The organism is Phycisphaerae bacterium, from assembly GCA_018003015.1.
Lineage (GTDB): Bacteria > Planctomycetota > Phycisphaerae > UBA1845 > PWPN01 > JAGNEZ01.
Window position 1 is genome coordinate 173015 of record JAGNEZ010000001.1, and the last position, 57671, is coordinate 230685.

Consider the following 57671-nt stretch of genomic DNA (forward strand, 5'->3'; position numbering starts at 1 on the left):
ACAGCTATTACCTGCCCGACCAACCCGCCTTCCTGCAGGCCGAAATCGTGGCCGGGGGGAAGGTCCTGGCCTCGACCGGGGGCGATGGGGGCGTCTTCGAAGCCACGGTCCTCAAGGAGAGAGTCCAGAAAACCCAGCGTTACAGTTTCCAGCGGGCTTTCTCGGAGGTCTACCGCCTGAGCCCGGGCTATGATCGCTGGCGGCAGTACCCGGGAGCCGCGATCGAACCGGCGAAGTGCGCCGTGGCCGAGGCCAAGAACCTGCTGCCCCGCCGGGTCCCCTACCCCACGTTCAACCAGCGACCCGCCCTGTGGCATGTCTCCCAGGGGACGATCAAGACGGGTATCGAGGTCAAGAGCCCCTGGAAGGACCGGGCCCTGGTCAACGTCGGCCCGCAGTTCAAGGGCTACAAGGAAAGCGATCTCGAGGTCATCCCGTCGCTCGAACTGCAGGCCATCGCCACGGCGACCCGGGCACCGGTTGATCGTGCACTCGAGTCGAGCGTCAGACTCCCTCTCCGGGCCAACAGCTTCCAGATCGTTGACTTCGGCACCAACCTGACCGGTTTCGTGGGAGCGAAGATCTCCTGCCGGGTCAGGACCCGCCTGTTCTTCACCTTCGACGAAATCCTGCGTGACCAGGACGTCGACTTCAAGCGCCTGGGCTGCGTCAACATCATTGAGTACACCCTCGAGCCCGGCGATTACCTGGTCGAATCGCTCGAGCCCTACACCCTCCGATACGCCAAGCTGATCACCTTCGCCGGCGAGTGCGACGTCGAAGGCATCTACCTTCGCGAGTACGCCAACCCCGACGTGTGGGGCGCCCACTTCGCCGCCTCGGATCCGCGGCTAAACCGGCTCTTCGCCGCCGCCCGGGAGACATTCGCCCAGAACTCGGTCGATCTGTTCATGGACTGCCCTTCGCGCGAGCGGGCCGGCTGGCTGTGCGACAGTTTCTGGACAGCCCGCACGGCCTACGATCTGAGCGGGCACACCGCGGTCGAGGAGGCGTTCATCGAGAATTACCTTTTGCCAACCCGGTTCGAGTTCCTCCCGGGGGGCATGATTCCCATGTGCTATCCGGCGGACCACAACGACACCGTGTTCATCCCCAACTGGGCGATGTGGTTCGTGGTCGAACTCGAGGAGTACCTGGCCCGCAGCGGCGATCGATCGACGGTCGACGCCCTTCAGGGCCGGTTGAGCGGCCTGCATGAGTTCTTCCGGCAATACGAGAACAGCGACGGCCTGCTCGAGAAGCTGCCGAGCTGGGTGTTTGTCGAGTGGTCGGACGCGAACAAGTATGTCCAGGACGTGAACTATCCGAGCAACATGCTTTACGCCGCGGTCCTGGCGGTGGGCGGGCGCGTCTTCGGCATGGTCGATCTTGTCGAAAAGGCCGACCGAGTCCGCGAGGCGATCCGCAAGCAGGCATTCGATGGTGAGTTCTTCGTGGACAACGCGATCCGCAAGGATGGCAAACTCGAAGTCACCCGCAACCGCACCGAGGTCTGCCAGTACTACGCCTTCTTCTTCGACGCCGCCACGCCCAAGAGCCACGAGCAGCTCTGGAACGTGCTTCGCACCGAGTTCGGTCCCAGGCGCAAGGCGACGGGCAAGTACCCGGAGATCTCGAAGACCAACCAGTTCCCGGGCAACTTCCTGCGACTCGAGCTGCTCTCCCGTGAGGGGCTCTGCCAGCAGGTTCTCGACGAGTCGGTGGACTACAACCTGTACATGGCCGATCGCACGGGCACGCTCTGGGAGAATGACGGTGACTACGCGAGCTGCAACCACGGTTTCGCCTCGCACGTGGCCCACATCCTGTTCCGCGACGTACTCGGTGTTTATCGCGTCGATGCGGTCGAGCAGGTCGTGACCCTGCGGTTCGCGGACCTGAAGATGGACTGGTGCGAAGGTCGCGTGCCGACCCGCGGCGGAGCGGTGAACCTGCGCTGGTGGCGAGAAGGCGAAAGGCTGCTCTACAAGATCGACACCCCCGCCGGCTTCAGGGTCGAGGTCCGGAATCTCACCGGCAGGCCGCTCGTGCGGCAGCCGTGACAGTGGCCGGCCCGGGCGCAGAAGCAGCGTATAGAGGTTTACGGCGGGGCTGATGCGGCGAGTCTGGCGGGAGAAGACGGACTGGAGACGAGCTGAACAATGGTGTTCGAGCACCCTCTACGAGTGAAGCTGGAGGACATTGACGAGATGGGGCACGTCAACAACGTGGTTTATCTGCGCTACGCCCAGGACGCAGCGGCGGCCCACTGGATCGCACTGGCGTCCGAGGAGCAGTTGAAGAGCTTCGTGTGGGTGGCCCGGCGGCATGAGATCGATTACCTCCGCCCAGCCTTCCCGGATGAGGAGCTTCTGGCTCGCACCTGGGTCGGGGAGGCTTCGGGAGCCACCTATGAGCGTTTCGTCGAGATCGCACGCCCCAGAGACAACGAGACGCTGGCCCGGGTGCGCAGCGTGTGGGTCCTGCTCGACGCCAAGTCGCATCGCCCTCGGCGGGTCACCGAGGAACTCCGAGCCCGGTTCGGCGGTGCCGAGGCGTGACTGGACACCTGCCCCCGCCAGCGGATGACCAGGAAGGCGGCCGACGCCGCGGGTAGTCTGGCGGTTGCCGACCAACCGGAGGAATTGGCCGGCCCGCGGGCGAAAACCCTTGTCGGCAGGATGGGGACATGCGAGCCTGCTTGTCCTTTTACCCCCTCTGCATGCCCGACCTCGAGGAACACGCCTTCACCCGCTGGACCGGCGGGCGGATCGTGCCCGACACTCCGGCCCCGGCACGGCGCGTTCACGCCCCCTCCTTGTCCAGGTGGAAGAGGGTTCGGAGCGCGTCGGCGTAGACGCGGCGGGTGCCGTCCGGGGGGCCTTCGCCCAGGAGCTGGAGCGGGTCATGGAGGATCTTCTGGATGACGCGATGCAAGAGCTGCTCGACGAGCTTGTGGTCCGCTTCCGAGAGGTGCTCGAACTTCGGCGAGGCCCACGCCAGTTCGGCTTCGGAGATGTCCTTGAAATGCTCGCGGAGGGCCTGGATCAGGGGGCCGAGATCACGACCGGCCTTGCTTTCCAGGAAGGCGACCACGTTGGCTTCGATGATCTCGTGACAGCGGTTGATGGCCTCGCGACGCTGAATCAGGGTGGCCTCGGTCACCATCTGCAGATCGTCGATGTTGAACAGATAGACGCTGTCGTGCCTGCCGACTTCGGGATCGATGTCGCGCGGGACAGCGATATCGATCAGGAGCAGCGAGCGATACCTGCGCCGCCTCGGGATCGGCTCGAAGGCGGCGGCGGTGAGAATCGGATCACGAGAGCCGGTCGAACTGATGACCACATCGACCTCTGCCAACCGATCGATCCACTCGCTCCACGGAACGACCTGGGCATCGACGGCATGCCGGCGGCGTATTCGTTCGGAGAGCTCAACGGCCCGCTGGTCGGTGCGATTGGTGACCCAAAGGGTCTTGGGGCGGGTCGCCATCAAGTGGTTCAGCGTGACCTCGCCCATCTTGCCTGCCCCGACCATGAAGATGGTCTTATCGTCGAGCCGGGAGAAAACCTGACGGGCAAGATCCACGGCCGCGCTGCCCACGCTGGTCCGGCCGGTCGCGATCGCGGTGCGGGTGTGGGCGTCTTTGGCGACGCTGAAAGCCCGCTGAAACAGCTCGCCGAGCGTCGCGCCCGCCGTGCCGGCTCGGCGCGCGATCTCAAAAGCCTGCTTGGACTGGCCGAGGATCTGCGATTCGCCCAGGACCATCGAATCGAGCGAACTGACCACGCGAAACAAATGGCGAACGGCCTCGGCATCCTCGTAGCTGTAAAACGCCTCGGCGAACTCGGGCACTTCGAGTCCCTTGAAGCCGACCAGGAAGGCAATGGCCTCGCCGATTCGTGGATGGTTGTAGACCGGAGTGGAGATATAGAGCTCGATGCGATTGCAGGTCGAGATGAGTACCGCCTCGGCGTGCGGATACTCCGCCTTGAGCGCCGCCAGGAAGGCGGGAACATCGGCCCCGCCAAACGCCAGGCGTTCCCGGAGTTCAACGGGCGCCGAGCGGTGATTACAGCCTATGACCAGCGTTCTCATTGGTGTATGGGCGAGCCGAACTCCCGCAAGAGAAACACGATCACGGTCAGCCACATGCCGCAGGTCGCCAGGAGAGCCGCCTGGCGGCCGCGGACCTGCGGCCGGAACGTCAACGAGCCCAGCAGGCAGGCGTACACCAGCCAGACGAGCGCCGAGACAAGCACCGAACCATCCAGATACCAGGCGGTCCGGCGAAGGTCTTCGCGGTGAGCCACCCCGCACATGCCGGTCAGGATGCCGTAGGTGAAGAGGGGGAAACCCAAGGCCATCATCCAGCGACCGAAGCGATCGAGCGACTCGAGAGAGGCGACCCGGCCCATGAGATCGAGGGCCCGCTTGCGATGCAGGACTCGATGCACGAGCAGATAAGCCATGCCGGCCGCCCCGCCGATCACGAAGCAGGCTCCGCTGACCGCGAAGGCTACGCTGTGGCTGACGAACCAGCTCTTGTAGGTGACCGGGCTGGCCGGCTCGCCCACCGCGGCCAGGGCAAGCAGGTTGACCACGGTCGCAAGCAGCAGGAGCACGCCGTCCAGACCGCGCAGGGCCCGCGAGAAATGGGTGCCGACGGCCGCCATGGCGACAAGCGTGGCCAGGAGCATGGCCGCCTCGTGGTTCTGGCGAAAGGTCCCGACCGGGCCGTGGTCGAGGAGGGCCCAGACGACATATCCGCCGTTGACCGCGACCCCGAACAGGGTTGCCGAGAGGAGATACGGACCCATACCCCGCTTGTGACGGCGCACCTCGAGGTAGCCGACCGCCGCCGCAGTCGCGAAGCACAGGCCCGCCAGAATGAGCACCAGGACCGGTCCGGTCATTCGGCTCTACCTCCGCGGATGATGGTCGAGCATGCCATCAAACCAGTCTCGCCAAGCCTGCCGGCCGTCGCGCGCGAGCCGCTCGAGCGATTCATCGGTGCTGAGAGCCTCCAGGACCTGCCGGCGGACTTGCGGATCCACCACCCGATCCTGCACGATGAGCCGGGCACGGGCCAGTTCGTCCACAAGAATACCCAAGTCGGGACCGAATTGCGACGCGAGGCGATCGCGCACCCTGGCGGCCAGCAGCGGGCTGGCTCCGCCCGTGCCCACGGCGATACAGAACCGGCCCCGGCGAACAATCGCTGGCATGAAGAAGTCGCACAGCCCGGGGTCATCGACCACGTTGCACAGAATTCGCCGGTTCCGGGCGTCGGCCAGGATCCGGGCATTGAGTTGACGGTCGTCGGTACAGACGAATATGAGACAGGCGTCTCCCAGGAGCTCCGTCGAATACCGGCATGCCAGGCGCTCGATATCGGTTCTGGCGAGCAGTCCCGGATCGAACTCAGGACTCACCACGCGCACCCGGGCTCCAGCCTGACACAGAATGTCGACCTTGTGAGCCGCGACCCTGCCACCCCCAATCACCACGATCAGGCGGCCAGCGACCTCAAGTTGGATGGGAAGCACGGACATGGCAGACGTCAGATCGTCAAACCGTCGAAACCATAGATACCTGGAGACAACCGGAGCCCTGACTGATCCGGTTGAGCTGTAAGCTCGCTTCTCGCCTGCCTGGTCGCCGTGACGAGTCCCGGCTCACTTCCCCTTCGCTTCCGCCTCGGCCAGCCAGGCGATGAAGTCCTTGGGCGACAGGGTGCCGACTTGTCGCGCCACAATGTCGCCCCGGCTGCTGAGGATCATCAGCGTGGGGACGGTCTGGACCGCGAAGCGAGCACCGACGGAACTCTGTTCGTCGACGTCGACACTCACCGGCACCCAGAGGTCCAAAGCCCTGGCCACATCGCTGCGACTGAATACGTCGCGGTCCAGGATCTTGCACGGCCCGCACCAGGAAGCATGGAACTTCACCAACACGAGCCGGTCTTCCTGGGCCGCCCGGCGGAGGCCGGCCTCGAGGTCGGTGGTCCATGCCACGGCCGTGGGGACCGGCCGGCTCGCATAGACGTACAGGACCGCAACCACCAGCAGGGCACCTGCCATCACCCAGTTGGCACGTTTGCGGCCGCACAGGCCGTCGGCCGTCGAACATGTCCCGGACGGCCTGCCCCGATCATCTCCGTCAGCCATACGGTACCTTGCTCCCGCTGCTGTAACCGATGCATCGAGGGCCGCACGCCCGCCGTGCAGCGCAGACGGCGGAGCGGACGCGTCCCACACGCGAGATTATAGGGGCCCTCATTGACAACGCCTCCGGGCGAGGCTGACAATACACGTTCCGGAGTGCAGGTATCTGAAGCATGAACCAGTCTTGAGGGAGGCATCATTCATGGCCAGCGAGCATTCACACAGGTGCGGTTCGACAGGCTCGACAGGCGGGGCATGCTGTAATGCAGCCGGCCTGCGGGCGTTTTACGAGAGGGCGGCCCGGGGCATGGTCTCCCGCCGGCATGTGATGGCGGGCCTGGGAACCGCGGCGGTCGGAGCCTGGGTACTGACCAGCCGGAGAGCCAAGGCTGAAGCTGGAGCCGCATCCACCCCGCCCACGATTACGCCTGCCAAGGAACTGATCGTTCAACCCATACTCACGTATGCCATTCCCAAGCGTGCGGAACAGACCAGCTGGCGGCCATGGGGCGGGCTCATGGAACCATCCGACGTAGATGAGGAAGCCAAGCGGATCACGAGCGAGCTGGGTGAGCTGGCGAGCAACACCGGACTGGCGGTCAAGTTCCTGCCGGTAATACCCGTAGACAACCGGGCCAAGGCGGAGCAGGCGGCCAAGACAGTCTGCGACGTGATGCTGATCTACGCCTCAGGCGGCGATGGCGACGTACTGGAGAAGCTGGTCGTCCCCGACCGACCGACGATCTTCTTTCTGCGGCATCGCTCCGGACCGGTCTCCCTGTGGTACGAGATCATGCATCCGCGTTTCCTGCGCAAGACAACCGACGAGTACAAGCAGCCGGGCGTGGATGTAGGAGACGTGGTCGTGGACGACCGTGACGACCTCACCTGGCGGCTGCGAGGTCTGCTGGGCTTGCGGCGCACGCTGGGACAGAAGGTGGTGACCATCGGGGGTGCCGCGGGCTGGGGCGTCGGTGGGCAGATCGCGCCCAAGATCGCCAAGACGGTCTGGAAGCTGGAGCTGCCAGATGTCAGCTACGAGACGTTGAGGCAACGGATCGGGAAGATCAAGGACGACACTCACGCCGTGACCGAGGCCGGCCGCCAGGCCGAGGAGTACCTCAAGGACTCCGGCGTCGAGCTGTTCACCGAAAAGAAGTACGTGGCCAACGCCTTCTTGCTCACCCGGCTGTTCAAGGAGCTCATGACCGAGCAGTCCGCCACCGCGATTACCGTCAACCACTGCATGGGCACGATTATGCCCATGTCGGAGACGACCGCGTGCCTGACACTGAGCTTGCTGAATGACGAGGGGTATCTGGCGTTCTGCGAATCGGACTTCGTGGTCATTCCCTCGGGCATCCTGATGCACCACATCACCGGGACGCCGGTGTTCCTCAACGACCCGACCTGGCCGCACCACGGCGTGGTCACCGTGGCCCACTGCACCGCCCCGCGCAAGATGAACGGCGAGCGTCTCGAGCCGGTCAAGATTCATACTCATTTCGAGTCGGACTATGGCGCCGCGCCCAAGGTCGAAATGGCCGAGGGCCAGCGGATCACCATGGCCGTGCCTGATTTCGCCTGCCAGAAATGGGTCGGCTTCACCGGCAGAATCGAGGCGAACCCGTTCCACGCGATCTGCCGCGCCCAAATGGACGTCACCATCGACGGCAACTGGCCCAAGCTGGTCGACGAGATGCGCGGCTTCCACTGGATGATGGTTTACGGGGATTGTGCCCGGGAGATCGGATACGCCATCAAGCACCTGGGCATCAAATGGCTGAACGTCTCGGCCGAGCCAACTCCCGGAGTGGCGTAGGAGCCGATGCGAACATCGAGGTCATGGAAGCCGATCGTTCGGACTGCCGCGGCGGCCGCAGCGGTCCTTGCAGGCTGTGGTCCCCCTTCCGGGACGGCCATGATTCTCCGCCCCACCGTCGAGACCATCACCCTCCGGCCGGCAGCGCAACCTCTTGCGCGGGAACCGCTGTTCACCTCGTGGCTGCCAGACGTCGGGAGGATGGGCGAAGAGGTCCGCCGACGGCATCAGCCACCCGGTCCGGGATGGGCAAAGGTGCTGGCCGAGGAGTTCCGCGAGGCCGCGACCGAGGTCGTACCCGGCTGGCGAATCGTCGATTTCCCTTCGCTGAAGATCGCGGCCCTGAACGGGCGGCGGAGTATCGAGATTCGCGGGCCGGCAGACATGAAGGCACCCTGCGGTCTGGAGTGCGATCTGAGCGCCGCCTCTCTCACGGGCCGGGACGCCCGGCTGGACTTGTGTCTCAGCTGCCGATCACCGCAGCAAGCAGAGGCCATCCGGGGAATCAGAATCACCGTTGCCGCCGACGGTACCGCCGGCCAGAGCACGTCGGTCACCGTGCCGCTGCAGTCGGGCGTATCACCGGGCTGGGAATGGCAACACGCATGGTTGCGGTTCGAGTCGGGAATTCGGGCCGCGACCCTGAAGATCGTGGCCGAGCGACCCGGCGCGGCGGTTACGCTCGGTGCGGTTCACCTGGCCGCACGGCAATCTGCCCAGTCGGGGAATTCGCCGTCGATTGACCCAGCCGCCACCCAGGCCGCCAGTCACACCGGATCCCAGGTCCGCAATTGGCTGGTCGGCGGCGGCTTCGAGACCGGCTCGCGGGGGTTCTACACCAGCGCCGTCACCCGTTGGCCCAACGGCGGCGAGCGCGTCATCCCCATCGATTGGCGACTCTCCGAGGATGCCGCCGAGGGCACCACAGCGCTGGCGATCAGCGTGCCCGAGTTCGGAGGCCGTGTAGGGTTCGGCCCCCTGAACCTGGACCGGGCAGCCGTTCCCTCGCCGCAGGTCCATCTCCGTTTTCTGGCCAAGTCCGCCCGTCCAACGAAACTCACCGCCACGTTGCGCGGTCGCGCCAGGACAATCGGCCAGCGAACGTTCGCCCTGTCTCCAAGCTGGCAGGGATTCCACAGTCTCTTCCGGATCAACACCCGCCATGAAGACGACCGACGTGAATGGGCGGCGGCCGAGCTGGTCTTCGATTTTGCCGGAGACCGCGCACCGGAGGTCAACGAGTGCGGGCTCGACGCGGTGGTACTCACCCACTCAGCGATCGATTCTCCCGGCCTGCGAAGCGCCCCGGTCGAGATCGGCATCCTCGGACCCCATCCCGAATCGGGTGACCTTGGACATCTCATCGACGAGCGGGCAAAGGCCTCGGTGACGATCCGGCTGGTGGGCGACCCGCTGGCCGCTCCCTCGGGAACATCCGCTGCGAGCCAGCCGGCCCGAACGGCCGAACCCCGGTTCTCAGACCGCCGCGCGGGCGAGCTGGCCGTCGACGTCCTCGATGCCTGGGGTCGTTCGGTCGGCAGGCTGACCCGGGCGATCTCGCTGCCGCTGAGCGGGATGGCGATCCTGAACGTCGACCTGGACGGGCTGACACGCGGATACTACTGCATCGTGGCCTCGCTCTGGGACGGGGTGCCAGGGAGCTCGACGATGATCTCCCAGGCCACCTGCCCGCTGGGCGTCATCTCCTGGTCGGATGCCGTTCCCAAGGATAGCCCCTATGGGCTCTCGACTTCGCAGGGCATTGTGTCCGTGCACACGAGCCGCCTGGGCACCCGATGGGTTCGTATGGATTTGCCAACAAAGGAGTTACAGACGGCGCCGACCTCGTGGGGCTTCGGCGTCTGGGCAGCGATGATGGGTTCCTGCCGCGCCAACCAGATTGAGGCCATTACCGCGTTGATGCTGCCCGCCGACACCCCGTCGCGCCAAGCGTTCGTCGAACAATGGCTGGCGGATGGCTCGCTCTGGCCCGGCGGTGTGCTGGTTCGCCGGCCGTCGATCACCACGCAACCGACGGAGGCCTATCTGGCGGAGCTGAAGTGGCTGGGCGAGCAGCTTGCTCGGCGGGCGCCAGGCCTACGACTGGTGAGCGATTCGCTCGTGGATGGACGGGGCGGCGAGGGTGTCGTGCTCGGGATCGCCTGCCCCATGACGCCGGTTCCGGAGGAGTGCGAGAGACAACTCGAGGCCATTGGCCACCGCCAGTCGCCAGAGCAGGTGGTATGGGACCCTTATGTTCCGGTTCGTCTTGGGGGGGCGCAACCTTTTGGCACCCCGCTGGTTACGTTGGCGTCCCAGAGTCGAGGGGCGGTTCAGCTGCTCGAGAGGCCGATCGATCCGGTGGTGTCCGCGTCGCACATGGTCCGGTCGCTGCTGATTCGATCGTTAGCTGTCGCCGAACTCTCCTGCAGCGAAGCGGTCGCCCTGGATCCGGTCCGGTCTGCGTTCGATGACGATCGCCGCCGCCTGCATGAGCCGGATCTGTCCCCTCGGCCGGCACTTGTCGCTTTTGACGTGCTGACCGAGTTGCTGAACCGCGGCGTCCTGAAGCGGTGGGTGGATGTACCGGGCGGGACACGGGTGCTGTACTTTGAGGTGAGTGATGGGCGTGGAGTGGCGGCGGTGTGGCGGCCCTACGGGATGAGCCCGACCCGGCTGGCGCTGCCGGGCTTGGGGTCATCGGTCACCGTGATGGACTGCCTCGGGGTGGTGGAGCCTGCGGTCGTGGAGTCTGCTTGTCGAGTGGTCGAGGCGAACGAAGTCGTTCGCTTTCTGATCGCCGCGGATCGGGACCGGCCGGCGCTGCAACGATCGCTGGAGAACATCCGCGTTCTCCTCGACACCCCGGATCAGGCGGCACGTTGACTTGCGGACCGCGGGAGATATGATCGACCCGAGACTTGCCGGTCGTCGTCCGCGAAACGCGGGCAATGTTCAAGGGCGGCGAAACGGGACACGGATCGTGACAAGGAGTTGATTCATGAGCGCGAAGATGACTTGGGTACTGATGGCGGGGCTGGGCCTGATCGTCGGGCTTTCGATGGGCTGCAACAAACCGCAAGCGGAAGAGCCTATTGTACAGGCTCCGGAGCCGGAGGCTCCTCCTTTTCCGGAGAGCACCGTTCCCTCGGCCGAGGTGCAGCCGACCAGGCCGGTCGTAACGACCACGCCTCCGCCACCTCCCCCGCCGCCGGTTGAGACCGCCGCGCCGCCGGTCGACACGGGAACCCCGGACGCCGCCGCCCGCAAGGCCGCACCCGCACCAAAGGAGCAATACGCATCCAGGAAAGCCTCGTCGAGCGGGCGCACCCACACCGTAAAGAAGGGCGAGACGCTGCAGACCATCTCTCAGAAGTATTACGGAACAACCAAGAACTGGCGCAAGATCTACGACGCCAACCGAAAGCAGCTGCCCAAGGGACCGGATGAGGTCATGGTCGGTACCAAGCTGCGGATACCTTGATGGCAGTCGGGTTCCCGCGGACTCCGCTCGGCAGGTCCATGGCTCAAGCCTGTCGAAGGCAGTCGAGTCGCGATCGGTCGTTGGTCATGGTCGGGCGGCCGGCGAGCGTCGGTGACGCGGGCATCTGAGAGATGAGGCGGATGGGGAGAGTCCATTCGCAGTGCGAATAACGGGCTTCGCCGATCTATCCAGGATCGACGAAGCCTGTTCCGTCTGGACAACCGGATGGCGAGCGTGGGCAATCCAGGTCAACAACGTCCGGAGAACGTGTCCCAAGCCGGCACCGGACCAATTCGGTCCAGCATTCTGGAACGTCCGGTACAGTTCCTTCGAGGCGTCGGGCCACACCGAGCCAAGATCCTCGCGGAGATGGGCATCCAGACCGTTGCCGACCTGGTCATGTACTTCCCCTTTCGATTCGAGGAGCAGCCCCGCCCACAGACCATTGAGTCGCTTCGTCTCGACGAGCCCGCGACGGTGATCGGCACAGTCGAGTCGGTGAAATCGCGCCGCGGTTGCGGCCGGTTCGGCCCCGCCGTGTTGAACGTCATTCTCCGCGACGGGACTGGGCGGATGCGGGTCACCTGGTTCAACGCGGATTATCTCTGCGATCGCGTCCAGCGCGGGCAGGTCCTCCGCGTGTTCGGCAAGGTCGGCGTCGAAGGGGATCTGGGACAACTGACCAATCCAAAAGTCGAGTGGCTTGACCCGGACGACGATCCGGCTGGTTGGGACTTCAGCCGTCTGGTGCCCGTCTACCGGGCTTGCGGCAATCTGGCTTCCAGCCAAATCGCCCGGATCGTCGCGTCCGTACTCGATGAGGCGGTGGACGTGATCAGCGAGCCGCTGCCGGAATGGCTACTTCGCCGGCGGGAGTTGCCTTCGCGCGGGACGGCGATCACGGCGATGCATCGCCCTCGAACGCTCGAGGAGATCGCTCCGGCCCGGCGGCGGTTGGCCTACGAGGAACTGTTGCTCATGCAGCTGGCGGTGACGCTCCAGCGGGGTTGGGCGGCCCGCAACCTACAAGCCCCCCCCTTGCCGACCAGCGAGAAAGTCAACCTGCGAATCCGCCGGCGGTTTCCGTTCGCTCTGACCGAATCCCAGAACCGGGTTGTCCGGGAAATCGTCGCCGACCTCGCTCGGACACGCCCGATGACCCGCTTGCTGCAGGGTGATGTCGGCAGCGGCAAAACCGTCGTCGCCCTCTACGCGGCTCTGGTGACCGTGGCCAACCACCGGCAGTGTGCGATCCTTGCTCCGACAGAGGTGCTTGCCAGCCAACACTACGCAAGTGTTGAGAAGTACCTGGCGGGAAGCCGAGTGCGTCGCTGCCTGCTCACCGGCCGGACCGCCAGAGCCGCGCGGCGGCAAACGCTGGAAGCCATCGCCCAAGGTGAAATGGACCTGGTAGTCGGCACGCAGGCGCTGCTTGAGACCAAGGTCAGCTTCCCGTCTCTGGGCCTGGTGATCGTCGACGAACAGCACAAGTTCGGCGTCATCCAGCGAGCGACGCTGAAGAACTCTCCCCTGACTGGAGAGGTGACCGGCCCACCGGTCGTGCCTCACTACCTGGTCATGACGGCCACGCCCATCCCGCGAACGCTGTCCATGACCGTGTTCGGCGATCTGGACGTCTCCGTCATCGACAAGCTACCGCCCGGCCGTCAGCCGATCACCACTCGGATGATCATGCCCCGGCAGGAATCCGACGCCTGGTCCGCGGTCCGCCGACGGATCTCCTCCGGCGATCAGGCGTACGTCGTCTACCCGCTGGTCGAGGAATCGGACGCTCTGGACCTCAAGGCCGCGACGGCAGAAGTGGACCGGGTCGCTCACGAGTTGCTGCCCGGCACGCGGGTCGGACTGCTGCACGGCCGGATGAAGAAGCACGAGAAAGCCACCGTGATGCAGGACTTCGTCGAACACCGGCTGGATGTCCTGGTCTCAACGACGGTGATCGAGGTCGGCGTGGACGTACCCAACGCGACCATCATGGTCGTCCAGCACGCGGAGCGGTACGGACTGTCTGCCCTGCACCAGTTGCGCGGCCGGGTCGGTCGAGGCAGCAAGCCGTCGGCCTGCCTGCTGATGAGCGAAAGGCGGGGCGGACTCGCTGCACGACGACTGAAGGTCCTGTGCCAGACCACCGATGGCTTCAAGATCGCCGAGGAGGATCTGGCCCTGCGTGGACCGGGCGAGCTGCTGGGCACCCGCCAGCACGGCTTCCCCGAGTTCCTGGTGGCCAACCTGGTCGAGGACGTGGATCTGCTCATGAAGGCCCGCGACGATGCCGCCCGGATCGTGCGCCAGGACGCCGGCCTCCGCCAGCCGCACCATGTTGTACTGAAAGCCGAGTTGCGTCGGAAGTTCCGAGACAAGATAGCGTTAATCGACGTGGGATGATACAGTAGAGGCCGTGTGCGAGCGGACCGGAGGGCCGATGAATCCGGGGGCGATGCCGCGGACGTGGCGGCCGATGCGGGCGAAGACGGGCCGCTGAGCGACGACCCCACACGATCCAAGCACGAGTGGAGACCATGCAGGGGCTAGACGATCTGAAGTATGACGCCAACGGGCTGATCCCGGCCGTTGTCCAGGACGCCGAGACCGGCGAGATCCTGATGATGGCCTACATGAACAAGACCAGTCTGGCGGAGTCGATTCGGACCGGCAAGACGCATTTCTGGTCGCGATCCCGGCAGAAATACTGGATGAAGGGTGAGAGCAGCGGACACACTCAGGACATCCAGGAGGTTTTCGTCGACTGCGACCTGGACACGATCCTGGTCAAAGTCAAACAGCACGGCGCCGCCTGCCACGAGGGGTACCGTAACTGCTTCTTTCGCAGATTCGACTCCGCGTCACAGGAGTGGAAGGTCTGTGCGAAGCGGCTGCTGGATCCCGAGAAGATCTACGGCAAGACGTAGCCCGCTCGAATCGATCAGGGGCAGGGGGAGTGATACATGCCTGATCCGAGACCGATCAGCACGACACCTGGGCGCACCCGCTTCACTTGGTTTCTTGCGGCAGTGGCGGGGATAGCGGCTCTGGCCATGGGCTACGGTCTGGCGGGCGCGTCCGAACCGCTGGTTTCATCCCAGACAGTCCAACTCGCGTTTCGGGTCTGCGCGAGTCTGTTCGTGCTCAGCCGATTGCTCATGCTTGTTCCGCTGCGCGGGTTGGGTGTCCGGCTCCGCTGCTGGTGGGTGGACTACGTCCTGTTGCTCGGAGGCCTGGCCTGGTGGCTGCTGAACCTGTCACGCGGACCGATGGTCCTCGAATTGATCACCTGCTACTGCCTGGCGATGGCGGTCTGGGCGATCGCGTATGAAGGCCTGAAATCCCTCACCCGCGGGGCGGAAAACGGCCGGGTCCGTGCGGCCGGCTGGCGTCTGCTCACCGCCGGGCTCTTACTGGCGGTTCTCGCCGGCGCGGTCCTCGCCCTGCCCGCCTGCTGGCACGGGGAGTACCCCGTTCCCACGGAGGGCGACTACGTCGGGTACCGGCTGGCGTCCCACTGGCTAAGATGCACGTTCACCGCGACGGCGGCTCTGACTGGAACCGGGCTGAGCCTCATCGACATCGGCCAGGAGCTGAGTCGCGCGGGCCAGACTGTCGTCCTCGTGCTGATGCAGTTCGGCGGACTCGCGATCCTGGCGATCGGAGCGGTGGCCGGCTGGCGGCTACGGCGGCTGGCGGGCTGGGGCTGCGAGGACGACAACTGCTCGCCGCACGGGCCGGCCTGGCTGATCGTGTTCACGCTGATCCTCGCCCTGGGCCTGGAGGCGGTCGGCGCCTGGATCCTGCTCCCCATGTGGGGCGACGAGACCCACCCCCCGCTTTCGATCCACAACGACCAGCTGTTCGCTTCCGCATTCCATGCCGTCAGCGCCTTCTGCAACGTCGGGCTGACCCTGGAGAGCAACGGGCTGGTGGCCAAGGCTGGCCACTACGGCGTGTTCGCGGCCATCCTGCCGCTGATGATCCTCGGCAGCCTGGGCGGGCCGGTGCTCTACGATCTGTTCCGGCGGGTGCTCCACCTGCGCGGTCTCGGGCTGTCGTATCTGTCCCGGCATTTCTGGCTGGCCGTGGCGGGCAGTGCCGTGGTGACCGCCCTGGGCGCTGCCCTGCTGGTCGGCATCGAGAAATCACCCCGCCGCTGGCAATTGCGAAACCCGCGCTCGGACACGCCCGGCCGGCTGATGGTGGCCACCGCCCCGAGCACGAGCACGCCGGCCACAGCCGCCTCCTTGAGTTCCGCCGCGCCGGCCAGCGCGGAGAGTCCGCCCAGTCAGCCTTCGGAGCGAGCCAAGACCGAACGACTCCAGAGCCAGAGCCGCGGGCAGTGCTGGGCCTCGGCTTTCTTCCAGAGTGCGGCGACCCGCACCGGCGGCATGCGCATCGTGCGCCTGGACGAGAATTCCCTCGCACCAGCCAGCCGGCTCGTGCTGATGTGCCTGATGCTGGCCGGGGGCGAAGTGGGAGGCACGGCCGGAGGAATCCGCCTCATGGTGCTGTTCCTCATCCTGGGCACCCTTTTCTCCAGATCCGCTTCGTCGACCGACGCCACCTCCTCCAAGCGAGCCGTCGCAAGGCAGCATGTCCTGACCATCGCAGTCGGAGCGACCTTCTCTCTACTGGTCATCATTGCCCTGACCACCCTGGCCCTGACCTTCCGCGAGGCCGGCTCACCTCAGGCCTGCCTGTTCGAGGCGGTCAGCGTCGGCTGCAACGTCGGCTTCTCGGCCGGCTTGACCGGCCCTCACCTGTCTACCCAAGGCATCGTCATCCTGATCCTCTCGATGCTCTTTTCACGCATTGTCCCCTTGGCAATCCTGCTTCGAAGCCGCCTCGTATCGCTTGCCACGGTCCATCCCCAGCGCGGAGACAACGACTGAGAAAGCTGAGAGCAAGGCTTCGAGTTGATTCGGGAGAAACGGGGAGGAGCGGATCGCCAACGCCAGCTCGCCCGGCTCAGGCCACGCACAACCGCCGGCCGGCTTCCACGGGCACAGCGGAGAAGTCGGGTTCCGGTCGAGACAGCTGCGGCGAAACGAGCGCGGCGGTCTTCTGCATCTGACTGACAAGCTGGGCAACGCTGAGCCGGGGAGACTCACCCTCTGGACAGGCGCAAGGATGGCAAGCCATCAGTCCTGAGCACTGCATGCACTTGGGCAATGGCATAGATTCCGTCCTCTCGATGGGGACACCTGCCGCCCCTCGCGGGGCATTGCTGCCTACTCGGTTATACCCAGGGTCATCGGCATAAGCAACCATTTTCCACAGTATTAGCTGGACCAATAACAGGCGACGTTCCGTTTGCATGCACTAATGCTCAGCCCCAGCTGCGACAGGTCTGAATTGAACATAACCCCTTTCTCCACAAAGCAATACCAGGGTCTTGCGTCAAACGGCGCAGCCATGAGGTTTCTCGATCCTTGAGAGCACCCGGCCGCCCGATACCTGCGTTGTTCCCCACCCACGCGGGCCGGAAAACGCGGGCGATGTCAACACGGTACCCCCCGGTAGTCGATCTATGAGCGGGCAACGATCCCTCGGTCATGCTCAGAGGCAGGTGCACTGATGCTTGCGAAGTCCTACAGGCTGGAATCGGTCGGAGAGATCGGCATTGTCGAGCTGCTGGACCGGACACTGGTTGAGGCGGCCTCCCTCCAGGAACTGGGTGTGGCCATTCGTCGGCTGATCGCCAAGGGCACGTACCACATCCTGCTTATCGATTTTGCCAACGTCGCGTTTCTGGGATCCGCGGCCCTGGGAATCCTGGTCTCTCTTCGCCAGGAGATGGAGTACCAGAAAGGTCGAATCGAGATTTGCGGCATGCGTAAGGAACTGTTGCAGATCCTGCGCTTCTCTCGACTCGATCGGTTGTTCGTGCTGTACGAGAACCGCGAGGCCGCCTTGAAGGTCCTTCAGGAGGGCTCCGTGCCCATCGGCACCTAGCCGTCACCCGCTCACGGGGCAGGTTCCGCCCGTGCGGACCATGGGGGGAAGAATCAAGTTCTCGAATCGAAACTCCGCCCGGCTCTGTAGCTCGACCATCTTGCGGACCGCCAGTTCGCCGGCCTCGTACCAGGAAACGTCCACCGAGGTGATCGCCTGCCAACCCGGGGCCCGCCAGAAGGAGGCGTCGCAGCCCACCAGGCACACCTCCTGCGGAATTCTAAAACCAGCATCGAGGCCGGCGTGCAAAGCACCCACGCTGGCCACGGAAGAGGCCGCGTAAACTCCGTCCGGCCGCATATCCCGCAGCCGCGGCGTCAGCCACGCCATCGCCCCACGCTCGCCCACGTCCAGTGGAATCTCCAGCAGTTCAACTTCGATCCCGGCCTCCCGGGCCACGCTGAGCGCCCCTTCCTTGCGCAGCCGGATCGGCTCCCAGAAGAAATCGTCGCTGACGATCACCCACTTGCGCCGACCGGCATCACGCAGCAGCCGGGCCGCGATCTGACCGACTTCGAGGTTGTTCACGTCGATGGCGTTTGACGGGCAGGTCGTGGGATGCTCCGGAAAGACGATCACCACCGGCAAACCGAGTTCGATCTGCCGGCGCATCGGATCGTCCAGCACCGTCGGCGGGGTACGCAGAATGGCCCCGAAAACGCCGCCGTCGAGGACGCCGCGGACCCGCTGGACAGCCGCTTCGGGCTCCGGCGAGTCCAGACTGGCCAAGACCGGGTACAAATCCAGGACGCGCGAGGCCTCCATCGCTCCAGCCAGAAACTGGCCTTCGAGGGCTTGCACATGCCAGGAACTCGGCTGCGCCCGGGCATCGCCGCGCCCGCGGAGAATCAGCCCGTAAAACGTCGGATGACCACTCCGCAGGCTGATCGCCATCAGGTTGGCGGCGTAACCCTGTTCCTCCGCAATCCGTCGGACGCGGTCCACGGTCTCCGGCCGGAATCGTCTGATCACCTCCGGCCGATTGGCCAGGATGAGCGAGACCGTCGCCCGGGATACCCCGGCTTCCTCGGCAATGGCTTGAATGGTTGGACGCGTCTTCCGCTTTCCGGCGTCTGGCATAGTATCCCGATTCTACCGCAACGGGGTCGTCATGTCTTGCACGCGGACCGCGACCTGCCGTGCAAAGGGCCTGGAGAGCCCACCCTGCGTCTTCCCGGCAGCCTCGCGCCCGACACGCGGTCCGGGCGACGCCAGGCATGCGAACGAAGCAGAGCTACCTGGAGGAAGTCAAGGCTATCTCGGGACGTTCATATCCCCTCCGCGGCCTGCGGATCGCGGATCCACCCTGGCTTTCCTCGCTGATTTGCCGCGTACTTGACTACCGATCCTTGAACAGCGACTCCCATGCGGCCATGATTCGCGGGCCGGCTTCCGGGCCACAGGAATTGGCCTCGCCGTACTGCCGATCCTTGCGACCGTAGGCGTAGGGAGCGACCCAGTCCCACTGCGACTTGGGGAGGATATAGCCAATCTCGTCGTTGGCCAGCCCGACGAGCATCTGATGCTGGCCCTTCATCAGGCCGAAAACCGACGGCTCTTGGGGGGCACCCTGGAAGTCGGCGCCGGGATCCTGGGGGGCCTGGATCTTGCCGAGGGTCAGCTCGGGATAGATCTCGCCGGGGATGGCCGCGATTTCGAGACCGCCGATGGTCAAGCGGGCTACCTCGGTCTTGAGGAAGAACTCGGGACCGGCCGCAGCGGTCGCAGGGGCATCAGCTGAGGCGGCGTCGGGCGTGGTCGGCGCGGGGGCCGTAGCGGGGATGGAGGTGCGCTCACCCTTCTCGTCGAAGACCTGCCGCCGCAGGATGCTCATCTGGGCACCGAGCCGGTACATCGGGTTCCACAGCGGGATGAGCAGTTCTTTGGCGTCAGCCCGGATCGGACCGGCGAGGGGCTCTGACTTCGCCAGAGTTCGCTCCGCGATGGTCCCAATGAGACGACCGTAGGCCATCATCTGTTCGATCGGTTCGGTCGGGATCGGCTCGTTGGTGATCGGATGGGTCTTCGGCTCGCGCGGAGCGAGCAGCCCGCCGACCGTGCCGGTGTTGTGGATCGCCGTGCCACCGAACTTCTCCTCGAGATGCTCGCGTTCGGTGGACGGGAAGTCGCTGCTGAGCTGCTTGTTGCGCGAACCGAGAACCTCCGGGTGGCACGGCATGTTGACCCAGGTGACGATGACCCTGCCGGTCTCGTCCTTGGCCTGAACAACGGTCAACTGCGAGTCGATGACGATGGGCTGCCGCGAATCGCCAATGAGTTGAGCCATCTCGTTGGCATCCGCGTGGGCAATTCTCAGCATGGCCGGACGCATGGCGGCATGGGCATGACCAATGACTCTTACGCATGCGGTTCGCACCTGCTTGAGATGCTCGGCATTGACACCGGTTCGCCCGATCGGCCCCCACAGCCCCACCGTGTCTGGCCCGGCATGGGTGTGCGTGCTGCTGACCAGCACGTAGTCGATTGGCGGCTTCAGTTGAAGCTGATCGACGTCTTTACGGACCCGCAGCACGTCTTCGCGGAACAAACCGATGAGATCGCAAGCCACGATGGCCACGGTGCACTTGCCGTCGCTGATCACCATGGCCCGGGCGTAGATGTCGTCGTGAACCGCCTCGGCCTGGCGACCGGGCCCATAGCCGGCCAGCCAGACCGATGGCGCATCCGGGGCGACTTTGGGCGTGATGGCCTCCGACGCGGCCCCCATTCTGTAACCGTCGGCCGCCCTCGCCGGGCCGAGAGCAACAGCCATCCCGAGCACCAGAGACGCCAACGCCAGTGGCCAGTTTCTCATGACTTGCCTTTCTGGTCAGGCCAGACCTTGATCGTGATTCGGCCGGCACCAGGGTTTTCGACGGGTCCGGGAGCCGGGTTGGCTTCCTTTCGCGGTTTCCCGAAGTAGTCGGTGTTGATTCGAATCGGTGAGCCGTCGGGGCGCTCGTAGGGCAGGTTCGGAATGGCGGCCTTGCCCAGGAGATCCGTGGTCACCAGCTTGCGGCCTCGCTCCGTTATCCATTCCTTGTCGAGGCTGATTTCGAGATGCCAGCCGTCGGGCCTCTCCACGATCTTGAGGGCGGGATCATAATCCGCCTTGATCAGCGGAGCCTTCTCGTGTTTCGAAGGTCTGGCACCCTTGAGGAAGACATTGCCATCCATCCACAAGGGCTGCTTGGTGGAGTCGTAAACGGCCAGTCCGTCCGGGCCGGCGAAGAGGTTGTTGTAGAAGCGGTCGTCGCCGCCCACGATCTTGCGGAGGCCGGCCACTTCGGTGGTATGGGCCGCGTGGAACGGCGTCTCACGACTCAGCTCCGGACGGGGCAAAATACGTCCCGCGAACAGATTGTGTGCATAAGCGCCGCCCTCGGACATGTTCAGCAGACTCGTTCGGGAGAGCAGGAAGTTGTTGTCCACAAGGAACGGCCCATGGTCCACCTCGAAGAAAAGGTCCTGCCAGCCGTTGTCGTGGAAGAGGTTTCCGGTCACGAGGGTGCCTTGAGCCATCCAGTCCAGCCACAGGCCCTGGCAGCATCGATAAATGTGGTTGTGGCTGATCGCCGTGTCGATCGCACCATGGAACTTGATGCCCGCCATCTCCGCTCCACCGAACAACTGGCGGACGTGGATGTCATGGATGGTGTTGCCGGTGACCAGGCTGAAGATCGGTCCGAGGCTGCCGACGATACCCGCCTGCTCGCAATGGGTAACAGTGTTGTTGCGGACGATGTGGTGGCCAATGGTCTCCTTACTCCAGCCGCGTTTCAGGCCGCGCTCGATGGTCTTGACATAGCCCTCGGCCGTGTTGGCGGAGGTATTGTCGAACTCGTCACCGTGCTTGCCTAGGGAGATGCCGGAGCAGACCGAATGGCTGACCACATTGTTCTCGATAATCCAACCCTTGCTCCAATGAGTGCCGATCAGGCCGATCTGCTCGGCGGTGGGCGGGGCCCAGGGTGTGGCCGCGTGCCGCATGGCGAAGCCCCGAACGGTGATGTAGTTGCGGCCCGGCTGGTCGGGATAGAAGACCGTTCGGCGCACGTTGATTTCGACCCGTTGTCCGTTGGGATCAACACCCGGGAATTGCGCCCAGATCATCGTGTCTGACGTTTCCACCTTGGCGAGCCACAGCCCGGCGTTCAACGCACTCGGCCTGGGAGCTTTGAACACCAAGCACAGCGTCTTGGTCCCGCCGACCGGCTTGATCCGGGCGATGAACGAAGACCAGGATTGCCAGTCGCCGGTGTTCGGGATGACGCATGTCCCGAGCAGTTCTCCGTCGACCTTGTCGAGGCGGATTTCGATGGTTCCGCCGTCGGAGGCCGATGCGGCCCGGATTTCCAGCTGCTCGACGGATTGGGCAAAATCAACTTTGTCGTAGCGGACCCAGTGGCCGTGCTCAATGAAGCCGATGCACTCGCCACCCTCCGAGCAAGCGGCATTCTGCGTACCGTTCTTGGCGGTGAAGCTGGTGGCCGGGATCCGCCCGGCGTCGCCGGTGTCTTTGCCAGGCCGAAGCCAAGCCACGTTGAGCAGATACTGGTGACCTGCCCGAGCGAGCCAGGCCGGCGCACTCCCGGCCGGGGCCAGTACTTCGTCCAACTTCGTGGCCTCGATCAGCCAGTCGTCATTGAGATACACGGCACCGGTATGGTGCTCGCGCCCCTTGGGATCGAACCAGTCGCCGCGAATGAGGTCGCTATGAGGATTGAAGTCGCCAAAGAGCGAGTTGGGCACGGTCGCCTTCCAGGTGTCATTCTGGACCTTGATCCAGCCCTTGACTACTTCAGACCCTCTGAGCTCGACCTTCTCGCCCGGGGCTGCCTGATAGACGATGCGTCGGGCGTCCGATTCGCCTCCGCGCGGCGGGCTGATGCGTTCGCGGTAGGTGCCCTCATGCACGGTGACGGTATCACCCGGCTGAGCCAGTTCCGCGCCGCGCTGAATCGTGCGCAGTGGTGCCGCTTGTGTGCCGGGGTTGGAATCGCTGCCGCTGATCGCAACATGCAGCTCTGCGGCATGAGAAGAAGCGTGAATCCCGAGCGCCATAGCCATCACCAATGAAAGAGAGACACTTCTTGTCATGCTGGTCCTCCTTAGACGAGCGGGAATGCCCGCCGTGTCTGTCCGATCAGGTTAACGATTGGCCTCGCAGTCGTCGAGGTGGTGGGGGCCGAACAAGGGGGATTGGAGCAGAAGAACCGTGATGGCGATCGGACGCCTCAAGCGGCTGGCAAGCCGTTAGTCTATACTCAGAGTGCCTTCGTGCGACCGGGTACTGCCAGCGGGTAGCGGCCCTGGGCATCGGGCTTGACCGGTGGATCGGAATCCATGGTCAAGTCCTCCAAGCCAGGGGCGAGAACGAGGTCTGAGGCGAGGGCATCGTCCCAGGTAACCTCCCTGCCGGATTCGGCGGCCATGCGGCCGAGGATACCTGCGAGGGCCGCGAAGGCGGAGCGTTTGACCTCATTGTACGGCTTGTTCTGCCGGATGGCTTCGAACAACAGATCGTGCTCGACCTGGTACGAGTCGCCCTTGTCGCCCTTGAACCGCCAGATGATGCTCTCTTCCGCGGGCTTGTAGCCCTTGTAGATGAGCGGGTCGGGAATGCCTTCGCCCAGTATGGCCGAACCTTTGGCTCCATGGATCACATTGCCCCAAAAGCCCCAGCAGTCGGCCATATGCCGGGCCTGGGCGAGCATCCGCGTTCCGTCGGCGAAGGAGTATTCGACGGCATAGTGGTCGAACATCTGGTCAGGCTCGGCGCGGGGATACCGCCCGCCCTGTCCCTGGGCGGATATGGGCCAGGCGTTCTTGGCCCAGCAGCACACATCAAGGTTGTGAATGAGCCAATCCAGGATGAAACTCCCGCCCAACCAGTTGAAGTTGTGGAAATGGCGAATCTGGTGGGCCATTTCGCCGGTGCCGGCCGGTTTGGGCGCGATGCCCACGGGGCCGTGCTCGCGATAGGACCAACAGGTAATGACGTCGCCGATAACGCCGTCGTGGATTCGGCGAATGGCCTCCTGCAGCGGGGCGTAATGGCGGCTCATCAGGCCGCCGGCGATCTTGAGGTTCTTCCTGTCGGCCTCCTCACCGGCCTTGAGCACGCGGCGGACTCCCGGGCTGTCGACGGCAAACGCCTTTTCCATGAACACGTGGCAGCTCTTGGCGACCGCGTATTCGAGGTGGGGCGGCCGAAAGCCAGGGGGTGTGGCCAGGATGACCACGCCGGAGCCGCCGAGGGCGTCGATCGCCTTCTTGTAGGCGTCGAAGCCTATGAACTGGCGGTCTTTGGGAACGTTGACCTGCTTGCCGAATCGCTCGGAAATGGCCTTGAGACTGGACTGGAGCCGGTCGTCGAAGACGTCGGCCATGGCCACGAGTTGCGTCGGGCCGCTCTTGGTCGAGAGAGCGTTGATCGCGGCGCCCGTGCCCCGCCCGCCGCAGCCGACCAGGGCGACTTTGATGGTGTTGTCCTCCGCTGCGTGGACGGAAGAGACGGCCGCGGTCCCGAAAGCCGACAGGGCGGCAATCCGGCCGGAGGTATTCAGGAATTCACGACGCGACGCACGCCTGCCGGGTTTCTGACTCATGGATGTGCCCTCTTGACATCGACTCGCTCTTAGATGCCCCCCACATGATACCACGTGGTATGTTGGCCCGTCGAGCTCGAGGGTGACCTTGGAGCCCGGCCGGCTCAGTCCTGACTCTGAATCCCGTCGATGTAGCCCGTCATACCGGTTCGGATGCCCGCGGCATTCCCTTCGTCCGTATCGATATGCATGGCCAGGCGGAAGCTCGGGTCTACACGGACGCGAACGTCGCCAAACACCAGCTCGCGATCGCCGGGTACCCGCACCCGCACCGTGAACTTGTCGCGTACCCCGTAACGAAGCGCATCCTCCGGTGTCATATGGATATGACGCAAGGCGCAGATGACCCCTTTGTCGATGGTGAGTCTGCCGGCGGGGCCCTCCAGGGTGATGCCGGGCGTGTCCTTCAGGTCGCCGGACTCACGTATGGGTGGGTGGATGCCGAGCTTGAACTGTTCGGTCATCGCGATCTCCACTTGCGTGGCCTTGCGTACCGGCCCGAGGACCCGCACGCGCTCGACGCGGCCCCGGGGACCGACGAGCGTCACCTGCTCCTCGCAGGCGAACTGGCCGGGTTGCGAGAGGTCGCTCTGCCTGGTGAGTTGATGACCTTGACCGAACAGGGCCTCGACATGCTCCTGGGTCAGGTGGAGGTGATGGGCCGAAACCTCAATCGGGATAGGTGCCTGGCATTGTGTTTCGAGGGTCCGCATAATGGAAGAGCGGCTCAGAGCCCGCAGCGACTCGCGGGCAATCATGCGCTCCTCGTCCGTCGGCACGACCAGCACGGTGACCTGCGAATCGTCGGTGGAAATGCGGCGAATCTCCTCGCAGCCATGGGCCTCCCGGTTACGCTGTTCGTCCAGGCTAATCCCCATACAGCCCAGCCCCTGTAAGGCCAGGGCTCGAACCCGGGCACTGCCTTGCCCGATTCCGGCGGTGAAAATGACCACGTCCAGACCGCCCATGGCGGCAACGTACGCACCGAGGTACTTCCGCAGCCGGTAACAGAACGCTTTCAGGGCCAGCAGGGCACGGTGGTTTCCCTCGTGTGCGGCCCGCTCGACTTCGCGCATGTCGGCGGAAATGCCCGACAACCCCAGCAACCCGCTTTGTCTGTTCAGCAAACCATCAATCTGGTCGCCGGTAAGACCTTGGGTCCGTTCGAGGTATACCAACACGCCCGGATCGATGTCCCCCCCGCGTGTACCCATGATCAGGCCCTCCGCCGGGGTGAAGCCCATTGACGTATCGACGGAGCGGCCGTGGTCCACCGCACAGACCGAAGCACCGTTGCCCAAGTGACAACTGATGATCTCCAGCTCGTTGAGTCGGCGGCCAAGGTGCTGGGCGGCGGCCAGACAAACGTACGCGTGTGAAGTCCCGTGAAAACCGTAGCGCCGCACCCTGTTGTTCTCATAGTACTCGTAGGGCAGGCCGTAGAGATAGGCGAACGAAGGCAGCGTATTGTGGAATGCCGTGTCGCATACCGCGAAATGAGGGACCGAAGGAAACACCCGTCGGGCTTCCCTGATGCCGAGAAGGTTGATGGGGTTGTGCAGCGGCGCCAGAGGACTGAGTGCGTCGAGTTCCCGCAAAACGTCGTCGGTGATAAGCACGGTCTCGGCAAACCGCTCGCCACCGTGAACCACACGGTGCCCGACGACGCTGATCTCGGCCGGTTTCGCGACGGCTCCCCCGTCCTTGTTGGTCAATGCGCGGAACATGGCCTCGAACGCCTCGCGGTGACTACCCTTGGCCAGGTTCTCCGTGACCTCCCCGCGCGGCCCGCGGCAGGTGTGCCGGGTAACGTCAGTGCCGATGCGGTCAACGAGGCCACGAACGTTGTGCGATTCGTTCTGCGTGTCGAAAAGGCTGTACTTGAGCGACGAGGATCCGCAGTTGACGACCAGGACCCTCTCCGGTCGTTCACTCTTGAGATGCATGCCGTAGGGATCCTCACTCTTGCGAAAGGCGGCGGCCTTGGTGGGGTCCTCCATCACTCTCTTGAACCGCTCCGAGATGGTCTTGGAGATGTGCTGCAGGGCGCGGGGCTCGGTCATGATCACCGACGAGAAGAGGCTGGCCGGCACCAGGAGCACACTACATCGCGTCTCCGCGATGATGTCGACTATGGTCTTATCGCCGCTCATGAGGACCATTTCGCCGAACGTGTCTGCGGCCTTGAGATGCTCAAGCACCTGTCGATCGCCGCCCTCGGCAATGACGGACGCCGACGCCTGACCCTCCAACATGACGCCGAGATGCATCGCGTCTTCACCGAATTCAACAATGGCCTCGTTCGGCTCGTACGACATCACCTGCGATCCCACGACGAGTTCAGCCAGTCGCTCGGGGGGAAAGAACTTGAAGAGGCCAACGCTCTGTTTCAGGAAACCTGCAATTGCGGCATCGTTCATCGCTGACACCTGCTTCATGGTCAATAGTCAACGCACCGCATCATTGTCATGAGATGAACCGGCAAGGACAAGTGCGGCCGGCGAGGGCACCAGCCGTACCACGGGCGCCCACACTCTGGTGAGCAGTTCTCTACCGGCGATTACCCCAGCCTAGTCCAGCCCCTGAAGCCGATGTTACGCGTAAGCGCTTCGTCTATAGCCTCTTACGATGGACCGAAATCAGCACTGAACGCTCGATCATCCGCGTCGAAGTTGGTACCCGCGTCCCCCCGCGGCTAGACGATGAGCGGTGCTGATCGGCAGGGCAACGCGGGCTGCAAACAGCAGGGCAGATCACCGCTTGCAGCTCGAACGGCCCGCGCTCATGCGCCCGCGGGCTAATCCCTGCCGGTTCATGTGCGACTATGACGCGTCCGCCACGGTCGTGCACCTTCCGGCGGGACCCTGCACTTTCGAATACTGCTGGGTCGATGAGCCGGCGGGGGCCGTCTGTGTAACCAGCGTGGTCTTCATCCCGTGAATCGATCATGAGGACCGCCGCTCACACCGATGCCCCTTCCGCCGGTGCGACGGGGATCGCAGACGGCCTGACCATGCACTCCGCCCAATCGAAGTGGGCCTCTGCATAGTGTAGCGCGCCGCAGAAATACAGATAGAACGCTGCAAACTCAAGGGCGGCCGCGTAGAAGTTCGAAAGCAGGATCTGAGGGGCGCCAGCCAGCAGGTCGACGCATGAGGGCCCGCCGGGAAGACGCTGGTATGATGCGCCGCGAAGCTCAGGGTGCCAGTGACAGGGTGACTTGGTGACATCCCGGCCGCCCTTGCGTATCTGGACGTAGACGGAGCCGTGCGTGCCGCGCTGCATCCGGCCGGTGCCGGGGTCCGGTTCAACACCATCGTTTCCAGAGAAGAAGACGGCGACGTCGCGGAGCTGGGAACAGTAATCCGCAACCAGTCGCCGGCTCGGGTGGTTGTCGAAATTAGCGCTGACCACGTCGCCCTCCCGGATAATGTCCGCGATCGTCTCCTCGTTCACGTAGCGTTCGACGGCCACGAGCGTCAGCGGCCCCTCGGCAAAGATGGGGAACTCGAGCATGCCCTCGAGACTCGCCGCTGCTTTGTTTGTCAGTCGTTTGAAGATCTGCCGGGCGGCGTTCGAGTGCTCATAGGAATCCCCATCGACGAGAACCCACCGTGCCCTGCGGTTCTGCCGCATCAGGGTCGAGGCGACGAAAAGCGCGGCATACTGGTTGAAGATCCCGCCGGTGCCGCCAAGCCCGAGGACTTTGAAGGACTGGTTGTCCGGGATTTCAGGAACCAGGCGCTGTCCACGGTCTGCTCGTCGATTGGCATCCATGATTGGACCCTCCCTTATCGGGACATTCTTGCGTCTCCTCGGAATCGACATATCGCCTGTACGTCTCCTTGTGCACGCGGTCGATCCACCTCGTTGGCACGCGAAGCCGCAGCCTGCGATATCCGCGCTCCAGGATCGAGTCTGCAGCGATGGGGAACCGGTGGCCGTCGATCACGGCATCTACCTGCACGTGCGGCGGGTGATGGCGGGGAAACGCCCAGATGATGTGAACCATGGCCCGGCTGCGTTCATCCCATTGATCGATGATGCTTGCACCGGCGTCATCTCCCGGATGGCTGTGGATGTCTCCGACCAGCATGAACTCCGGTGGCAGGTCCGGAACCTCGTACTTGACGCTCGAGTACGTGACGCGCTGCACCGGGCAGATGAGACGATACCGACGCTTCCATCGGTCGTAACAGAGCAGCAGGAAGGATTCCGAGTTGTACATCCGAGCGACCCGGACGAAGAATCCGAGGGCAAGCTCGGTCAACCGATAGGGGACCAGGGGCCAGTGAGCCTTGAGTGACGCTCGATGAAGAGCCAGCCCCGGCGGCACAGGCACAGGGACGCTCGACTCGAACCAGGGATGATTGCGGCATCGGTAGACGACTGCCTCGGGCTGGCTTCCACCACCGTCGGCGAGCATGTAGAAGAAAGCATCCTTCGGCCATTGAACCGGCTCACGCTTGAGATAGAACGGCGTGTCCGGCTTCGCTTCGCCGCGCCGCGCCGGCCCCGGCTTCAGCGCATTGTCCTGTATAGCCATGGTTCGCTCCTTGGAACCGATCACCCGGCCTTACGCTGCCGGTGATTGAAGACGATCCTCGCCAGATCAGAGCACGACGTGGGCCGCTGCTCCATCGCACGCTGAAGCCGGAACATGCGGTCAATCACTCCCGCGACGGTCATCCCGGTGCTGATCAACGGGACGTCGAGAGTCCACAGGGGGTTCTCCCTGGTCGCATCTTCCCACGCTCGTGGGTTCGCAAAACGCTTGTCGCAACCGCGAAGGAGATACTCGGTGTACCACGAACGCTCCTCGTGGCGTTCGCTGCTGCGGTTGAAGGCCTTTCCGAGCAACACGTCCAGCAGAGTCCGCAGCGAGAGTCGAAGCCGCCGCGTCTCGTTCACCTCGCCGTCACAACTCCGATCCATGTGTTGCGTGCAAAGCCACGAGAGGGGCTTCGTTTCAGCCACCGGGGCCGCGAACTTCGACGCATTCAGCAGGCACGGGTAGTCCAGCGTATCCGATTGGATGTTCTCGATCGGTTTCCGGCGCCAGAACACCTCGCAATTCCCTTGCAGCACCTTGTGATGACGCGTCGGCCCCGGGCCCCAGAGCGCCAGGAGTACGACGTAAGGCCAGGAGATCCGGTAGTTGTGGTATACCGTACCCGGCCCGTAGTCGATCTCGCTGTCAGGCGAGATCCACCGAACCTGCGTGGCCTGTGCCGCCCGTTCGTACACAAACACCGACCAATCGCTCCGCGAGACGACGGACCGAACGCCGTTGGGCAGCACGTGAACGCCCGTGCTGATCTGCGGCCGGACCATCCGATCCAGAAACTGCTCCAGCGGCATCCTGGCGGTCGCACCTTCAGGCGAGGTGGCGACAACCTGCCCATCCGTGATGACAATCTGCTCTGTCCCTGCAGCCATGATTCTGCTCCCCACAGACCGCTCGTGTTCCAAGCCTTGAAATGCCGTGGCTCGGTGTGCAAGCCCGATTCGCGAAGCGAATCGCGTGCGGCGGATCAAGAGGAACCCGGTTATCGCGGCCGACATCCACGTCACCTTGAGACGATCGTTCCCTTTTCTCCGATACGGGTGATGAACGTGAGCGACTGTCCCTCGCGCACGACGGTCGAATCGTCGACCTCGCTGCCGTCCAACAGCGCGACCGCATCCGGGTCGATCTCGTAGGCGTCCGCGTAACGGCGACGCAATTCCCGGACCGTCGTACCCGCCGGACACGTACCCATGTGAATCCCGGCGCTGATCAGCGCGGTCCCCGGGCTCGCCTCGCCCAGGGCAAACGGATCAGCCGACGCGTCGAGGGCGTCACGGGGACTCTCCCGCAACCTTGGCGTTTGTTCCAGCATCGCTTTCTCCTTCTGGTTCTGGTTCCACATCCGAACCCGGCACAGGTCTCATTCCATGAGCTCATCGAAGTCCACGCCTGCCTCGAGCGAGTCCGCCGCGGCTACGTCATCGGGCGTCACCACGGTGCCCCCGCGCCATGTGGTGGCGGCGATGGCCGCGGCGAGCAGGCTGGCCGCCGCCCCCGGCTGGGCCTGCCCGTGCTGGGCGGACAACCGCAGCACCATGCGCCGGGCCGCCGGCTCGACTTCAACGCCACTTGCCGAAGCGTGCGAGTCCAGTGCCCGGGCCAACGCATCGCCCACCGGGGTCTCCAAGGGCGTCAGTACGAGCCGACGCCGCAGAGCACTGTCAGCCGCGATCCGCCGGAGCGAGACCGAAGGAGCCTTGAGCGTGCCGAATAGCCGTAAGCCCCGATCCAGCCCCGCGGCCAACAGGGCGTGACTGATTGGCGTCCCGAGAAGCAGATCAATTCCCTTCACCAGGAACAGAGACCCGACCTGCTCCTGCATCTCGGTCAGCATCGTCATCAGAGCGGCGTCGCGGTCGGTCTCGAACATCGCGCCGGCCGCGACCACCGCCGCCTCGATTCGGAACACACGGCGCACGACCCTGCGCTCCATGAGCTGGTTCGCAGCGGCGACCATCACCGTGTCCTTGCCTGCCCCCGCAACCCCGATCACGATGGCCGCATGGGGCGGCTCGGGACGGGCCGCGATCATGGCAAGTTGTTCGGCCTGATAGGGCCGGATGCAGCGCTGCTCAGCGGCGGCGGCGTCCTCTTTGGTGATGACTTCGGCTCGAGCCAAGACCCGTCCGGTCGGCGATTCGTCTTCCGCCGGTGAAGCCGCGGTTTCCCGCTCCACGGCCTCCCGGACCCCTGCCAGACAGGACGAGCCGAACAGCTCGAGAACCTCTAGAAGAACATCTAAAACTCTATCGCCTGGTACCGGATCCAGGTCAAGTCGTCGCCAGCGGCGGCGACAGGGACCGCGGCGAAGCAGATCAGCCAGGCCGGGCGCGTCGCCACCCCGATACTCCAGATCGTCGTCCACCATGACGATCGCGCCGCCGCATGCCGCCTGCCCGAGCACCAGCACGTTCGTTGCACCCTTGTTGAACCGCTCATTGGTGGGAACATCGGTGAACAGGACCATGCGGGCACTGCACATCTCGATGCCGATGCCGTAGGCCGCGAGCACGCCGACCAGCGGCTCGCCGACGTGGGCGAATCGGCCTGGGGGGCATCGGCCGAACCCGACAGGAGCGTGGGCAGAACCGTCTCGGATTCGTGGGGGGGTGGTCATGACGCGGCCCTCAGCAGTTCATGGCTCGAAACGATCGGGGATTGCTCAATCAGGCGGACGTCGCTGATCTGGCCGGCCCCGACATCCACGTATCCCGTGATATTGCCGCGATTGCACATCTCCGCAACATCGCGGATCTGCCGATCCAACGCGCCGAGAAGGACGCGGGTGGTGATTCCGACCTCCCGGCCGGTCTTGGCCTCCTGCCGACGAACCCTGCGCGCAGCCTGTTCGACCGCCTTGGCAACAATCGCCGGCGTGAGCATCTGGCGACGGTAGATGATCATCGGCGTGCTGCTGCCGACAAGGTAGACCTGGAGTTGCCCGGGATCGCCGTTCGGCGCGAACAGGAATGCCTCAGCCTCCGAAACCAGGCGCTGTCGTGCGGCCTTCTCGCCGGGCTCACCCTGGAGCGCGACCGGCAGCCTGCCGAGATGTTTGGCGATCACCGAGCGGAAGTGGTGCCGGTCGAGATGGCCAAACCGCGTGACCTGGAAGCGACGGGTAAATGCACTGTCCAAGGCCTCGACCAGGTTCGTCGTGGCGATCACGATCAGGTGCTTGTCAGCAAGGTCTTTCCGCGTCGGATCGACCTTGGCCAGCAGGCCGCTGCACAGCCGTGAGTACACCGCCTCGTTGTCGGCGTCGTTCACCGAACGCCGTCGGGCAAGGGCATCTATCTCCTCGAGTATCACGATGCAGGGCAGATGATAGAACTTGCCGTTGAGTTCCACGGGCTCGCCGGCCATTTGCTCGGCCTCCGAGAACAGCCGGTCGATGTTCTTGTCGGAGACCCCCAGCAGGTGGCTCAAGGTGGAAGCCGCATTCAGACGGAAGCACCTCGGGGGGAGTTCCTCCGAGGGAACGCCGCTGATTGAGGCGATCCGATCATAGATGGCCCGGTGCAGAGCCATCAGGCTGTACGTCTTGCCGGTCCCGGTTCCACCCTGCAGCAGGAGCGTCGTGAGCAGCGGCGCATTCCAGCGCTTCCGCAGCCATTCATGCCGGTCGCTCAACGTCAACTCAACATCTTCAAGGATTTCGAGAATATAGCTTGGCGGATCGCCAAGATCGTCGACCGTCACCGTGGGCACAGGTTCTTTGGAGAGGAACTTATAGTGCTCGAACTTGCTGCCGGCCCCGGGGAGGGCGTAGAACGCCATCTCCTGCCGGGCGCTCACTACGATCTTCGCCCCCGGTTCCACCTCGCCGGCCTCGATCTGATCGGTCAACCGCTGAGAAGCGAGGAAATGCTGGCCTTCCTGCTCACGGAGGGTCACGTCCACGTAGTCCCCCACGCGCTTGCCGAGGATGGCGATCTCCCCCGAGCGATCGCCACACGGCTGCGAGCCGATGATGGCCTTGCCCTCCCGGTCGATCTCGACCGAGTCGCCCCGACGAAGCGCTTCGGCAAGCTTCTCGTCGGGAACGGGTAGCGTAATCGCCATGCCGTCCTGCAGCCGAACATGGGCCCGGCGCATCCCGCCTTTCTCTTCGGCATGCTGTAGGAATACACCGGATCGCGTCGATCCGCGCTGCATCTCCTCAAGCCTCTCCCGGTACTGCGCAGCGAGCTTCTTCGCCTGCTCGTTCGCCTTGGCGGCGGTCCCCAGTTCAATCAACATGCGAATCACGCTCAGACCCTGTTCGGGATCGTGGGTGATGATCTGATGAATCAGCACGGCCTTGTGCTCGTCAGGAACACCGGCCTCCATGATCAACTGCTTGAGTTCCTCGGTCCCAGCCTTGTTCTTGGCCATGTGGCTTCCTCCTTTCGCAGGAGCAACTCCGTGTGGTTCCCCCGAGCTGGCAACCGCACCGGGCCGCCCCTACACCCGGCAATCCCGGCCCTCGCTCCCAGGGCGAGGCGCCGATCAAGCCGACCCGATGCATCCCGCCGTGTAGAGCCCCGGATCGAAAGCCTCGATGACGTAGTACGGTCGCTCCGCAAGCTGGCCGTCGCGAAGCGTGAAGCAGCCATGCCGCGGTCCACGGCGGTCAAATCCGTAAATCAGACAAACCTGAAACGGCAGACGGCCTCCAAAGACGGCGCGATGCCAGTCTCGATCATCCGGCGAGGGTGCCACGTTATGCCGGCTGCACGGGTGGGACGTATCGGCGCAGTGCTCGCAGGGGGGCGTCTCCAGAAACAGCACTCGGTCAAACGGGTGGCCGTGGCACTGACCGATGAAACGCTCGGCAGGGCAGGCCTCCTGCCTTCGCCGAATGACCTGCTGGATGCACGCCCATGTGACCCCGGAAAATGCGAGCCGGGCGGCCTTGGACTCGACATCCCAGAGCTTCAGACACTCCGTGATGACCACGCCGAATTCCCCAGTCTCCGGACACCGCACGGGACAGCCCAACAGGGCCGCGCCGGTCTCGATCGGCGGCTTCTCGCCGGCTCCGCGACGGGAATAGGTTTCACATCGGGCGAGGACCGCCCTCGGAAAAAAGACCGGCGCGTCCGTCGACCCATCCGCCGTCTCCGCGTACCCGTCGACTCGCTGCGCACCTTCGATGAGTCCTTTCATCGGCACCTCCAGGTATCGCAACGGCGCTTCCGCCACACTCACCCGGAAGGAGCCATCCGCCTTCGGCTCAACGCCCGGCCGCCCGTCCGCTACCCGCCGGGCATGAAGCTCGTACGCGTGGCTCGCGGCCCGCTGGGGCTCGACGCGAAACGCGATCCGGCGGGCCACGTGTCGTATCGCCGTGAGCGTGAACCGCCGCTCGGCTTCCTGTCCGGCGGGATCCTGCGAACGCAAGGAGAAGCCCGAACACCGACCGCCCTCCTCGGCGATGTGCGGCACGAGCTCCGACACGACCGCATCGAGCGGAAGCAGATGGTTGCGGCGAAGAAACGCCTCGAACCATAACTCCGATCGATGGTCAGCCAGATCCATGAACGGATCGATGTAGTCCCAGCCCGTGCTGACCGACCCGTCCTGGCGCCGCACCGCCACGTTGACCGTCAGTATCCACTTCGCCGCGCCGACCCGTCGGCCGGAACGCCCCCCGAGAGTCCTGCTCACCATGATGCGGCCTCCGAACACCTGCCATGCAGCATCCGCTGCCGAGTGCGAACCAGACGGCGTTGCGGGTGCACACCATCAGGGCATGCCCCCGCCCCGCCGCGCCCGACCCGATGTGTTCTACCCGCCCCGCGGGCCCCAGCAGCCCAGATGTGCGTTCGGCACCACCGTGAGTTCCTCCTGCTGCTCGGCCCCGACCGCCTCTCCAATGGTGGCGTTGGGGGGCACCAGCCAGGTGTCGTCCCGCCGGAGACTGACCGGTTGGTTCTCGGGGATCCCGAGCTCCCGCGCAGCCGCTCGCAGGACCCGCGCCGCGGGTGCGTCCGGCCGCACCTCGCTGAGGTTGACACGGCGGCTGCCGGTCACGTCGACAAATCTCAGGTTGAGAAGCTGCGGCCCCGCGCCGCTCGGCGCCTCCGCCGGCAATGTGACCAGATCGTCTTTCATGGGATGTACCTCCTCTCGAAACGTACGAAACCCGCCGGGATCAATTCCAACGCCTCGCTCCGCACGCGAGCGTCGGCAATCAAGGTCGCCACGGGCACTATGTTCGCGACCACGCGTCGCAAACACGTGAGACTTCGTATCAGCAGAAATGCTTCCAGAAGATCATGCTCCGCCCTGGTGAGATCCACCTCCGCATAGCAGGCGGGTGCGGTGCTGAGCCCCCAGTGGATCCGCACCAGGCGATACCGCGTCTGAGCGTCAACGAGGAAGTGGCGCAGCCATCTCCGCCGGTTCTCAGATAGATCGTCGGGGATGATCCGCAGGATCTCGAATCGAAGGGCGAGCCGGCCGCGATCGACTGTGTGCACGATTTCGCCCTGGCAAACGTGCCCGTCACAGCAGACCGTGAGGGCGTCCTTCGGCATCCACCCCTGCACGACTTCCAGCGGGGGTGGCAGCCACCGGGCCCCGGGGCGCTCGTTCTTGGCCGTCTCCAGGGCCCACAGAACCGTCGCTTTGAGGTACTCAGCATCGGCACCTCCCAATACCCCCGCCGCGGAAAGGTCGGGCAGCGGGATGTCCGCGATCAGACGCGCTGCCTCACCCTCACAAATCAGCTTCCAGGGCCCCGGGGGGCTCGTTGGCTCTAGAACATCTCCAACCTGAGAACACCCTCGTGAAACCAATGTTGCCCACATGCCATCCAAACACAGGTGAAGGCCGTTTCGTTCATAAGCCGCATGCTCGCCGGCGGAGCCATGGCCGTCGTGGACCGACCGGGCAAAGCCCATTGCCTCAATCACCGCGTCCAGCGGACACTGCAGCGCTTTCATGGCGTCGCTCCTCCACCGTATTCCACCGGGGCGAGGAACGGCGTACGATCCAGAGGCACCTGATCGCGGTGGGCCAGCCAGTATTGGGCGGCTTGCGGGTTCGCGACCCGGAGCGGATCTTCGGGGTCGATGGTGACGGTCTGCAGCTGCAGGATGGAGTAAAGCAGCAAGACCAGCTCGGCACAACCCAACGCGGCCACAGGCATCGACACGCTGGCATCACCGAGGCATAGCCCTTGGATCGGAAGCCCGCCGGGGGGGGCCGCGTTTGAATGAAAGAGCGGCGGAGCGAAAACGAGCACCGCCACACTGTCTTTGGCGCCTCGGAGACAACCGTCCGTCAGAATGATGCCGAGTTCCGCCTGATCGGCAATGTAGATTTGACCATCCGGTCGCACCGCGGGGCATTTCACCCGCAGAGCCAACGCGATGCGGAGCGCTTCGCTGGCGTCGATTGCCCTGATCACCATTCGGCCAGGCGGGGCAAGCTGGTCGAGCCTCAAGAGGTTCTTGACCTCGGCTGGCTTTCGCCGGCCCCACGGCGTGTTCCGGTCGTCAGGGCACGCTTGAACAATGTGCTCCAGGGCAACCTGTCGATCGGGACTCAACTCCATGGACCGCAGCGATGACAACCGCCGCCGAGGGTCTTGGCTGGTCATGATTCACCTACCCCTTCAGCGTCCTTCCAAGAAAGCCACGTGCCCGCTCCGTGGTGACGAATCAGTGCCCAGGACGCGCTCGTCGCCCCCAGAGTCGCGACTCGCTGATCGAGCTGAGGGCGTAACACGCTCAGCGGAACCGCGTCGAAAGTGTGAAACGAATTCGTGCGGAGCTCGGCGCCACAACGGCAGCGCCGGTTTCGGCGTTTGCTCCAGAACCGCCCGATTGACCGTGGGCCGCAACGGGGGCATTCCGCACGAACCACGTAGCGGAAATCGTCGCCAAGACCAAGCACGGCATCGCCGCCGTCGCTGCTCATGCCGGAGACCTCCAGCAGTTCGCGAATCGCATGCCCGCGAAGCGGCTTGGCGAGCGGACGACACCGCCACCGAGAATGGTCTTCGACGCAGTCTTGGTTGCGACCAAGCGGAATGACCGCGGCGTACCCGGGCCGGATGAAAGTCCCCTCCACTAGGCAACTGTTTGGCAGAGGTTGGCCCAGACGGAGGGTGACCTTGTTCATCAACAGTGCGCCCATGTGCCCCGCCAGCGCACAGAGCGCAGGAATGCTCCGCGTGACCGGTTCCTCTCGGCCGGCCTGATCCCTCTCTCCGACCATTTCGCACGAGAAGCCCGGCCCGTCGTCCGCAGCCATGCGCAGCTCCGCCGGTGTCATGTTGCACGCAGGGCAGGCATCTTGTGGGTCGCTGTTCGCGAAATACCGGATCTGGTATAGGCCGCTCGAGCCCTCGACGTTGCAGTAAATGACCGGGATGCCCAGATGCATCGCCGCCCGGGCCACATGCAGCTCCGCCGCCATCCGGTCCGTGCAACAGAAGATGAAGTCCACGCCCGCTACGCGCGTGAGGGGCAAATCCTCAAAGCCGCCAACAAAAGCATCGACCCGAGTGCTGCGGCTGACCTCAACGCAGCACTTCGCCACGTGGTCTGCCTTCCACCGGCGCAGGTCCCGCGGGAAGATCACGCTGTTCGTCAACAAGGATTCGGGCTTGTAGGGTTTCGGATCGGCAATGATAATCGCTCTCGGATCCTGCCGTGCAACGCTCAGGATGCACGGCCCCCCTACGGAGCCCGCGCCGGCGAGAATGACCTGCAACCGTCCGAGCACCCGGTCCGGATCGACGTCCGGCCGTGAGCCCGAGAAGGCCGGCATGCGGGCAACCCGCTCAGGGGCGGCCACCGCCTTGACGCGGGACAACCGCTCGAGTCTCCTGAGCCTCGGTCGGTGCTCGGCCACGACCATCACTCCTCCTCCGACGGTATCCAGATCAGCCCGGCATTCGTTCGAATCGGCTGCTGGCACACCGGGCACACGCCCGAGAGCGTCAGGCACGCGTAACCTTCGCCCTCCGCGTCAGCCGAGTCCGGTTTGGCGTTGTGAACCACCGCCGAGCAGACCGCACACTGCCAGACTTCCTGACCGGCGGAAGTCACGGTCTTGCACACCGGGCAAGTCTCGCCTGCCAGGGCTTTCCCAGCCAAACCCATGACTGGCTGCTCAAAAAGCGAAACGAACATCGGGTGGGCATCGTTGAATGCAAGCACATCCCGCATCGCCGCAATGGCCACGCGCGACACGGGCTCGCCGTTGATGCTCAGCCGCTGACCGGGTGGTAGGAGGATCAAGAGCCGCGGCGAGCGACCGCCATCGAGAAAGAGTGACTCAACGACGACGGTGTCATCTGACCACTGTGTCGCACCCCTGGCCAGGACGGCGATCTCCTGCGAATGCGTCTGCAGACACACCGGGCCATCGGACGGCAGATCGATGCGGCTCCAGGCCCAGGCCGCCCCCGACCCGCCTGCACCTTCAACCGCCTCTAAGTCCGAATCCCCGGCCGAGGTCGGCGCGGCGGAGACTTCATTTAGTAGACTAAGCCATCTTTTAGAGTGTCTCACCATTGTCTTCGGCGTCCTCCTGCGGTACCATCCCATTCTCGTGTTCGGTGTCCAGTACGCAAGGAACGGTGGCGAGAAACTTGCCTTGACACGATCGACGATGAGATCGCGGAAAGATGCGTTGAACTACAGGCGGAAACGCGGCCCGCGCACTCGGCCGGGGGGGCGTCGTCACACATCGCCCCGGTCATCTCATTCCCGGCGGGGCAAATCGCCGCCCAGAGCCGACACCACTTCTCAGCAGTCTCTAAGGCCAGGAATCGTAGCCAGCGCCTCTCCGCTGGCCGCCGTGCCCGGCCTGCGTTCGATGAACGGCGCCACGGCCGTATCGTCGACGACCTCGACCGGCACCAGAAGCCGGCGACCACGCCTCGACGAGCCAACAAGAATATCGGCACCGCGACCGGGCGGGCTGGCCTTGCTCAGAATCGTCTTGAGGAGCGAAGCGTAGCGAGCAATGGCCTCCTCCTGCGGGCCCTTGAGCTTCTTCGCAACCGGCGAAAACCGGGCCGCCAGTTCCGATGCGATCCGGGCATCCCCCATCAGGCCCCGCAAGACAGGGTCGAAGCCTTGAGCCGTGTCGGACTCCATCTGGTCACTCAACAGGAGCAGAAGGCGGTGCAGGAAGCGGGGAATCTCCTGAACAGGCCCAGATCGTTGACCGTTTGAAACCGATACGTACCCCAGCTTCTCGGGGCCGTTGGGCAGTCGCAGGGTGATGTGCCATTTCCGAACGCGGGGAGTCGTTCGGTCAGGACGCGGCAAGGCATAGAGCGTCAGGTACCCAATCAGGCAGTACACTGCGATGATGGTCAACATGGGGAGTATTCCTCCTTCCTTGTGTCGCGATGAGGCCGTCATACCGCACATACCGCACGACACCTTTCGGTCGCCTCATCCATCCGCATACCACATGCATACAGGAGCTACGTGACGTGCAACCCACTTCTCGAAGGGGCATCCTGCTCACCTTCGATATTGAATTAGATGATACCGCGCTGCCGAAAGCGCTCGCGTGTTGACGTGCGCGTTGGCGCACGCTGATCACATGCCGCCCAAAGACGTGCAGAACGAAGTTGCCGCACGCTCCGACGAACGTCGGCAACGACACGACCATGAGGAGCCACTTCGGAGTCGCCTGAGCCATACGCCGATGGAGGCCCTTCGCGCCGCAGGCAATCCGCCTCTCCCAACATCATGATTGCTCTGAGGATGCGTGCCGCAGCGACGGGCACGGATGGGCACTACCACCCCAAATCACGATGCGCCGCTGTTTGGCCGCCCGGAGTTCTTGCCATTCCGGCGAAGCGCGGCTATCAAGTAGTCTAGGAACACACCTCGACCCGGTCAGGCGCCGCATGGGGTCAGCCCTTTGGCCGGACGCGGTCGGATGCACCTCGGTCGGGATAGGAGCAGGAAGATGGCCCTTGACCTGAGCAGCCTGATCCGGTTCATTATCAGCGACGGGAAAGAGGCCCAACTCGTCCGGGCCGTCGATGACGCGGCTCGACGTCGAAGCCGGGAGGCCGGCTTTGACAACATCGACCACTACCTCGATCACATGCAGCTGCGGGGCGAGTACCGCCGCGCCGTCAGCTTGACAGCCCGCACGGTCACGGACATTGACCGGCTGGTTCATTTCATCCGACGCCTGCCGGTCCCCGTGGAGGCGATCTTCCAGGTGAGCCCCCGTTTGCCGCCGTGGGAAACCTGGGAACAGGGTTCGGTGTTCGCCGTTGTGGTGGGCGAGCGCCAAGTCCTGATTCCCGAGGTTGCCGGCGATCTGCCCCAACGCGCCGTCGGGGCCCGCGATGCCGAGGCACTCGCCGAGCTTGTCCACGGCCTCAGTGGTTTTCGGATTGAGTGTCGAGTGGAATTGCACCTGCTGCCGTCTGAATTGCCTGAGGAGCGTGCCCAGGCGCGTCTCGACGATTTGAGGAAACGACCGGAGGTTGGCGCCGTGGTCGTCCTTGGCTCGCCGGTCGTCAATCCCATGGCTGACCCGATCGCCCGCATCATGCTGGACAACCGACCTTCCGGGGAGCTCCCTGCCCGCTTCCGATGGTCGATCAAACTACCGAAGATGCCCTACCTCTCCGAGCCCCTCCCCTGTGCTCCGAACGAGCAGGGAATCGTCCTGAAAGGACATGGGCTCACCACGTATCGCCGAGACTCCGCCCCGGCGATCGCCCATGCGATCGCGAAGGACCCACATCCGCACAAGACGTTTGACGACTGCAGCATACTCATCCTCGACGTCCGCACGAGGCCCTTGCTCGTATTGTGCGCCGGCCACGGGGGCTGGGGCACCATCGTCGCGGTGCGGGCACTCAAGCACCAGTACCACATCGAGGAACGGATCAGGCACTCCTATGACCCGGCAGAGTCGATCCTTGGACGAAGCGGAGAAGGCCGCGTGTTCGCCGTCACCTGGGCCAAGCGGAAGAAGCCCCCCTCTCACGACAAGGTCGACGACCTCGTCCTCACCGACGACGCCATCAATCAGGGATGGGGATTTGCCTTCTAGCCATCCCGCTTCCCCAGGGGCCTCCTTCCCCTCGCCGTCCCGGAGGGCCGGAGGGCACCTGCCGAGCATCCTCGACAGCCTCCATCGGAACTTCATAGCCAGCGGACCCGACTCGACGAGCCGATGATGGACTTGATCACCGTAGAGCAGCCAGAGGCGGCCCCAACCCCGCTCGCCGCGAGGGTGCGTCGCTGCGCTTAGGGCGGGGAGCGGAACCGGTGCCGTCGTTGCCGTACGTGCCGCTGAGCCTCCGTCAGCCGTCTGCCACCTTCGCCGCGGTCTTGGATCGCGACAATCGACCGGCCAAGCCCTGAAGAACAGCGTAAAACACCGGGGTCAGCAGCAGGCCACAGATCGTCACCCCGAGCATGCCGGCCAGCACCGCGATGCCGAGAGTCCGCCGCATCTCCATCCCCGCGCCCGTAGCCGTCGCGAGCGGAACGACCCCGAGAATGAAGGCAAACGAAGTCATCAGGATCGGACGCAGCCGCAGTCGCGACGCCTCCACCGCGGCATCTCTCGGCGGCTTGCCGTGCTCATGCTGCTGCTTGGCGAACTCCACGATCAGCACTGCGTTCTTGCACGCCAGACCAACCAGGACCACGAATCCGATCTGGACAAAAATGTTGTTGGAGATCCCGAAGTATGAAACCCCCAGCAGGGCGAACGAAATGCTCAACGGCGCGATCAGGATGATCGCCAGGGGCAGCAGCCAGCTCTCATATTCGGCCGAGTGAGTCAGGAACACGAACAAAACGCACAGCGGGAAGATGAACACCGCTGTGTTTCCAGCCAGAATCTCCAGGTAGGTCAATTCCGTCCACTCCGCCTTCATCGAGGGAGGAAGCTCCTCGGCCGCAAGTTGCTCCATGATCTCGATCGCCTGACCGGAGCTGAAACCTGACTGTGTAGCCCCGTTGATCGATGCCGCGGGAAACATGTTGTACCGATTGATCATGACCGGGCCGCTGGTTTCCTCGACCTTGGCCACTGCTCCGAGAGGTACCATGTTGCCGGTGGCGTTGCGGACCTTGAGCTGAGCGACGTCTTCCGGCCGGCTGCGGAAGGAGGAGTCGGCCTGGATATTGACCTGCCAGGTGCGATCGAACTGGTTGAAATCGTTCACGTAGAGCCCGCCCAGATTGGCCTGGAGGGTGTTGAACACGTGGTTCAGGGGCACGCCCAGCGTCTTGCACTTGACCCGATCCACATCGACATAAAGCTGTGGAGTATTCGCCCGGAACATCGAGGACACGCCGGCCAGACCCGGTTGCTGGTTGGCCCTGGCGACCAGGTTGTCCGTCTGCTCCTGCAGAGCCGCCAGCCCATTGCTGCCTCGGTCCTGGAGCATGATCTTGAAGCCGCCGGCCGTGCCCAGCCCATCGACCGGGGGAGCCCCGAACACGCCTACCATCGCGTCCTGAACCTCGACAAAAAAGGTCCTCCGCAGCTTCATGGCGATGACCTCCGAGTACAGCTCACGGCCAGGGCGGTTCTCGAAGTCATCCAGAACGATGAACAGCGAGCCGAAATTAGAGCCGTTCGCCCCCAAAAGGAACGACTGGCCCGCAACGGCCACGGTGTGCTTGACCCCCTTGGTGCCACGGACGATCGCGTCCACCCGGGCCATGACGTCCTGGGTGCGCTGAAGCGAGGCCGAGTCCGGCAACTGCACACTGGCGATCAGGTACCCCTTGTCCTGCGTGGGAATAAAGCCGGTCGGCACGGTCACCAACCCGTGGTAGGTCGCATAGAGCAGGCAGCCGAACGCCAGCAGAGCCACGACCGCGCCTCGAATCACGAATCGCACCGTATGCCCGTAGCCGGCGGTCATCCATCCGAACATCCAGTTGAAGCCCTTGAAGAACCAACCCAGAGTCAGGTTCATGACCCGGGTCAGGATGTCCCGCTGCTGATCGCGCGGCTTGAGCAGGAGCGCCGCCAGCGCCGGGCTCAACGTCAGCGAATTGAACGCCGAGATCAGCGTCGAGGTGGCGATTGTCAGGGCGAATTGCCGGTAGAACTGCCCGCTGATCCCGCTGATGAAGGCCGTCGGGATGAACACCGCACTCAGACCGAACGCAATGGCGATCACCGCAACGGTCACTTCCTCCATCGATCGGTACGCCGCTTCCCTGGGTGACAGGCCGTGTTCGATCCAGCGTTCCACGTTCTCGACCACCACGATGGCATCATCAACCACCACGCCAATCGCAAGCACCAGCCCGAACAGGGAGAGGTTGTTGAGGCTGAAGCCCAGCAGAGCCATCACCGCGAACGTACCGACCAGCGACACGGGCACAGCGATCAGTGGAATCAGCGTGGAACGCCAGTTCTGGAGGAAAACGAGAACGACGATCGCCACCAGGATGAAGGCGTCGCGGAGGGCTTTCCCGACTTCGTGGATGGACTCGCGGACGAAAGGCGTCGTGTCGTAGACGATCGAATAGTCGAGGCCCTCCGGGAAACCCTTCTTGAGTTCCTCCATCTTCGCCCGGAGCCGGTCGGCCGTGGCCAGGGCATTCGAGCCGGGCGACTGGAAGATCGCAAGCCCCACGCTGGGCTTGCCGTCCAGCGAGCAGGACTGGTCCTGGCTCTTGGCTCCCAGTTCAATCTCGGCGATGTCGCGGAGGCGGCTGATCTGGCCCGAGGATCCGGTCTTCACGATGATCTCGCCGAACTGCTCGGGATCGGTCAGCCGGCCAAGAGTGCTCATCGTGTACTGGAAATCCTGGCGGTGCTTGACGGGCGGCTGGCCGATCTGACCCGCAGCCACCTGTACGTTCTGCTCCTTCAGGGCGCTGGTCACGTCGTCGGCAGTCAGGTTGCGGGCGGCCAGCTTCTCCGGATCAAGCCAGACCCGCATGCTGTAGTCCTGCTGACCGAAGAGCGTGACGTCACCGACGCCGTCCAGACGAGCTAAGTGATCCTTGATTTGCGTTGTCGCATAGTTGCTCAGATAAAGCTGATCGTAGCGTCCATCGGGCGACAACAGGTTGACCACCAGAAGGACGCTCGGGCTCTTCTTCTTCGTGGTCACGCCCGTTTGCTTGACGACGTCCGGCAGCACCGGCAACGCCAGGGACACGCGGTTCTGCACCAGCACCTGGGCCATATCCAGATTGGTGCCCAGCTTGAAAGTCACGGTGAGCGAGTACACGCCGTCGTTGGTGCACTGCGAGGACATGTAAAGCATGTTCTCCACGCCGTTCACCTGCTGCTCGATGGGGGCGGCGATGGTCTCCGCCACCACCCTCGCGTTCGCGCCGGGATAGGCACAGGAAACCTGCACCGTCGGGGGGGCGATCTCAGGGTACTGGGCGATGGGCAGCGTCGTGAAGGCCGCGACGCCCGCAATAGTGATGACGATCGAGAGCACCGCGGCAAAGATCGGTCGATCGATGAAGAAACGCGAGATCACAGGCTGCCCTCCGTCACTGTACGGGGTGGGTGGTTGCTCGCTCCACAGTGGGCCCGCTGGCCGCGGCGGGCCGGGTGCCAGTATCCACAAAGGCCTCCATCGACGCCCGTTGAACGTTGACTCTCACACCCGGTTTCGCCCGCTGGATGCCGTTGACGATGACCCAGTCACCCTCGGATACGCCATGAGTCACCACACGCATCCCATTCTCCAGCGCCCCCACCTGCACGCGGCGGTACTCGACAGTCTCGTTGTTGGCTACGAGCAAATAACGCTGCCCCTGGTCAAATCCCATCGCCCGCTCCGCGACCATCAGCACGGGGCGAGGTACGCTGACCGGAATCCGCACCCGAACAAACAGCCCGCCCATGAGGCTGCCGTCATTGACAAACCTGCCGCGGACCTCTTGTGTGCCCGTGCTGCTGTCCATCTGGGGCGCCCAGTAGTCGATCGTGCCTTCGTGCGGGTGGCCTTTCTCATTCATCAGTCCCACGAAGACCCGGAGCCTGTCTTTCGGAATCTCCTTGTCCGCCGCCAGATTCGGGCGCGACCGCCGGAGTCTCAGCACGTCCGCCTCGCTCAGGTTGAAGTAGGCGTACACGATGCTGTCATCAACGATTGTGGCCAACTTGGTCTGACTGGGGTCGATCAGCGCCCCCACGCCGGGGACGTTCCGGCTCACGCGGCCGTCCAGCGGGGCCAGGATCCGCGTATACGCCAGGCTGTGCTCAGCGGCGTCCACCCGGGCCGTGGCCAAGTCGATCGAGGCCTTGAGGCGATCCCGATCCGCCCGCTGCTGAATGACTTCCAGCTCGCTGACCGACCGTGACTTGAAAGCATCCTCCAGGCGCGCGAGCTTCGCCTCTGCGAAGGCGTGCTCCGTCTTGGCTACTTCGAGGTGGGCCTTCGCCTGGGCCAGTTGGTCCTCATACGGACGCGGATCGATCTGGAAGAGCAAGGTCCCCTTCTTGACCATCGCTCGCGGTTGGTAGTTGACGCTCTGCAGGTAACCCCCGACCTGGGCCCGCAATTCGATCTCCTCCTTGCTCGTGGTCGTCCCGGTTGCCTCGATCGTGTCAGTGAACATCCGTGTCACCGGCTGGGCAATCGTGACGTTCGGCGGAGGCGCAGGCACGCTCGTTGGCTTGCGGCGCTCACACCCATGGATCGCAGCGCCAAAAAGCAGGGCCATGGTGATCGTCCACGCTCGGATTGCCGCTGGCTGACTCATCCCAACGTCCCCTGGAGTGTTCTCCGAATGCCAATCAACCGACTTGTCCCCCATGGCCTTGGCCGGCTACGCCGCCGGGCCGGGGTCCGCTATTGTACCAGCACCCCCACCCGTCACGCCCGCCTTAATTTCAGATCTTTTCGGCCTGCGGTCTGAAACGACCTTGATCCACTTTGGATGGTACAGATGGCCCTTGCTCGCGGAACAACACATGACCCTCAACGCGAGCCTGCGGACTGAATCGCCTGCCGCCTTCAGCGCCCCGTCCAGGAAATCCGCGCTGAGCTTCCCCGGTTCGGGCTCCAACTCGCCCCACGCCCGGCAGGCGCAGTGAGCGGTCGAAAAACTGCCTCTGTGAACCCGCTGTTCATGGCCCGCCTGCGCCGGTCCCGTCAGCCCGCTCACAGACCACAGGTCATGATAGGCCCAAACCCGCGGGTGTCGAGGCTGGGTGCACGCTTGCCAGGAAGATGACGAGTCTCGCCTCCGCGCCTTTCACCATGCAGACTCTCCATCGGTGACCCTGAAGACAGCTCATCCCCCCGGCGTGGTCTGCGGCCATGTCTGCTCTATTGCCTGTCGCAGGTCGCGTGAACTTCCGCGATACCGAGCAATGGCGGCTCCGTCCCACAGCTGCTGCGGTCACCCCAGATGATCGTGGCCCCCGCACTCTTGAGCTGGTTCATCAGATCGCACTGGGTCGTCGAGCCGGCATCCGGGTCACAATTCGTATCGATCGGGCAGCACGTGACGTCGATCGAGGGTCGGTTGGCAAGAAACGTGGCCCCGATCAGACCCGACAGGCTGTTGATGGGATTCTCCGTCAACCGAAGCGCCCTCAGGTTCGGTAATCCGGTCACACCGGCATAGCCGCTGATGTCATTGTGCGTTGCGTTGAGCGTTTGCAGCGCGGTCAGCCCTGCCACGGGTGCCAGGCTGGTGATCGAGTTGCCGCTGCACCCAAGCCACTTCAGTTTGGCCATGCTCTGAACGCCGTTGAGACTGGTGATCGCCTTGTTCTGCTGCCAATCCACCTTGAGCGTCTCCAGGCGGGTCAAACCCGACAGCGACGAAATGCTCCCGATGAAGTTGTGCATCACATCCAGCGACTTGAGCGAAGTCATCGGCGCCAGGGGCGCAACGGACCGGATCTTGTTGTCCACCATGTACAGGTTTTCCAGCATGGTCAGTTCGGCCAGCGGCGACAGGTCCTCGACCTCATTCGACAACAGGTTCAGCGTCTTGAGATTCGTGCAACCCTGAATCCCGGCGAGCGTCCGAATACCCACGTTCATCGCCTCGAGGTAGGTCACACGCCCCAGGTCAGCCGAGGTCAGTTCGGCGTCGTCAGCCAGCCCGAGTTGCCGGCGAATCGCGCCCGCCAGACAGGGATCCATCGCCTCGGGTTTCTCCCAGAGAATCAGGTCCCCGTTGCCCTTGGCATGAAGACGCACAGTCACGGTGATCGGATTGCCGTTCGCGTCTTCGTCCTGACGGGCGTATTGATGCGGAGCGGAGCGGTACCAGGCGCGAAGGTCGACGGGGGTGTCGAGCGCGGTGTTGCCCAGGGCGTTGTACATCTCCTCGGCCCAGGCGACGTTTTTCTTCGTGCTCACCACCCAGCTCATGCTCAGTGCCGCCTGAGCGTGTCCCGCCTCCACGATCTTGTCCTGGAAATCGGCCCGGTAGCTGTGGCAGAAGCCCAGATACACCAGGCTCTTGCTCTGACTGAGGTCATTGTATTGGGTGAGAAAATCCGCGCTGATCACATAAACGGGCTTGCGCGTGTTCTGATCGAGATAGGGGGTTCGGACGTAGCCGACCTTGTGCGGCACGAGGTCCCGGCTTCGCATGAAGGCCAGACTCTTCGGCGTTGCGATGTGGCCGGTCATGACGTACACGCGTTGGGCGTTGTGCTTGCTGGGCCACGCCAATCCATGCGAGTAGATGTGCACGATGCCGTAGTCGCTCAAGTGCATGAACTTGGCAATCCTGCATTGCTCGTCCTTGTAGACGACGAAGTCGTCGAAGCCACACTCCCGGAACCGCGTGTTTGCCGTGGCGATCAGATGGTCGGTGAGCGGCTGTCGCTCCCAGTAGTGCGGATTGAGCAGGATCGTCTTTTTGGACTCGACGAGGTCGGGCGACTTCATCGTTCGTGAGGTCTTCGCCGGCAGGAAGTCGGACCCGTCAGCGACGTCGCCGCCGCCGTCGACCATTCCAGGCGGGTCGTCGTCCTCCAGATTAAGGGCGATTCCCGTCTCTGTTCCGTCGGTGTACTTGATGGCGATCCCGAAACTGCTGGCCTGAGCCCACTCGACAGCAGGGTTGCCGCTCAGCCTGTTGACGACCTCTGCCTTGGCCGCCTCCTCGTCCCCCGTAGTCGCCAGCAGGGACTGCAGGTCTTCATCCGCCTCAGCCAGAGTGGCCAGGCTGGCCTCTGCTTCCGCCTCTTGAGCCGCTGTCACATCGGAGAGGCTGCCACCCAGTGCTTCTGCTAGCTCCCGATCTGCTTCCACCGGGTTGCCGGGCAGATCGACGGGAGGACCGTTCGCCTCCTGTGGAGCACATGCCTGGCCCAGGAGGCAGAGTAGGACAAGAGCACACAACGGCCACCAGCGTTTGGCGCATCCCACAATCATCACTGAGCTCCTTTCTCGCAGAATCAACTCCCTCGCAGAGGTGTCTTGTTACCCCACTTCGTGGCCCTGACTCTATTCTATCAAAATCGGCCAACAAAATGAACCTCTAAGTTGTGACCCACCAGCGGTAGTTGCGGAGGCCCATCATGACCGCTGGCAACGACGAATTGAAACGGAGACCCCCCAACCATCCGTCACAGCATCCTCGACCACAGGGTGACGACCCGGGGGGAGCCAGCTATACTGTCGCCGGCTAGATCCCTTCCTTGGTGAGCACGCCCGCACGAGGATCGGGCAAGAGGAGCCCAGACCGCCCCCAGCTCGCCCGGAAGGCCGCCCAGCACCCCGTCCCGGCCCGGTCGGCGGCCAGTACCGCGCATCCGGCGCCGCGATGGGCGCGACTGAACCAGCCTCGGGGCGAGCGGAGGATCTCCATGGCCGCTAACCCCAAACGCGCATGAGCCGGCCGGTGGCGGAACCGGCCGAGATCATCGGGAAGACCTCGGACAAAGAGAAAAAGGGGCCGCAATGAAGCTCTCTGCGTGCATCCGTCGTTCGCTTGGCATTCTTGTCCTGGTAGCCGCAGCCTCTGGGGCCGGTTCGGGTTGCCGCGTAACAACGCCTGGCGATCGTCAAGAAGACGCACGGACCGGCGAGGCCCACCCGACGCTGAGCGTCGCAATCGTCGGGGACTCGACGGTAGCCGACTACGCGGACAGTTCTGACAGACGCGGCTGGGGCCAGATGCTCCCCCCGTTCTTCACCGAGAATGTCCGTTTCACCAACTTCGCTCGCAGCGGTCGTAGCTCGAAGAGTTTCATCAGGGAAGGTCTGTGGGCAAAGGTGTTGGCCGCCAAGCCGGACTATGTTCTCATTCAGTTCGGCCACAACGATTGCCCCGGGAAAGGAGAACGATCCACCGATCCTGCGGGCGATTTTCAGGATTACCTGCGCCGCTACATCGACGACAGCCGATCAATCGGTGCGACACCCATCCTGACTACGCCGGTGACGCGGAGGAACTTTGGCTCGGATGGCCGGATCCGCACCACCTTGACACCGTACAGTGATGCGATGAAGAAAGTGGCCTCCCAGAAACACGTGGACCTGGTCGATCTGCATGCCGAAAGCATCGCGCTGCTCAATCGGTTGGGCGACGCAGGCAGCGCTCACCTGAACTGCAGCCCCAAAGACCACACCCATTGGTCGCCGGAAGGGGCCCGCGTGATGGCTGAGATCGTCGCCCGGGCTTTGCCGCCCGATGGATTGGGACGATATGCACGCGTCCGGCCGCCATCGCGCCGGTAACGCCAAACGGCGATTGCCCAGCGAGGACCCCCCGGGGGCGAGTCCATCGGTCACTGTAAACACATGTAAAAAAGCTACTTACGTGAGATTCGGGGCCCCTCTTGGCGTTGGCTGGGCGAGAAACGCCCGTCCCGCTTCGTCACCCCCGATTCTCCTGCGACCCTACTCATCGCTCCGAATCCCCCGCCATCCGTCACGACCTTGCCGCCCTTGCCTCCCTGCAGCATCAACACAACTCGACGGCGACGGCCATGTGGCCCAGCAACCCCTTCTGCAGTATCCTCCCAATGGACCTCTGGAACTACGATGCACCACCGGCACTCGCTCTTCACGACCAGACTGAACGCGGTCGCCGCAGTGTGCGTTCTGTGCGCCGCCGGCGGCAGCCGGCTACCCGCCGCCGAGCAGAAGCTGGATGGCTCGGTAATCCAGAACCTCGGCGAGTGGCGGATCGAGTTCCGACCGGCAGACTCGACCCTTGTGTGCGTGCACGCCGCTTCGGGTGCAGAGATCACCGGCGCCCTTTCGTTTGCCGCCGAAATCGAAGGGAAGCGACAGCTCTGGTCGATCGGGCGGGCCCGCGATTCGGCTTCCGGGCGACTGTCGCTGATCGACGCGGCTGGCGATGTGCAGGGGTACCTGACCTTCAGCGGTTCCGGGGCACTGCTGAACGTCACCATCGCCCACCGCTCAGCCCAGTCCTACAAGGGTGAACTGGTCTTTCGCGCAACCGCTCGGTTTGGAGACCGCAGTTTCGCCTGCCGCACCCGCCCCCCGGTCGGCTCGCGCGTGGTCCAGATGGCCTCGGGACCGGCGGACAGCAGCCTGAACGACTCGCTGTTCGACGTCGATACCGACATAGCTCTGCGCCTGACCGGTCGAACCCTGGCGATTCACTCGCCGGCGGACCAGATCGGACCGCGTCGCTTTGAGCTGGTGATGAGTGCTTCACCCCAGGCAGCCGATGGCGCCACCCTCGCGTTCGAACTCCTCCGCGATTACTACCGTTCCCGTTATGTGCCGTCCTATCGTCCGATCGACAGGAAGAGATGCCCCTCGTCCCCCACTGGTTGGATGTCCTGGAACGTCTACTTCGACAAAGCCGGTGAGGAGGACAACCTGGCCGAGGCACGGCTCGGGGCTCGCTGCCTCAAGCCGTTCGGACTGGAGATCTGGCATATCGAGTCGTGGCAGGACAACTCGGACCGCTTGCCGGTCCGCAAGTTCCACAACCTGACGCTGCGGCCGGATCCGCGGAAATTCCCGCACGGAATGAAGTGGCTGGCGGATCGCATTCGGGAACTCGGTTTCCGGCCGGGCATCTGGACGGTTCCCTTCGGCACCGGCGACCGGGCATTCTACGACACCCACAAGAGCTGGTTCCTGCACCGTCCTGACGGAAAGCCCATGCAGAACTGGTGCGGCCACTACGTGCTGGATCCCTCCCTGCTCGCCGTCCGCCAGCACATGGAAGATACCCACCGGATCATGTCCCAGGAATGGGGCTACGAATACTTCAAGATCGACGGGATGTCCGGCCGCGGCCCGAGTTACTCCGCCCATTTCTATGAGCGTCCGGAGGTCCGGGCGGCCTTCAGGGAATCCTGTGAGGGTCCCTTCCGCTTGTGCGTGGAGGCCCTGCGGCGGGGACTGGGCCCGGATCGAATCTGGTTGGCCTGTCAGGGCCATTACACCGGCCCCGAAGTCGGCCAGGCCGACGCCGCCCGGCTCGGCGCGGATATCGTCAGTCCCAACGAGCCGCCCCACTGGGCCAACTACCTGCATCAGGCTCAAACCATTCTGAACCAGCTTTTCGTTCATAACATCGTCTGGTACAACGACCCCGATACCCTCCTGGTCGGTGAGGCGGCCCCGCTGAATACGGCCCGCATCGCCGCCACAGCGGTCGGCCTGCCGGGCCAGGTGATGTTCGCCGGCGACAGACTGGCCGTTCTCCCGGCCGAGCGCATGCGCCTTCTGCAGCAGTGCTTGCCAGTGTGCGATGTCCGGCCGCTGGATCTGTTCCCCCTGTTCGAGCTGCATCCGATCTGGACGCTGAAGATCTCCCGGCCGTTCGGCACCTGGGACGTGGTATCGCTCTTTAACTGGAAGGACGAGCCTGCCGAGCTCCGCGTGAGGTTTGACGAACTCGGCCTGCCCGAGGACCGCAACCACCTGGTCTATGACTTCTGGGGCCAATCGTTCCTGGGGAGCTTCCGCGAGTCCCTCAGCATGCCCCTGGCCGGCCGGTCGAATGCTCTGCTGGCGGTGCATCCCGACACCGGCCGACCGCAATTCCTTTCGAGTGACCGGCATATCACCCAGGGCGGCGTCGAAGTGGAGCAGGTTGCCTGGGACGAAGCCCGGAGCAGACTCTTCGGCCGCGTACGGCTGGTAGAGCACATGCCTGCGCGCCTGACCTGCCTTCTACCCCCGGGCTACGAGTTCGCCTCGGCCAAGGCCGGCGCTGGCGCTAAACTCAGGGCCGAGAGCCGGCCAGATCGCACCCTAGTCGTCACCCTGGAGGCGGCAGCCTCAGACACGGTGGCCTGGGAGATTGCCTGCACCCATCTGAACCCGTAAGCCGGTCGGATGATCGGGTGGCTGACGCGGCGGCCTCTTGGCTCAGAAGCCAGGCTTCATCGCGGCGACTTCGTCGCGGATCTCGCGCAGCACCGCGACGTGCTGCCCGGACCAGCGGTTCGGTGCTGCGGCGAACTCGTGGAGATCGTCACCCAGCCCGGCAGTCCGCGAGTGACGAAGCCGGCCGAGGAGCGTCTCGCGAATGCGGTCCGGATCGGCGATACCCTCGATCACCCCCCGGTGGCCGCTCTGCGATCCGGGCTGGCTCGGATTACCCCCGCCGCCGGCCGTCTCGATGATCACCTCGGCAATACCATAGTACCGCTGCAGCGGCCCCTGCCGCACTTCGACGTTCTGGATGTTCTCATAGGTGATGGTTACCTCCTGAATGACCCAGATCCCCCGCCGGATGCGAAGGCTGCGGTCGGTCATCACGTAGCGGGTGGTGTCAAAGCGAAGGTGAAGGGCGATGTAGACCACGATGTCGGGCAGGACCGCAAGGGCGAAGGCCGGCACCGCCAGCAAGAAGCCGGCCGGCGGATAGGCGACGGTGATCGCAACCCAGGCAATCAAGATGATGAGGTCCACGGGCAGCAAGCCCAGCCAGAACCAGAACTTGAGATAGCGCAGGAAAGCCGGAGACGGCCCGAAAGACTCGATCAGGCCGCCGGCCTGGACCGGGAGCGTGGGCGGCTCGGCGGGAACGCGGAACCAATCCACCAGCACCGCCCAGATGCCGCGGTAAACCCAGGCACTCGCCCGCTGTGTCGCGTCGTTCATGAGTTCGTCTCGCGCTCGATTCGCAGCCGGCGCAGCTGGTCACGGATCTCGACCAACACCGCGAGGGCTTCATCCTTCGGTTCGGCGGGACCGGTTTCCGCGTGCCCCTCGGGAAGATCACCTTTCGCCCCGCGCATCTGGGCGTAGAGGAAGTCCCGCAACTGCTCGACCTCGCGGATGCCCTCGATGGCCATCTCCGCTCCCGCCGACCCGGAGGCCGTCTGGACCGAGATCGTCGCCAAGCCCAGCCAGCGGTGCAGGATGTTTCGGGTGACGTGAATGTCCTGGATCCGGCGGTAGGTCAGATAGATCTCGCGACGGAAGAGAACGCCCCAGGACATGGACACGCCTTTGTCGTCGAAGCGATAACGCAAGGTGTGATACTTGCACAGCAGGACGGTCAGGGCGATGGGGAACCCCGGAAGCGTCAGGATGGCGACGAGCACGTAGTAGGTCAGCAGCACCGGATCGGGACGGGTGATGGCCCGAGGATCAAAGGCAGGTGGGCTTCGGTCATCGCTCATCGATATGGCTCCCGTACAGACCGGAAACGGTTCATCGTTCGGCTAGGATGCTGTCCTGGTGGCCGGGTCCCAGGTGATCTTCTTACCCCTGCGATAGGCGAGGTTGGCCAGGTGCGAAGGCAAGAGGGAACTGACCCCAAGCTGCACCGGGGCGTTGGGCTTGGCTCCAGCCCGCAGGCAGTCGATCCAGTTGTGCTGGTGCTCGATGCCCGCGGCCGGAATGTGGATCTGGGGCTTGGCGCGCGAACTGTCGGCCCAGACCTTGACGTCGTTGCCTCGAACCTCCATGGTTGCCTTGGTACCGTAGAGGATGAAGCCGTCGCCGTCGAAACCATTGGTGAAGTTGCCGATGAACTCCAGGCTGAACTCGCCGTAGTCGACCACCGCGTTGACCACGTCGGGGGTTTCCCAGTACTTAGTGGCATAGACGCTACCGTTGGCGACCGCGGATTTGGGCACCGGCTCGCCCATCAGCCAATGCACGTTGTCGATCACGTGCACGCCGACATCGGTCACCAGCCCGCCGGCATAGTCCCAGTACCACCGCCAGGCGGTATACCGCAGGGGTTCGAACGGCACCTTGTGTTTGCAGGGCTCCTGGAACTGGTCCCAATCGATCTTGGCGGTCGCGTAGTCGAGCTGTCCCACGGTTCGGGCGGCGGTCGCCTCGGGCGTGAACGGGTCCTCGCCGGCAATGTAGTTGCGGCAATCGAAAGCCCGAATGTGGCTGACCTTGCCGAGCAAGCCGTTGTCGATGAGCTTCTTGGCCTCGGCGTAGTGGCCCTGGCTGCGACGCTGGGTGCCGATCTGGATAACCAGGGTAGGGTTGTCCTCCGCCGCGGCGAGCATGGCAAAGCCCAGGTCGATGGTGAAGCTGAAGGGCTTCTCCTGATAGATGTGCTTGCCTGCCTGGCAAGCGGCGATGAACGGTTTGGCATGCCAGTGGTCCGGGGTGGCAATGACCACGGCATCGATGTCCTTGCGATCCAGCAGCTTGCGGTAGTCGCCGTAGCGGTCGATCTGGACGGCGGCATGGCCCTTTCGGGCCATCGTCTCGGTGAGGACCTTGGTGGTGTAGTCCATGCGGAACTCGGCCACGTCGGCCAGGGCCACGCAGACCACGTTGTCCTTCTGGCAACAAAGGTTGGTGTCGTGCGTACCCTGCCCACCACTGCCGATCAGTCCGAGCCGGATCTGGTCGTTGGCTCCGATCCTGCGAGCGGCGGCCGACGCGGTGCGAGTCTCTGTTGTCTTCCGTCCGGGCATGCTGCAGCCGCTGAGGGCGGCGCCTAAGACGGCCGCTCCGGTGGCCGCCTTACCGGACGAGGCCAGTAACTCGCGACGGGAGCACGTCTTCTCCGACTGCTTCAGGGCCATGGTCATATCCCTCATCCCGAAGAGGAGGGGCTCCAGGACCGGCGTCGATGTGGCGGAACAGGTCGAGAGGACGGTTCCTTGAACGAGCCTGTAAACAGGAGCCCAAAAAAGAACCACAATTGCTTAAGTACGGAGTCGGCATGTACGAAACATAGGGTACATCCCCCGGTACTGTGCGGTCAAGCGTCCCGGGGGCCTTCCTCGGCCGCATGTCGAGGCAGGACAGACGATATCGAGGCGGAAAAGACGGGAACAGTGGCTCGATCGGGGGTCTCGATTCATGGCTCGCGATTTGGCGTCGCTGGCGGAGGAGTACTCCGCCCATCTCAGCAGCGCTTGCTTGTGCCATCTGCATCACGGCACGGATCTCCCCTCCGATTGCACGATGCCCGACCACCCATTGGAAGTTGGGGGCCAAACCGGGTGGTCTCTGGAACAAGTGGAAGGTACGGACCGTCCGCGTGGCAGAGATCGGCTCAGGCTCATGGTCATCGACGATTGTGCGTTGATCCGGAGCATCACCCAGCGGATCGCCCAGCGGCTGGGCTTCGACACGCTCCCCATCCACGACGGCGCTTCGGCGCTCAAAGCCCTGGGGCAGTACCGGCCCGATTTCGTCGCTCTTGATCTGGAGATGCCGGGGATGGACGGGCTGACGTGCCTGCAAGCGATTCGGGCGGCTCAACCGGAGACACCGGTGATCATTCTCTCGGACACCCTGGACGAATCGAGTCGGAAGCTGTGTATGGATCTGGGAGCCGCGGACTGCATCAGCAAGCCGTTCACGGTGCCCGAGTTGGAGAGCCATTTTCATCGTCTGCGAACAATGCGGGCAGACCGCGACGAGATCATCCCGCCTACGTGATTGAGTCCGGCTGCTAGCTGGTGCGTGTCGTTCACCCACATCTCTCTGTCGTCCCAAGCCGGCACGCACCAGCTTATCCGCTTTCCCCGCCCGTTTGCCCCGCCATTGACGCCTGAGGGACTCTTCGCCACGATATCCGGGATGAGAAACGCAACACTTCTGGGCTGCCTGAGCGGGCTTGCGGTTGTGGGCACGGTTCAAGGCGCCGACCCGCCTCGGTCGCGGCCCAACATCATCGTCATCATGGCCGACGACATGGGTTTCTCGGACCTGGGCTGTTACGGCTCGGAGATTGCCACGCCGCATCTGGATCGGCTGGCCTCTGGCGGTCTGCGGTTCACGCAGTTCTACAACACGGCCCGCTGTTGTCCGACCCGAGCGGCGCTGTTGACCGGCCTGTATCCGCACCAAGCGGGGGTGGGCCACATGGTGGACGATCGGGGAGCGCCGGCGTATCAGGGTTACCTGAACGATCGATGCGTGACCATTGGAGAAGTGTTGGGTCAGAGCGGTTACCGGACGCTGATGGCCGGCAAATGGCATGTGGGCGAGCGGCGTCCGCACTGGCCGGTGGACCGCGGCTTTGATCGCTACTATGGTCTGGTCAGTGGCGGGAGCAACTACTTCCGGCTGGATCCAGGCCGGATCATGGCCCGGGACGATCAGCCCTGCAAGCCGGAGGGGGAGCGGTTCTACGTGACCGACGCCTTCACCGACGCGGCCATTTCGTTCCTCGAGGAGGAGCGTTCGTCCGGCAAGCCGTTCTTCCTGTACCTGGCGTACACCTCGCCGCACTGGCCGCTGCATGCCTGGCCGGAGGACATTGCCAAGTACCGTGGGCGATACATGATTGGCTGGGATGCTGTGCGGCAGAAGCGGCTGGCGCGGATGGTGGAGTTGGGGATTGTCGATCCGCGTTGGGGGCTGACGTCGCGTGGCCAGAAGGCCCCGGCCTGGGAGGAGGTTGAGGACAAGGAAGCCCGCGACCTGAAGATGGCCGTCTATGCTGCCCAGATTGATCGGATGGACCAGAACATTGGGCGGGTGCTGGCCAAGGTACGCGAGTTGGGCGTGGAGCGGAAGACGCTGGTCCTGTTCCTGGCGGACAACGGCGGGTGTGCGGAGGAGATTGACCGGGGCGTGCCGGGGGTTCCACCGGGTGGCAAGGACTCGTTTCTGAGTTACGGACTGCCTTGGGCGAACGCGAGCAACACGCCGTTCCGGCTGTACAAGCACTGGGTGCATGAAGGCGGGATTTCGACGCCGCTGATTGCCTTCTGGCCGGAGGTGATCCACAAGGGTGGTGGGCTCACCGACCAGGTTGGGCATCTGGTGGACCTGATGGCCACCTGTGTGGACGTAGCCGGAGCGATCTATCCGGTGACCCACAGGGGGCACGAGATCACCCCGCTGGAGGGCAAGAGCCTACTGCCCATCCTGGAGGGCAGGCACCGTGAAGGTCACGCGGCGCTCTACTGGGAGCACGAGGGCAACCGGGCTGTGCGGCAGGGCAATTGGAAGCTGGTTTCGCGGCATCCCGGCGGCTGGGAGCTGTACGACATGAGGGCGGACCGGACCGAACTGAACAATCTGGCCACGTCCCATCCGGAGAAGGTCAAGGAGTTGTCCGAGTTGTATACCCGCTGGGCCAAGCGAGTCGGGGTGCTGACGCCGCAGGAACTCGGTGAGATCAAGAAGAAGAAGCAGAGCTGAGGTCGCCCATGGCGTCGCCTGCGATCTTGGATGATCTGTTCTGCCCGGTCTGCGGCTACATGCTTCGCGGGCTGACCGAGTATCGTTGTCCGGAATGCGGGCGTCCGTTCGATCCGGCGAAGATGGTTCCGGAGCCGATCCCCTGGGTGCAGCGGAACCGGCTGGGCCGGATGCGCGCTTACCTCCACACGATGGTGATGACCACATTTCGCGTTCATCGACTCGCTGAGCAGGTCCGGCGACCGGTGAGCTACGGCGACGCTCAGCTCTTCCGATGGGTGACGGTTGTCGCTGCCTACGTACCTTGCGTGCTGATGATCCTCGCCTTTCGCCCCTCGAGCGGTTCGCGCCTTCTGTTTCGCAGTCTGTATTCCGGGCCGCCGACGATGGATCCCTGGACGGCGACGAGCGTGTTTGCGGCCGCGCTGCTGGCGCTGGTGGTTGCCACGGGCGTGCCGAGCTACTTCTTTCATCCGCGATGGCTGGACATTGAACTGCAGAATCGGGGCATTGCGATCAGCACGTACGCCTGTGGTCCGATGGGCTGGACCCCCGTGGCCTGCGTTC

At 64.1% G+C, this 57671-nt stretch carries 43 protein-coding genes (2 of these 43 running past the window's edge); 15 read left to right on the forward strand and 28 right to left on the reverse strand.

The genetic code is table 11. From position 1 onward, the window contains the following. Both KA354_00590 and KA354_00595 read left to right on the forward strand, forming a co-directional pair. A protein-coding gene (locus tag KA354_00590; protein MBP7933115.1) for a hypothetical protein crosses the window boundary here: on the forward strand, window positions 1–2063 show its 3' portion. 343 nt of this gene lie to the left of the window's left edge; 2063 of the gene's 2406 nt are visible here — the last part of the coding sequence; its start codon lies off the left edge, out of view; its stop codon occupies window positions 2061–2063. 99 nt (window positions 2064–2162) lie between these two features. Next, the gene (locus KA354_00595) at window positions 2163–2561 is read left to right on the forward strand and encodes an acyl-CoA thioesterase (GenBank protein ID MBP7933116.1); all 399 of its coding nucleotides are present in this window, start codon (window positions 2163–2165) and stop codon (window positions 2559–2561) included. A gap of 244 nt (window positions 2562–2805) precedes the next feature. On the opposite strand, the gene KA354_00600 is transcribed toward KA354_00595, so the two are convergent. From KA354_00600 to KA354_00615, 4 genes are all read right to left on the reverse strand, one after another. Beyond that, complete coding sequence (locus tag KA354_00600; GenBank protein MBP7933117.1) at window positions 2806–4101, reverse strand: glutamyl-tRNA reductase; 1296 nt, start codon at window positions 4099–4101, stop codon at window positions 2806–2808. Then, window positions 4098–4919 carry a cytochrome c biogenesis protein CcsA gene (gene ccsA / locus KA354_00605; protein ID MBP7933118.1) on the reverse strand — a complete coding sequence of 274 codons (822 nt, stop codon included), beginning with the start codon at window positions 4917–4919 and terminating at the stop codon, window positions 4098–4100. The genes KA354_00600 and ccsA overlap by 4 nt, the downstream gene beginning before the upstream one ends. Before the next feature lie 6 nt (window positions 4920–4925). Beyond that, window positions 4926–5558 carry a bifunctional precorrin-2 dehydrogenase/sirohydrochlorin ferrochelatase gene (locus tag KA354_00610; protein ID MBP7933119.1) on the reverse strand — a complete coding sequence of 211 codons (633 nt, stop codon included), beginning with the start codon at window positions 5556–5558 and terminating at the stop codon, window positions 4926–4928. A 123-nt stretch (window positions 5559–5681) separates the two neighbouring features. Continuing rightward, window positions 5682–6173 carry a thioredoxin family protein gene (locus KA354_00615; GenBank protein MBP7933120.1) on the reverse strand — a complete coding sequence of 164 codons (492 nt, stop codon included), beginning with the start codon at window positions 6171–6173 and terminating at the stop codon, window positions 5682–5684. A 418-nt stretch (window positions 6174–6591) separates the two neighbouring features. Here KA354_00615 and KA354_00620 point away from each other — a divergent pair, with 418 nt between their 5' ends. From KA354_00620 to KA354_00650, 7 genes are all read left to right on the forward strand, one after another. After that, a complete protein-coding gene (locus KA354_00620; GenBank protein ID MBP7933121.1) occupies window positions 6592–7992 on the forward strand; it encodes a sugar isomerase in 1401 nt (466 codons plus the stop codon). A 6-nt stretch (window positions 7993–7998) separates the two neighbouring features. Then, complete coding sequence (locus KA354_00625) at window positions 7999–10878, forward strand: hypothetical protein (GenBank protein MBP7933122.1); 2880 nt, start codon at window positions 7999–8001, stop codon at window positions 10876–10878. 115 nt (window positions 10879–10993) lie between these two features. Then, window positions 10994–11476, forward strand: a complete 483-nt coding sequence (locus KA354_00630; protein ID MBP7933123.1) for a LysM peptidoglycan-binding domain-containing protein — start codon at window positions 10994–10996, stop codon at window positions 11474–11476. A 234-nt stretch (window positions 11477–11710) separates the two neighbouring features. After that, window positions 11711–13882, forward strand: coding sequence for an ATP-dependent DNA helicase RecG (gene recG, locus KA354_00635; GenBank protein MBP7933124.1), 2172 nt, complete (start codon window positions 11711–11713; stop codon window positions 13880–13882). Between the two features lie 134 nt (window positions 13883–14016). Next, window positions 14017–14406: a phosphoribosyl-AMP cyclohydrolase gene (hisI, locus tag KA354_00640; protein ID MBP7933125.1), complete on the forward strand. Its 390-nt coding sequence runs from the start codon at window positions 14017–14019 to the stop codon at window positions 14404–14406. Between the two features lie 36 nt (window positions 14407–14442). Beyond that, window positions 14443–16377, forward strand: coding sequence for a hypothetical protein (locus KA354_00645; GenBank protein MBP7933126.1), 1935 nt, complete (start codon window positions 14443–14445; stop codon window positions 16375–16377). 685 nt (window positions 16378–17062) lie between these two features. Further along, on the forward strand, window positions 17063–17440 hold the full coding sequence (locus tag KA354_00650; protein MBP7933127.1) for an STAS domain-containing protein: 378 nt from the start codon (window positions 17063–17065) through the stop codon (window positions 17438–17440). Window positions 17441–17443: 3 nt separating this feature from the next. On the opposite strand, the gene KA354_00655 is transcribed toward KA354_00650, so the two are convergent. The 18 genes from KA354_00655 to KA354_00740 form a co-directional block, all read right to left on the reverse strand. Continuing rightward, window positions 17444–18520, reverse strand: coding sequence for a LacI family DNA-binding transcriptional regulator (locus tag KA354_00655; GenBank protein ID MBP7933128.1), 1077 nt, complete (start codon window positions 18518–18520; stop codon window positions 17444–17446). Window positions 18521–18779: 259 nt separating this feature from the next. Next, the gene (locus tag KA354_00660) at window positions 18780–20255 is read right to left on the reverse strand and encodes a neutral/alkaline non-lysosomal ceramidase N-terminal domain-containing protein (GenBank protein MBP7933129.1); all 1476 of its coding nucleotides are present in this window, start codon (window positions 20253–20255) and stop codon (window positions 18780–18782) included. Beyond that, the gene (locus tag KA354_00665; protein ID MBP7933130.1) at window positions 20252–22540 is read right to left on the reverse strand and encodes a carbohydrate-binding protein; all 2289 of its coding nucleotides are present in this window, start codon (window positions 22538–22540) and stop codon (window positions 20252–20254) included. The genes KA354_00660 and KA354_00665 overlap by 4 nt, the downstream gene beginning before the upstream one ends. Before the next feature lie 167 nt (window positions 22541–22707). After that, window positions 22708–24051, reverse strand: a complete 1344-nt coding sequence (locus KA354_00670) for a Gfo/Idh/MocA family oxidoreductase (protein MBP7933131.1) — start codon at window positions 24049–24051, stop codon at window positions 22708–22710. Window positions 24052–24155: 104 nt separating this feature from the next. After that, window positions 24156–26471: an acetate/propionate family kinase gene (locus KA354_00675; GenBank protein ID MBP7933132.1), complete on the reverse strand. Its 2316-nt coding sequence runs from the start codon at window positions 26469–26471 to the stop codon at window positions 24156–24158. Between the two features lie 541 nt (window positions 26472–27012). Then, window positions 27013–27828: a ThiF family adenylyltransferase gene (locus KA354_00680; GenBank protein ID MBP7933133.1), complete on the reverse strand. Its 816-nt coding sequence runs from the start codon at window positions 27826–27828 to the stop codon at window positions 27013–27015. Continuing rightward, entirely contained in the window at window positions 27782–28597 is an 816-nt protein-coding gene (locus KA354_00685; protein ID MBP7933134.1) for a hypothetical protein, read from the reverse strand. Before KA354_00685 ends, KA354_00680 begins: the two co-directional genes overlap by 47 nt. Before the next feature lie 20 nt (window positions 28598–28617). Continuing rightward, complete coding sequence (locus KA354_00690; protein MBP7933135.1) at window positions 28618–29490, reverse strand: hypothetical protein; 873 nt, start codon at window positions 29488–29490, stop codon at window positions 28618–28620. Between the two features lie 131 nt (window positions 29491–29621). Next, entirely contained in the window at window positions 29622–29933 is a 312-nt protein-coding gene (locus KA354_00695; protein MBP7933136.1) for a hypothetical protein, read from the reverse strand. A 48-nt stretch (window positions 29934–29981) separates the two neighbouring features. Continuing rightward, window positions 29982–31238 carry a hypothetical protein gene (locus tag KA354_00700; GenBank protein MBP7933137.1) on the reverse strand — a complete coding sequence of 419 codons (1257 nt, stop codon included), beginning with the start codon at window positions 31236–31238 and terminating at the stop codon, window positions 29982–29984. Continuing rightward, window positions 31235–32998, reverse strand: coding sequence for an AAA family ATPase (locus KA354_00705; GenBank protein ID MBP7933138.1), 1764 nt, complete (start codon window positions 32996–32998; stop codon window positions 31235–31237). Before KA354_00705 ends, KA354_00700 begins: the two co-directional genes overlap by 4 nt. 114 nt (window positions 32999–33112) lie before the next feature. Next, window positions 33113–34276 carry a hypothetical protein gene (locus KA354_00710; GenBank protein MBP7933139.1) on the reverse strand — a complete coding sequence of 388 codons (1164 nt, stop codon included), beginning with the start codon at window positions 34274–34276 and terminating at the stop codon, window positions 33113–33115. A gap of 117 nt (window positions 34277–34393) precedes the next feature. Then, on the reverse strand, window positions 34394–34720 hold the full coding sequence (locus KA354_00715) for a hypothetical protein (protein MBP7933140.1): 327 nt from the start codon (window positions 34718–34720) through the stop codon (window positions 34394–34396). Next, window positions 34717–35553, reverse strand: coding sequence for a hypothetical protein (locus KA354_00720; protein MBP7933141.1), 837 nt, complete (start codon window positions 35551–35553; stop codon window positions 34717–34719). Before KA354_00720 ends, KA354_00715 begins: the two co-directional genes overlap by 4 nt. Then, a complete protein-coding gene (locus tag KA354_00725; protein ID MBP7933142.1) occupies window positions 35550–36212 on the reverse strand; it encodes a hypothetical protein in 663 nt (220 codons plus the stop codon). The genes KA354_00720 and KA354_00725 overlap by 4 nt, the downstream gene beginning before the upstream one ends. Further along, window positions 36209–37471 carry a ThiF family adenylyltransferase gene (locus KA354_00730; protein MBP7933143.1) on the reverse strand — a complete coding sequence of 421 codons (1263 nt, stop codon included), beginning with the start codon at window positions 37469–37471 and terminating at the stop codon, window positions 36209–36211. Before KA354_00730 ends, KA354_00725 begins: the two co-directional genes overlap by 4 nt. 5 nt (window positions 37472–37476) lie before the next feature. Beyond that, window positions 37477–38136, reverse strand: a complete 660-nt coding sequence (locus KA354_00735; GenBank protein ID MBP7933144.1) for a hypothetical protein — start codon at window positions 38134–38136, stop codon at window positions 37477–37479. Window positions 38137–38370: 234 nt separating this feature from the next. Continuing rightward, window positions 38371–38952 (reverse strand): hypothetical protein, encoded by a 582-nt coding sequence (locus tag KA354_00740; GenBank protein ID MBP7933145.1) that lies wholly within the window; start codon window positions 38950–38952, stop codon window positions 38371–38373. A gap of 601 nt (window positions 38953–39553) precedes the next feature. Here KA354_00740 and KA354_00745 point away from each other — a divergent pair. Then, a complete protein-coding gene (locus KA354_00745) occupies window positions 39554–40660 on the forward strand; it encodes a hypothetical protein (GenBank protein ID MBP7933146.1) in 1107 nt (368 codons plus the stop codon). A 253-nt stretch (window positions 40661–40913) separates the two neighbouring features. On the opposite strand, the gene KA354_00750 is transcribed toward KA354_00745, so the two are convergent. The 3 genes from KA354_00750 to KA354_00760 form a co-directional block, all read right to left on the reverse strand. Continuing rightward, the gene (locus KA354_00750; protein MBP7933147.1) at window positions 40914–44081 is read right to left on the reverse strand and encodes an efflux RND transporter permease subunit; all 3168 of its coding nucleotides are present in this window, start codon (window positions 44079–44081) and stop codon (window positions 40914–40916) included. Window positions 44082–44094: 13 nt separating this feature from the next. Further along, window positions 44095–45312: an efflux RND transporter periplasmic adaptor subunit gene (locus KA354_00755; protein MBP7933148.1), complete on the reverse strand. Its 1218-nt coding sequence runs from the start codon at window positions 45310–45312 to the stop codon at window positions 44095–44097. A gap of 569 nt (window positions 45313–45881) precedes the next feature. Continuing rightward, window positions 45882–47954, reverse strand: a complete 2073-nt coding sequence (locus tag KA354_00760; protein ID MBP7933149.1) for a hypothetical protein — start codon at window positions 47952–47954, stop codon at window positions 45882–45884. A gap of 528 nt (window positions 47955–48482) precedes the next feature. Between KA354_00760 and KA354_00765 the strand changes: the two genes are divergently transcribed. Both KA354_00765 and KA354_00770 read left to right on the forward strand, forming a co-directional pair. Beyond that, a complete protein-coding gene (locus KA354_00765) occupies window positions 48483–49262 on the forward strand; it encodes a rhamnogalacturonan acetylesterase (GenBank protein MBP7933150.1) in 780 nt (259 codons plus the stop codon). 306 nt (window positions 49263–49568) lie between these two features. Then, the gene (locus KA354_00770) at window positions 49569–51845 is read left to right on the forward strand and encodes an alpha-galactosidase (GenBank protein MBP7933151.1); all 2277 of its coding nucleotides are present in this window, start codon (window positions 49569–49571) and stop codon (window positions 51843–51845) included. Window positions 51846–51887: 42 nt separating this feature from the next. On the opposite strand, the gene KA354_00775 is transcribed toward KA354_00770, so the two are convergent. The 3 genes from KA354_00775 to KA354_00785 form a co-directional block, all read right to left on the reverse strand. Continuing rightward, the gene (locus tag KA354_00775) at window positions 51888–52625 is read right to left on the reverse strand and encodes a PH domain-containing protein (protein ID MBP7933152.1); all 738 of its coding nucleotides are present in this window, start codon (window positions 52623–52625) and stop codon (window positions 51888–51890) included. Next, on the reverse strand, window positions 52622–53089 hold the full coding sequence (locus KA354_00780) for a PH domain-containing protein (protein MBP7933153.1): 468 nt from the start codon (window positions 53087–53089) through the stop codon (window positions 52622–52624). Before KA354_00780 ends, KA354_00775 begins: the two co-directional genes overlap by 4 nt. A 102-nt stretch (window positions 53090–53191) precedes the next feature. After that, the gene (locus KA354_00785; GenBank protein MBP7933154.1) at window positions 53192–54526 is read right to left on the reverse strand and encodes a Gfo/Idh/MocA family oxidoreductase; all 1335 of its coding nucleotides are present in this window, start codon (window positions 54524–54526) and stop codon (window positions 53192–53194) included. Between the two features lie 280 nt (window positions 54527–54806). Here KA354_00785 and KA354_00790 point away from each other — a divergent pair, with 280 nt between their 5' ends. The 3 genes from KA354_00790 to KA354_00800 form a co-directional block, all read left to right on the forward strand. Beyond that, entirely contained in the window at window positions 54807–55391 is a 585-nt protein-coding gene (locus KA354_00790) for a response regulator (GenBank protein MBP7933155.1), read from the forward strand. 141 nt (window positions 55392–55532) lie between these two features. Continuing rightward, a complete protein-coding gene (locus KA354_00795; GenBank protein ID MBP7933156.1) occupies window positions 55533–57104 on the forward strand; it encodes an arylsulfatase in 1572 nt (523 codons plus the stop codon). An 8-nt stretch (window positions 57105–57112) separates the two neighbouring features. Next, window positions 57113–57671: the 5' portion of a zinc ribbon domain-containing protein gene (locus KA354_00800; protein ID MBP7933157.1), read on the forward strand. It continues 281 nt past the right edge of the window; the window shows 559 of its 840 coding nt (coding positions 1–559); the start codon lies at window positions 57113–57115; its stop codon lies beyond the right edge, outside the window.

Excerpts from the sequence above, each read along its gene's own strand:
- KA354_00595 (MBP7933116.1), top strand. The coding sequence starts at position 2,163 with ATGGTGTTCGAGCACCCTCTACGAGTGAAGCTGGAGGACATTGACGAG.
- KA354_00600 (MBP7933117.1), bottom strand. The coding sequence starts at position 4,101 with ATGAGAACGCTGGTCATAGGCTGTAATCACCGCTCGGCGCCCGTTGAA.
- ccsA (MBP7933118.1), bottom strand. The coding sequence starts at position 4,919 with ATGACCGGACCGGTCCTGGTGCTCATTCTGGCGGGCCTGTGCTTCGCG.
- KA354_00610 (MBP7933119.1), bottom strand. The coding sequence starts at position 5,558 with ATGTCCGTGCTTCCCATCCAACTTGAGGTCGCTGGCCGCCTGATCGTG.
- KA354_00615 (MBP7933120.1), bottom strand. The coding sequence starts at position 6,173 with ATGGCTGACGGAGATGATCGGGGCAGGCCGTCCGGGACATGTTCGACG.
- KA354_00625 (MBP7933122.1), top strand. The coding sequence starts at position 7,999 with ATGCGAACATCGAGGTCATGGAAGCCGATCGTTCGGACTGCCGCGGCG.
- KA354_00630 (MBP7933123.1), top strand. The coding sequence starts at position 10,994 with ATGAGCGCGAAGATGACTTGGGTACTGATGGCGGGGCTGGGCCTGATC.
- hisI (MBP7933125.1), top strand. The coding sequence starts at position 14,017 with ATGCAGGGGCTAGACGATCTGAAGTATGACGCCAACGGGCTGATCCCG.
- KA354_00645 (MBP7933126.1), top strand. The coding sequence starts at position 14,443 with ATGCCTGATCCGAGACCGATCAGCACGACACCTGGGCGCACCCGCTTC.
- KA354_00650 (MBP7933127.1), top strand. The coding sequence starts at position 17,063 with ATGCTTGCGAAGTCCTACAGGCTGGAATCGGTCGGAGAGATCGGCATT.
- KA354_00655 (MBP7933128.1), bottom strand. The coding sequence starts at position 18,520 with ATGCCAGACGCCGGAAAGCGGAAGACGCGTCCAACCATTCAAGCCATT.
- KA354_00660 (MBP7933129.1), bottom strand. The coding sequence starts at position 20,255 with ATGAGAAACTGGCCACTGGCGTTGGCGTCTCTGGTGCTCGGGATGGCT.
- KA354_00665 (MBP7933130.1), bottom strand. The coding sequence starts at position 22,540 with ATGACAAGAAGTGTCTCTCTTTCATTGGTGATGGCTATGGCGCTCGGG.
- KA354_00670 (MBP7933131.1), bottom strand. The coding sequence starts at position 24,051 with ATGAGTCAGAAACCCGGCAGGCGTGCGTCGCGTCGTGAATTCCTGAAT.
- KA354_00675 (MBP7933132.1), bottom strand. The coding sequence starts at position 26,471 with ATGAACGATGCCGCAATTGCAGGTTTCCTGAAACAGAGCGTTGGCCTC.
- KA354_00680 (MBP7933133.1), bottom strand. The coding sequence starts at position 27,828 with ATGGATGCCAATCGACGAGCAGACCGTGGACAGCGCCTGGTTCCTGAA.
- KA354_00685 (MBP7933134.1), bottom strand. The coding sequence starts at position 28,597 with ATGGCTATACAGGACAATGCGCTGAAGCCGGGGCCGGCGCGGCGCGGC.
- KA354_00690 (MBP7933135.1), bottom strand. The coding sequence starts at position 29,490 with ATGGCTGCAGGGACAGAGCAGATTGTCATCACGGATGGGCAGGTTGTC.
- KA354_00695 (MBP7933136.1), bottom strand. The coding sequence starts at position 29,933 with ATGCTGGAACAAACGCCAAGGTTGCGGGAGAGTCCCCGTGACGCCCTC.
- KA354_00700 (MBP7933137.1), bottom strand. The coding sequence starts at position 31,238 with ATGACCACCCCCCCACGAATCCGAGACGGTTCTGCCCACGCTCCTGTC.
- KA354_00705 (MBP7933138.1), bottom strand. The coding sequence starts at position 32,998 with ATGGCCAAGAACAAGGCTGGGACCGAGGAACTCAAGCAGTTGATCATG.
- KA354_00710 (MBP7933139.1), bottom strand. The coding sequence starts at position 34,276 with ATGGTGAGCAGGACTCTCGGGGGGCGTTCCGGCCGACGGGTCGGCGCG.
- KA354_00715 (MBP7933140.1), bottom strand. The coding sequence starts at position 34,720 with ATGAAAGACGATCTGGTCACATTGCCGGCGGAGGCGCCGAGCGGCGCG.
- KA354_00720 (MBP7933141.1), bottom strand. The coding sequence starts at position 35,553 with ATGAAAGCGCTGCAGTGTCCGCTGGACGCGGTGATTGAGGCAATGGGC.
- KA354_00725 (MBP7933142.1), bottom strand. The coding sequence starts at position 36,212 with ATGACCAGCCAAGACCCTCGGCGGCGGTTGTCATCGCTGCGGTCCATG.
- KA354_00735 (MBP7933144.1), bottom strand. The coding sequence starts at position 38,136 with ATGGTGAGACACTCTAAAAGATGGCTTAGTCTACTAAATGAAGTCTCC.
- KA354_00740 (MBP7933145.1), bottom strand. The coding sequence starts at position 38,952 with ATGTTGACCATCATCGCAGTGTACTGCCTGATTGGGTACCTGACGCTC.
- KA354_00745 (MBP7933146.1), top strand. The coding sequence starts at position 39,554 with ATGGCCCTTGACCTGAGCAGCCTGATCCGGTTCATTATCAGCGACGGG.
- KA354_00755 (MBP7933148.1), bottom strand. The coding sequence starts at position 45,312 with ATGAGTCAGCCAGCGGCAATCCGAGCGTGGACGATCACCATGGCCCTG.
- KA354_00760 (MBP7933149.1), bottom strand. The coding sequence starts at position 47,954 with ATGATTGTGGGATGCGCCAAACGCTGGTGGCCGTTGTGTGCTCTTGTC.
- KA354_00765 (MBP7933150.1), top strand. The coding sequence starts at position 48,483 with ATGAAGCTCTCTGCGTGCATCCGTCGTTCGCTTGGCATTCTTGTCCTG.
- KA354_00770 (MBP7933151.1), top strand. The coding sequence starts at position 49,569 with ATGCACCACCGGCACTCGCTCTTCACGACCAGACTGAACGCGGTCGCC.
- KA354_00775 (MBP7933152.1), bottom strand. The coding sequence starts at position 52,625 with ATGAACGACGCGACACAGCGGGCGAGTGCCTGGGTTTACCGCGGCATC.
- KA354_00785 (MBP7933154.1), bottom strand. The coding sequence starts at position 54,526 with ATGGCCCTGAAGCAGTCGGAGAAGACGTGCTCCCGTCGCGAGTTACTG.
- KA354_00790 (MBP7933155.1), top strand. The coding sequence starts at position 54,807 with ATGGCTCGCGATTTGGCGTCGCTGGCGGAGGAGTACTCCGCCCATCTC.
- KA354_00795 (MBP7933156.1), top strand. The coding sequence starts at position 55,533 with ATGAGAAACGCAACACTTCTGGGCTGCCTGAGCGGGCTTGCGGTTGTG.